The following is a 57,671-nucleotide window of genomic DNA, read 5'->3' as shown; positions in this document are numbered from 1 at the left end:
CGCCGCGCAGGCCGCCGCGCAGTTTGGTGGCGGTCGGGAAGCCCGCGCCGCCTAATCCGGCGATGCCGGCATTGTGAATGCGTTTTACCGCTTCTTCACGCGACAGGGCGCGAAAATCGGGCTGCGGATCGAGCGTGGTCCAGCGATCTTCGCCGTCGGCACGCAGGAAAATGCACAGCTCGGAGAGGCCAGAAGGGTGCGCCGTCATGTGTGGCGCAATCTCTTCGATGGTGCCGGACGTTGGCGCGTGCACCGGCAGCATGCGTCCGCCGCCAAAGGTCAGCGGCTGGCCGCGCAGCACTTTGTCGCCGGGGGCCACGCAAATCTCGCCTTCATGGCCGATATGCTGTTTTAACGGAATGATAAAGCGCTCAGGCAGGGGTAACTGGCTCAGCGGCGTACCGTTGGACTGTGTTTTCATCTCAGGCGGATGGATGCCGCCCTGAAAATCCCACAACTTCTCTTTGCGGAACAGGTTTAACAAATTAAGCATGGGTTTCTACCGGGATCACCCGTACAGGAATGGTGTCGAGATTCCACTTCCAGTTGGCCGTGGTGGTGGCAACCGGGCGCATCTCAATGCAGTCGGTCGGGCAAGGCGCAACGCAGAGATCGCAGCCGGTGCAGACATCGCTCAGCACGGTGTGCATGGCGCGCGTGGCACCCACGATGGCGTCCACCGGGCAAGCCTGAATACATTTAGTGCAGCCGATGCAGTTCTCTTCATCGATCCAGGCCACAGTACGTATCGGCTCCAGCACATCTGCGCCGCCGTCGAGCGGTTGCGGTTCAACGTTGAGCAGCGCGGCCAGCTTGAGCATGGTCTGCTCGCCGCCGGGCGCGCACTTATTGATCGCTTCACCGTTGTTACCCACCGCATCGGCATACGGGCGGCAGCCGGGATAGCCGCACTGACCACACTGGCTCTGCGGCAAAATCTCATCGATCTGCTCAACAATCGGATCTTCTTCCACCTCGAAGCGACGTGAGGCGTAACCCAGCAGGGCACCAAACACCAGGCCCAATGCAGCCAGCGCGATAATCGCAATCCAAATCGCGGTCATTAGAATTTCACCAGCCCGGTAAAGCCCATAAAGGCCAGCGCCATCAGACCAGCGGTGATCAGCGCAATCGAGTTACCTTTAAACGGCGCGGGAACATTCGCCAGTACCAGACGCTCGCGCATGCCGGCGAACAGCACCATCACCAGCGAGAAGCCGAGTGACGCACTGAAGCCATACAGCGCCGCCTGCAGGAAGGTGTGATTGAGGTTAACGCTCAATAATGGCACGCCCAGCACCGCACAGTTGGTGGTGATCAGCGGCAGGAAGATACCCAGCAGGCGATAGAGCGACGGACTGGTTTTACGCACCACCATTTCGGTGAACTGCACCACAACAGCAATCACCAGAATATAGGCGAGGGTGCGCAGATAGACCAGATCAAGCGGCACCAGAATCAGGTGATTCACCAGCCAGGCGCAGATCGCCGCCAGCGTGATCACGAAAGTGGTGGCAAGTCCCATGCCAATGGCCGTTTCCAGTTTTTTTGACACGCCCATAAATGGGCAAAGGCCGAGGAATTTGACCAACACAAAGTTGTTCACCAGCACTGTGCCAATAAAGAGAAGTAAGTAATCGGTCATTTTTTAACCTGGGAAGCCGAAAGGCGTCTATTATCCGGAATTGAGAGGTGCATCTCAACCTTCAACGGGTTTGTGTGAGCATTGAGAGCACTCAGAATTAAATTGCTGACGAAACTCACGTCATTATGGCTGGATAAACGTCTGTTTTACGCGCTGAGAGCGTTTGAAATAGGGCACAAACACCGCAGCCGCCAGCAGCGACAGCAGTAAAGTCTGAATCGCTTTGCCATCGGCCACCGGCGTGAAGGCAAAGGTTTTTAACGCCAGCAAGATGGTCATCAGCAGCCACAGAATGTAATGGCGCGGTAAGCGACGCGAACGTTTACAGAAAATCCAGCACACCCAAATGCTATACGCCCATACCACCGCAGCAGTCAGCAGCGAGATCGACCATTGCGTCAGCAAAGTGCCGCCGTGTGAGAACAGCGTCGTGCGTAATTCGGGTTTAAACAGCGGGCTCAGATACATTGCCACCACCAGCGCACTGGTCAGCATGGTCATGATCAGCCACGCCAGCGGCAGCAGTAGCCAGCCAGCAATACGTGGCGGGTTCACCAGTTGGGTCATCGACAAGATCCTGTTTGCAGAGAAGAGGGCGATGCAGAGCGTATCATGTCCAAACGGGGCACGCCCGACCTGGACAACGCAAGAGCGCAGATAGAGAGGGGATAAATCAATTAGATCACGTAACGCCAGACGGTTTTCGGCACGCGGCCCATATCGAACAGACGTCCGCCAGAGACCAGTTCAGCACGTCGATGGTCGGCGGCGCGATACATATTGATGATCTCTTTATCATCAGTCAGCGAATAATTCAGATGGTCGTAGAGTTTTTCCAGACTATCGAGATTATTCACTTTGCGGAATTTCAGCAGGTAATCTAATGCAGTCATGATTGCCATTTAAATATAAAGTACTTGGAAGTGCCCAAGTATAGGGAGCACGCGGCGAGAGTCCATACGCGACTCATAAAAAAATACAAAATTCAGACAACATGCGCTAATTCGCTCATGAAACGACACTTTTTTGCCTTTTACGCGTTTTAAACGCGCATATAAAGTACGATTTAAGGCAAATTCAGGCCGGTATTTAGCGGGCTTGTGAGAAAATCTCACGCTATTAACGCATGATTGGAAAGCCGTTATTTCTCCGTCTCTATAATAGGTATTTGCGATCGTGCTGCGAATGAATCCGCTGTTTATTCCGCTCTGGTCGGCAAATTAATGCACACGCCGTGAAACCGGCACTCACATTCTGTGCGAGCAGTCACAAAACCAATAATTGATTGTCGCTGCAGACAATAACCATTCTTTACGCGCCCGCTGTAATCGTTTCCAGAAGTGAGAAGCATAACCGATTCTGTTTATTACATTTATTTAACGCCCTCCGCAATAATTAGCAGGCATTTTGTCCATAATGCCACGATCTATAAAGCATTGCCTGTTCACGTAACTCCTTTAATTCACTCTGATTTGTGAAGTATGTCGCGCTTGTTTACGCGCTTTTCAGCCAGGCTTAATTCGCGTTTTGTACCCCTACAACACACTCCCTTCAGAGGAATGAAATTATGTGGAAACGTTTACTCTTGACCGCCATGGTGAGCTCGGCACTGAGTACGTCGGTGTTGGCTGCTGATATGACGGTGGGCTTCTCACAGGTTGGGTCGGAATCTGGCTGGCGTTCAGCAGAAACCAATGTGGCAAAAAGTGAAGCGCAAAAGCGCGGTATCACGCTGAAAATCGCCGATGGCCAGCAGAAACAAGAGAACCAAATCAAAGCGGTGCGCTCGTTCATCGCGCAGGGCGTTGATGCCATTTTCATTGCGCCGGTGGTGCAAACGGGATGGGAACCGGTGCTGGAAGAAGCCAAAGACGCCAAAATCCCGGTGTTCTTACTCGATCGCGCCATCGTGGTGAAAGACAAATCGCTGTACATGGCGGTGGTCACTGCGGACAACGTGCTGGAAGGCAAGTTGATTGGCGACTGGCTGGTGAAAACGGTCGCGGACAAAAAATGTAACGTCGTCGAGTTGCAAGGTACCGTCGGCGCCAGCGTGGCGATTGACCGTAAGAAAGGCTTCGCCGAAGCCATCGCCGGCCACGACAATATCAAAGTGATTCGCTCGCAGTCCGGTGACTTTACCCGCAGTAAAGGTAAAGAGGTAATGGAGAGCTTTATCAAGGCGGAAAACAACGGCAAGAACATCTGCATGGTTTACGCGCATAACGATGATATGGCGATCGGTGCGATTCAGGCGATTAAAGAAGCTGGCCTCAAGCCAGGCAAAGATATCCTGACCGGTTCGATTGATGGCGTGCCTGATATCTACAAAGCGATGCTGGCCGGTGAAGCCAATGCCAACGTGGAGCTGACGCCTAATATGGCCGGTCCGGCATTCGACGCGCTGGAGAAATTCAAGAAAGACGGCACGATGCCGCCGAAAATCATCAAAACAGAATCGAAACTGTATCTGCCGGACTCCGCACAGGCGCAGCTCGATACCAAAAAAGGCATGGGTTACTGATCCCCGCAACCGCCCTTCGGGGCGGTTTTTGATGACGTAAGGCGAGGTAGAACCTGATGAGCACCTCCGATGAAACCGCACTGCTGACCATTAGCGGCGTCAGCAAAGGCTTTCCCGGCGTGAAGGCGCTGGATAATGTCTCGTTCAGCATCCGTAAGGGCGAGATCATGGCGTTGCTGGGCGAAAACGGCGCGGGCAAATCCACGCTGATTAAAGTTCTGACCGGCGTGTATACCCGTGATGCCGGCACGGTAACCCTGAACGGCAAGGCGATTACGCCGCATAACACCGCTGATGCACAGGAGATGGGCATTGGCACGGTTTATCAGGAAGTGAATCTGCTGCCGAATATGTCGGTGGCGGATAATTTGTACATTGGCCGCGAGCCGCGTCGCTTCGGCATGATTGATCGCAAGCGCATGGTGCGCGACGCCGATGCGCTGATGCGCAACTACGGCTTTGTACTCGACGTAACGCGTCCGCTGGGGCATTACTCGGTGGCGATGCAGCAGATCATTGCGATTTGCCGCGCGGTCGATCTCTCCGCGCAGGTGCTGATCCTTGATGAACCGACCGCCAGCCTCGATGCCAATGAAGTCGAAATGCTGTTTACCCTGATGGCGCAGCTAAAAGCCAAAGGGATGAGCCTGATTTTTGTTACCCATTTTCTCGACCAGGTTTACCGCATTACCGATCGCATCACCGTGCTGCGTAACGGCCAGTTTATTGCCACGCGCGATACCGCCACACTGCCGCAGATTGATCTGATCAAGCTGATGCTGGGACGCGAGCTGCTGGAAACCGCTTTGCAGCGTCAGGGCAGCACGCTGCGCAGCAATCAGCCGGTGGTGTCGTTTGAAAATTACGGCAAGAAGGGCACCATTGAACCGTTCAACCTGCAGGTGCGTCCGGGTGAAGTGGTGGGATTAGCCGGACTGCTCGGTTCAGGCCGTACCGAAACCGCCGAAGTGCTGTTTGGCATTCGCCGAGCCGATCGCGGCACCGCGACCATCAAGGGCAAAGTGCAGAACATCCGCACGCCCGCAAAGGCTTCGCGCCTCGGTATGGGTTTCTGTCCGGAAGATCGTAAAACCGACGGCATCATAGGTGGCGCGTCGGTGCGCGAAAATATCATTCTGGCGCTGCAGGCGCAGCGCGGCTGGCTGCGACCGATCAAGCGTCGTGAGCAGCAGGAGATCGCCGAGCGCTTTATCAAGAGTCTCGGCATTCGCACGCCGCATGCCGAACAGCCGGTTGAGCTGTTGTCCGGCGGCAATCAGCAGAAGGTGCTGCTGTCGCGCTGGCTGGTGACCAAACCGCAATTTCTGATCCTCGACGAGCCAACGCGCGGCATCGATGTCGGTGCGCACGCCGAAATCATTCGCTTAATTGAAACCCTGTGCGCCGACGGATTGGCGCTACTGGTTATCTCCTCTGAACTCGAAGAACTGGTGGGCTATGCCGATCGCGTGTTGATCATGCGCGATTTGAAGCAGGTGGCCGAAATCCCGCTGGAGCAGCTGTCGGTGGCCGCGATCGTCAACGCCATCGCCGATGGAGGAGCACAACATGCTTGAATCCCCTATGACACATGACAAACCCGAACGGCGTAAGCCGAAGCTGCCGCCTGGCATGCCGCAGATTGTGGCGCTGATTCTGGTGCTGCTGGTGGATAGCCTGGTGGCGAATAACTTTTTTGCCATTCACATTCAGGATGGCCGTTTGTTCGGCAGCCCGATTGATATCCTCAATCGCGCCGCGCCGGTGGCGCTGCTGGCGATTGGCATGACGCTGGTGATTGCCACCGGCGGCATCGATCTGTCGGTGGGCGCGGTGATGGCGATTGCCGGCGCAACGGCGGCAACCTTGACGGTGGCGGGGCACAGTTTGCCGTTCATCATTCTGGCGACGCTCGGTACCGGCCTGGCCTGCGGTTTATGGAATGGCATTTTGGTGGCGCTACTAAAAATTCAGCCGTTTGTCGCCACTTTGATTTTGATGGTGGCGGGACGCGGCGTGGCGCAGCTGATTACACAGGGCCAAATCGTTACCTTCAACAGCGATAGCCTGGCGTGGTTTGGTAGCGGTTCGCTGTGGCTGCTGCCGGTGCCGGTATGGATTACGCTGCTGGTGGCGCTCGTGGTGTGGGTGCTGACGCGCAAAACCGCGCTCGGACTGTTTATCGAAGCGGTCGGTATTAACCTGCGTGCGGCGCGCAATGCCGGTGTGAATGGCTGGCTGGTGGTGATGTCGACCTATGTGATTAGCGGCATGTGCGCGGCGGTGGCGGGCATGATCGTCGCTGCGGATATTCGCGGTGCCGATGCCAATAATGCCGGTTTGTGGCTGGAGCTGGATGCCATTCTGGCGGTGGTGATTGGCGGTGCTTCGCTGATGGGCGGGCGCTTCAATCTGGTGCTGTCACTGATTGGCGCGTTGATTATTCAGTCGATGAATACCGGTATTTTGCTGTCCGGCTTCCAGCCTGAACTCAATCAGGTGGTGAAAGCGGTGGTGGTGATGTGCGTATTGCTGCTGCAGTCGCCACGCTTTATTGCCATGTTGAAACGGAGACGCCCGAAATGATGAAACGTCATCTGCCCTTGATGATCACGCTGCTGGTGTTTGTGGCGGGTTATCTGTTTTGCCTGAGCCAATTTCCCGGCTTCGCTTCAACGCGCGTGATCTGCAATATCCTCACCGATAACGCTTTCCTCGGCATTATCGCCGTGGGGATGACGTTCGTGATTTTGTCCGGCGGGATTGATCTGTCGGTGGGCGCGGTGATTGCCTTTAGCGGCGTGTTCCTGGCACGGGTGATTGGTGATTATCATCTCGATCCGCTTCTGGCGTTTGCGCTGGTGCTGGCGATGGGCGCGCTGTTTGGCGCGATGATGGGCTGGCTGATCGATGCGCTGAAAATCCCGGCGTTTATCATTACGCTGGCGGGGATGTTTTTCCTGCGCGGCTGCAGCTATCTGGTGTCGGAGAATTCGATTCCTATCGATCATCCGCTCTATACCACGCTGTCGAGTCTGGCGTGGAAGATCCCTGGCGGCGGACGCCTGAGTTTGCTGGCGCTGATTATGCTGGTGGTGGTACTCGGCGGGATTATTCTGGCGCACCGTACGCGCTTTGGTAATCAGGTGTATGCGATTGGCGGTAGCCTGACTTCGGCGCAGTTGATGGGCGTGTCTACGCGCGCGACCACCATCAGGATTTATATGCTGTCGACCACGCTGGCGACATTAGCGGGCATTGTGTTCTCCATTTATACCTCGGCAGGCTATGCGCTAGCGGGATTGGGTGTGGAACTGGACGCGATTGCCTCGGTGGTGATTGGCGGCACCTTGTTGTCCGGCGGCGTGGGCACGGTGTTGGGCACGCTGTTCGGCGTGTTGATTCAGGGATTGATTCAGACGTGGATTAACTTCGACGGCACCTTGAGTTCATGGTGGACCAAGATCGCCATCGGCATTCTGCTGTTTGCATTTATCGCGTTGCAACGCCTGCTCACCGTGATGTGGGATCGCCAGCAGAACGCACCTGTTAAGCGTTTGACCTCCTAACTTCTTCACCCGCCTTTCCCTCACCCCAACCCTCTCCCGCGCGCGGGAGAGGGAGCCGCCGGTGCAGCGATAAGCAGCACTCTTCCCTGAAGCAAAAACATACGTTGAGTTCGGAGTGACAGCGTTTATAAAACGGTTCCTTCTCCCGCGCGCGGGAGAGGGAGCCGCCGGTGCAGCGATAAGCAGCACTCTTCCCTGAAGCAAAAGCAGACGTTGAGTTCGGAGTGACAGCGTTTATAAAACGGTTCCTTCTCCCGCTTGCGGGAGAAGGTTAGGATGAGGGGAATATCGCAGAGGACGAAATCAACGTGCCAGGCGGTAATACGCCTCATTCCAGCGCAGCGCATCTTTAAATGCCGGTAAGCGCGTCTCCTCATCAATCACCAGCACTTCAATGCCATTCAGCTCGCCGTACAGATACATATCATCCAGATCCAGCGCCTGGCTGAACACCGTGTGGTGCGCGCCGCCGGCCAGAATCCAGGCTTCTGATGCGGTGGCCAGCGACGGCTGGGCACGCCACAGCGCACGGGCCACCGGCAATTTTGGCAGCGGTTTGGGCTGTTCGATCGCATCCACCACATTCACCAGCAAACGGAAACGATCGCCCAGATCGATGACGCTGGCATTCACCGCGCGTCCGGCCGGCGTGGAGAAGATCATGCGCGCCGGATCGGCTTTGTCGCCAATGCCGAGGAACTGCACATCAATCAGCGGCTTCTCCTCTTTGGCGATGGACGGGCACACTTCCAGCATGTGCGAGCCCAGCACCAAATCATTGCCCGGTGAGAAGTGATAGGTGTAATCCTCCATAAAGGAAGTACCGCCCGCGCGTGTGCCTGCCTGGATCTTGAGAATGTGCAGCAGCGCGGCGGTTTTCCAGTCGCCTTCACCGGCAAATCCATAGCCCTGGCCCATCAAGCGCTGCACCGCCAAACCGGGCAGTTGCGTCATGCCGTGCAAAGTCTGGAAGTTGGTGGTAAAGGCTTTGCAGCCCTCGGCTTCGAGGAAACGTTTCAGACCCAGCTCAATGCGTGCCGCATCCAGTACGTTTTGACGTTTATCGCCGTTGACGGCGGCGGCATCGGTGAAGCGATATTGGCTTTCGTATTCATCGATCAGCGCGTTGACGTCGCCATCGCTGACGCTATTCACCACCTCGACCAAATCGCCCACGCCCCAGCCATTCACGGAGTAACCAAACTGAATCTGCGCCGCGACTTTATCGCCTTCGGTCACCGCCACTTCGCGCATGTTGTCGCCGAAGCGCGCCACTTTCAGCTGCTGGCTGGCCTGTTTTGCCAGCGCGGCATTGATCCAGCGTCCGATGCGCTGCTGGCTGGCTTTATCCTGCCAGTGACCGGTCACCACGCTGTGCTGCAAACCCATGCGCGCGCCGATAAAGCCGAACTCGCGACCGCCGTGCGCGGTTTGGTTAAGGTTCATAAAGTCCATATCCATGCTGTCCCACGGAATCTCCGCGTTGAACTGGGTATGGAATTGCAGCAGCGGCTTATTCAGGATGCTCAGGCCGCCAATCCACATCTTGGCCGGCGAGAAGGTGTGCAGCCAGGTAATGATGCCGACACACTGATTATCGTGGTTAGCGTCGCGGCACAATGCCAGCGCTTCGTCTGGTGATTTCACCAGCGGCTTCAGCACCAGCGACACCGGCAAGGTGCCGGCCTGATTCAATCCGTCCATCACCTGGCGGGCGTGCTGTGCCACCTGACGCAAGGTTTCCGCGCCGTAAAGGTGCTGCGTACCAATAACAAACCACACCTGTTGTGCGTTGTGCTGTTCCATTAAATCTCTCCTTTACTGAGCGGATGCGGTGCGCGCGGCGTACTGCGGTTCAGCAGCCTGGCACCAGTTTTGATAACGTTGATAAAGTTGCTGATAAACCACCACGCGCGCGGCGTTGGGTTGCAGCGTCACATCAATCGGACTGGCCATCACCCGCTGGGCGGCAGGCACATTGGCATACACGCCCGCGGCCACGGCGGCAAAAATGGCCGCGCCGAGCGCACAGCATTCGTCAGAGGCGACGATATCCAGCGGACGGTTCATGACGTCGCAGCACGCCTGCATGATGGCAGGGGATTTACGGGCGATGCCGCCGAGCGTCAGGATGCTCTGCACCGGAATCTGCTGCTGTTCGAAACACTCCATGATGGCGCGTGCGCCAAACGCGGTGGCGGCGATCAGGCCACCGAACAGCGCGGGCGCATCGGTGCCGAGATTGAGATCGGTGATCACACCTTTCAAGCGCTGATTGGCGTCTGGCGTGCGGCGGCCGTTGAACCAGTCGAGCACCACTGGCAGATGATCGAGTTGCGGATTGGCCGCCCAGGCTTCGGTGAGGTTGCGGATCAGATCTTTTTGCAGCGCGGCTAACTGCGGTTGCAGCTCCGGATGGTGCTGCGCCGCCTGCTGCAGTGGCCAGCCAAGCAGGCGGCTGAACCAGGCATAAATATCGCCAAACGCTGACTGACCGGCTTCGCAGCCAATCGCGCCCGGCACCACGCTGCCATCCACCTGGCCGCAGATGCCTTTGATCGCGCGGTCGCCAACGGTGTCGCTGTCGGCAATCAGAATGTCGCAGGTTGAGGTGCCAATCACTTTCACCAGCGTATAAGGCTGCGCACCGGCACCAACCGCGCCCATGTGGCAGTCGAACGCGCCACCCGAAAGAATCACCTGTTGCGATAAGCCGAGGCGCTGCGCCCATTCGCTGCTGAGCGTGCCCACCGGCACATCGGCGGTCCAGGTGTCTGCGAACAAGGGGGAATCAAGCTGCTCGACCAGCAGAGGATCGAGCGCGCGGAAGAAGTCAGCCGGCGGCAAGCCTTGCCACTCGGGATGCCACAGTGATTTGTGCCCGGCGGCACAGCGTCCACGACGCAGCTGCGCGGGTGCGGTGGTGCCGCTGAGGAGCGCGGGCACCCAATCGCACAGTTCCACCCAAGACACTGCCGCGTCACGTACCGCAGCATCGGCGCGTGACACGTGCAGTATCTTGGCCCAGAACCACTCCGACGAATAGACGCCGCCAATATAGCGGGTGTAATCGTTGAAACGACCGCTACGACACAGCTGATTGATCTCTTCGGCTTCTTCAATCGCGGTGTGATCTTTCCACAGCACGAACATCGCGTTGGGGTTGGTGGCGAATTCCGGGCGCAGCGCCAGCACGTTGCCATCACGATCGATGGGCGCGGGCGTCGAGCCGGTGGAATCCACGCCAATCCCCATTACGGCGGCGCGCTGTTCAGGCGTTAAGGCGTTAACCACGGTGACAATCGCCTGCTCTAACGCATCGATATAGTCCTGCGGATGGTGACGAAAGCGGTTGGCGTGCGCATCGCAAAATTCGCCGTTGGCCCAGCGTGCATAGTTGACCACCGCTTTTTCCAGCTCTTTACCACTGTGACAGTCCACGGCCAGCGCACGCACCGAGTCACTGCCAAAATCCAGCCCAATTGTTATGGCGCCAGCACCCATTGGGATTCTCCTGTGTGAGTTATCTGGCTCTATCCTGGAATGGGGCGGCAGAAGCGGTTAGTCATCAGTCGCTGAGAATATGCACTTTTCTGCCATCGGCGGGGATGTGTGATCCACTGCAAAAGTTAACGACCGGTTAAATTTGCTGAATATATGGAGGATTTTGTCATCGTTTTGGGATGTGATACCGCTCTACATTTTTCCTGTCCATTCCCGCTACAACTAGCCCAGCGTTTGCGCAGCCTTTGTACAACCTTTGCGCTAACGCGCTGATTTTTAGCTGTACCCCACAGAATGGTTTGATTGGTAGCGTTTACACCGATTGGTTAATAACAGCCTAAAACAACATTATGCCGGAGAGCATCATGCATAAATTCACTAAAACGCTGGCGGCGCTAGGTCTCGCTGCGGTTATGTCACAATCCGCTATCGCCGAGACCATGAAACTCGGTTTCCTCGTTAAACAACCGGAGGAACCCTGGTTCCAGACCGAATGGAAATTCGCGGATAAAGCCGGCAAGGATCTCGGCTTTGAAGTGATCAAAATTGCCGTGCCCGATGGTGAGAAAACCCTCAACGCCATCGACAGCCTGGCCGCCAGCGGCGCGAAAGGCTTCGTCATCTGTACGCCAGATCCGAAACTCGGCTCCGCGATTGTCGCCAAAGCGCGCGGTTACGGTCTGAAAGTGATTGCCGTCGATGATCAGTTCGTGACCGCCAAAGGCAAGCCGATGGATACCGTGCCATTGGTGATGATGGCGGCAACCAAGATCGGTGAGCGTCAGGGGCAGGAACTGTATAAAGAGATGCAGAAACGCGGCTGGGATGTGAAAGAGACCGGCGTGATGGCCATCACCGCGAACGAACTCGACACCGCACGCCGTCGCACCAGCGGTTCGATGGATGCGCTGAAAGCCGCCGGTTTCCCGGAGAAGCAGATCTATCAGGTGCCAACCAAATCCAATGATATCCCAGGCGCCTTTGACGCCGGTAACTCGCTGCTGGTGCAGCATCCGGAAGTGAAACACTGGCTGATTCTCGGCATGAACGATAACACCGTGCTGGGCGGCGTTCGCGCCACCGAAGGCCAGGGCTTTAAAGCGCCCGATGTGATCGGTATCGGCATTAACGGTGTTGATGCGGTGAGTGAGCTGTCGAAAGGATCCGCCACCGGTTTCTACGGTTCGCTGCTGCCAAGCCCGGACGTGCACGGTTATAAGAGCAGCGAGATGCTCTACAACTGGGTGACCAAAGATCAGGAGCCGCCGAAGTTCACCGAGGTCACCGATGTGGTGCTGATTACCCGCGATAACTTCAAAGCCGAGCTGGATAAGAAAGGGCTGAAGTAATCACGTTGTTCGTTGTTTGAGCAGCACCATCTAAATGTTTAGCCAAAATGATTCGTGCTGTAACAAGGCGGCAAGTGCACTTATCCCCGGGAGCTTACTTTTATAAGTGACCGGGGTAAGTTCACGCAGCCAACGCAGTTACAGTGCGAAGCATGAAGGCTTAGAGGAGTCACCATGAACACTGATCAAGCCTTTCTGTCGTTTCATGGCATCAGCAAAACCTTTCCCGGCGTGAAAGCGCTGCAGGACATCTCATTCAGCTGCCGTGCCGGCGAAGTGCACGCGCTGATGGGGGAGAACGGTGCCGGTAAATCGACGCTGTTGAAGATCCTCAGCGGTAGCTACCAGCCCAGCGGCGGCGAGATCCGCATTAAAGGCCAGCCGAAGAGTTTCAACACCACCGTGGATGCGCTGGATGCCGGCGTGGCGATCATTTACCAGGAACTGCATCTGGTGCCGGAAATGAGCGTGGCGGAAAATATCTATCTCGGCCAGCTGCCGCACAAGCGCGGTCTGGTGAATCGCAAACTGCTGCGTTATGAAGCCGGTTTGCAGCTGCAAAATCTTGGCATGGATATCGATCCGGACATGCCGCTGAAATATCTGTCGCTCGGCCAATGGCAGATGGTGGAGATCGCCAAAGCGCTGGCGCGTAACGCACGCATCATCGCTTTTGACGAACCGACCAGCTCGCTGTCGGCGCGCGAAATTGATCACTTGTTCCGCGTCATCCGTCAGCTACGCGAGCAGGGCCGCACCGTGTTGTACGTGTCGCATCGCATGGAGGAGATTTTTGCCCTGAGCGATGCCATCACCGTGTTTAAAGATGGCCGCTACGTGCGCACCTTCACCGACATGAAAAACACCCATCACGATGATTTGGTGCAGGCGATGGTGGGGCGCAATCTGGGGGATATTTATGGTTACGCGCCGCGTGAACTGGGCCCGGTGCGTCTGCAGCTGGACGCGGTGGAGGCAAAGGGCGTGCGCACGCCGATTTCGTTGACGGTGCGTGCCGGTGAAATCGTTGGCCTGTTTGGTTTAGTGGGCGCGGGACGCAGTGAACTGATGAAAGGGCTGTTCGGTGCCACTAAATTGCGCGGCGGCAGCGTGACGCTGGATGGTAAAAAGCTCAACATTCGCCAGCCGATCGACGCCATCCGCGCCGGCATCATGCTGTGCCCGGAAGATCGCAAATCTGAAGGCATCATTCCGGTGCATTCGGTGCGCGATAACATCAACATCAGCGCGCGTCGCCACAATCTCACCGCTGGTTGCCTGATCAAACCGAGCTGGGAAGCGAAAAACGCCGATATCCACATTCGTTCACTCAACATCAAAACGCCAGGCCCGCAGCAGCTGATCATGAATCTTTCCGGAGGCAACCAGCAGAAGGCGATTCTGGGCCGCTGGCTGTCGGAAGAGATGAACGTGATCCTGCTCGATGAGCCGACGCGCGGCATTGACGTCGGTGCCAAACACGAAATCTACAACCTGATTTATCAACTGGCGAAAAAGGGGATTGCGGTGCTGTTTGCCTCCAGCGATCTGCCGGAAGTGATGGGATTAGCTGACCGCATTCTGGTGATGCGTGAAGGTTCCATTGCCGGTGAACTGTCCCACGATACGGCCACAGAGCAGCTGACGCTGAGCCTGGCGATGCCGAAAACCACTCAAGCGGCCGCCGTGGCCTGATGTAAAGGAGAGCAATAATGGCTTCATCTACCACTTCCAACACGCCACCGGTGCAGCGCAACGGGCTGCAGCTGGGGCGGATTTGGGACAACTTCGGCATGCTGGTGGTGTTCGCACTGCTGTTTATCGTTTGTGCCATTTTCGTGCCGAACTTTGGTTCTATCATCAACATGAAAGGGCTCGGGCTGGCGATGTCGATGTCCGGCATGGTGGCGTGCGGCATGCTGTTCTGCCTGGCTTCCGGCGACTTTGACCTGTCCGTGGCGTCGGTGATCGCCTGCGCCGGTGTGGTCACCGCGGTGGTGATCAACATGACCGAAAGCCTGTGGATTGGCGTGGCAGCCGGATTGCTGCTCGGCATGGCCACCGGTTTTATCAACGGCTTCGTCATTGCGCGGCTGAAAATCAACGCCCTGATCACCACGCTGGCCACCATGCAGATTGTGCGCGGCCTGGCTTACATCTTTTCTGACGGCAAAGCGGTGGGGATTGAAGACGAGCGCTTCTTTACCCTCGGCTACGCCAACTGGCTCGGCGTGCCGGCACCGATTTGGCTCACCATCGCTACCATGGTGCTGTTCGGTTTCCTGCTGAACAAAACCACCTTTGGTCGCAACACGCTGGCGATTGGCGGCAATGAAGAAGCAGCGCGTCTGGCCGGCGTGCCGGTGGTACGCACGCGTATCATCATCTTCATCTTGTCCGGTTTAGTGTCGGCGGCGGCGGGCATCATTCTGGCGTCGCGCATGACCAGCGGCCAGCCCATGACCTCGCTCGGATACGAGCTGATTGTGATTTCAGCTTGCGTGCTGGGCGGCGTCTCGCTGAAAGGCGGCATCGGCAAAATTTCATACGTAGTGGCGGGCGTGCTGATTCTGGGCACGGTTGAGAATGCGATGAATTTATTGAATATCTCGCCATTCTCACAGTATGTAGTGCGCGGTTTGATACTGTTAGCGGCGGTGATTTTTGACCGCTACAAACAGAAAAGTAAAGCCGCCTGATAACCCAGGCTGAGCGTGCCAGTAAGTGGGCACGCTCAGCGCCGCGAAACGGAAAAGTGAGGGCATTATGTACCATCGCGAACCCCCAAGTGAGCAGCAGAATCCCTTATTGCCGGGCTATGCGTTCAATGCCTGGCTGGTGGCAGGCTTAACGCCGATTAATGCCAATGACGCACTCGATTTCTTTATCGATCGTCCGCACGGCATGAAAGGTTACATCCTTAATCTGACCATTAAAGGTCAGGGGCGCGTGTTTGATGGCGAATCTGCCTTCGACTGCGAGCCGGGCGATCTGCTGCTGTTTCAACCGAAAACCCCGCACTATTACGGCCGCGCGCCAGACAGCCCGTGCTGGTTCCATCGCTGGGTCTATTTCCGCCCGCGCGCTTACTGGACCGATTGGTTGCAGTGGCAGGATGAGAGCCAGGGCGTGGGGCGCTTGCATTTGTCAGAAGCGCAGCGTGCCGAGTTTGATCGCCTGTTCGCCAGCATCGAGCAAACCCACAACTCCGGACGTCGCTTCGCCGAAGAGCTGGCGATGAATCTGCTGGAGCGCTTGCTACTGCGCGCGGTGGAAGAGGACCCGCGTAGCCATCAACAGATCCGCGATCCGCGCGTGATTGAAGCTTGCCAGTACGTCACCAATCATCTGGCGGGCGAAGTGAAGATTGAAGAAGTGGCGCGCCATGTTTGCCTGTCGCCGTCACGGCTGGCGCATCTGTTCCGCGAGCAAATGGGCATTAATCTGCTGCGCTGGCGCGAAGATCAGCGGGTGATCCGCGCCAAACTGCTGCTGCAAACCACTCAGGAACCGATCGCTTCCGTCGGGCGTGAAGTGGGCTACGATGACCAACTTTACTTCTCACGCGTGTTCCGCAAACGCGTTGGCGTCAGCCCCAGCGACTTCCGCCGCCGCAGCCAGGATGCGCAGGATGCTTTGGTAGCGCACGAGAGCTGGCAATCCGCACGGAGTGCTATTTCCTGAGTTTTCAGGTGATTCCGCCTTGTTCTTATAGACCGATTCGTCTTAAATCAGTCTGGTAACGAACAAGAGGAATGAGAATGAGCGATAAATTACGTGTCGGCCTAATCGGCTACGGTTTTGCCAGCAAAACCTTTCATGCACCCTTGATCGCCGGTACGCCGGATGTTGAGCTGGCGGCGATCTCAAGCAGCGATGCCAGCAAAGTGCATGCTGATTGGCCGTCCGTGCAGGTGGTTTCCGATCCACAAGCGCTGCTGGACGACCCGACACTGCAACTGATTGTTATTCCGACCCCGAATGACACCCATTTCCCATTAGCCAAAGCGGCACTCAACGCCGGTAAACACGTGGTGGTGGATAAGCCATTTACCGTGACGTTGTCACAAGCACGTGAGCTAGATGCGCTGGCCAAAGCCAAAGGTCTGCTGCTGTCGGTGTTCCATAACCGCCGTTGGGACAGCGATTTCCTGACGCTGAAATCCCTGCTGAACGACGGTACGCTGGGCGAAGTGCGTTACTTCGAATCCCACTTTGACCGTTTCCGTCCGGAAGTGCGTCAGCGCTGGCGTGAAATGAAAGGCGCGGGCAGCGGCATTTGGTTCGATCTCGGACCGCACGTGCTGGATCAGGCTTTGCAGCTGTTTGGCACGCCGGTTGCGATCAATGTCGATATGGCGGAATTGCGGCCGGGCGCGCAAACCACCGATTACTTCCATGCGGTGTTGACCTATCCTACGCGTCGCGTGGTGCTGCATGCCAGCATGCTGGTGGCGGCGGAATCCGCGCGCTTTGTGGTGCACGGTACGCGCGGCAGCTACGTGAAATACGGGCTGGATCCGCAGGAAGATCGTCTGAAAGCGGGTGAACGTCCGCCGCAGGAAGATTGGGGCTACGACATGCGCAACGGCACGCTGACCCTGGCGGAAGGCGATGTGATGGTGGAGAAAGAGCTGTTGACCTTGCCAGGTAACTATCCGGCGTACTACGCAGGTATCCGTGATGCGATTGCGGGCACAGGTGCGAATCCGGTGCAGGCAGAAGAGGCGATTCAGGTGATGGAGTTGATCGAGCTGGGCTTGCAGTCCGCCGAGAAGCGTCAGACCCTATCGTTGCGTTAATTCTGTTAAAAGATCGCCAGGAATGGCGACCCTACGATCTAAGGTGCGCGTTATGCGCACCTTTTTTTATCCCGCTACGCGCGCGCGCAGCGCGGCTTTCTCTGCATCACTCAGGAACGCGATGGTTACACCATTATCCTGTGCCTGACGCATCTCTTCTGCCGTCAATCCCGCTTGCGGTGCCGCCACTTCATACTCATGGGCCAGCTCAACGCCCTGAACCGCCGGGTCGTCGGTGTTAATGGTGGCGAGAATGCCGTGCTGCAGGAAGGTTTTCAGCGGATGGCTGCTCAGCGACGAAACGGTGCTGGTCTGAATATTCGAAGTGAGGCATGACTCAATCCCAATGCGCTGCTCAGCAAGGAAATCCATCAATGCACGGTCTTCAATCGCCTTCACGCCGTGACCAATACGCTCCGCGCCCAGCTCGCGAATCGCTTGCCAGATGCTTTCCGGGCCTGCGGCTTCACCGGCGTGAACGGTAATGCGGAAACCGGCGTCACGCGCACGATTAAAGTGGCTGAGGAATTCACTGCCTGGGAAGCCTAGCTCGTCACCGGCCAAATCGACGGCGGTGATGCCCTCGCGATGTGCCAGCAAAGCTTCCAGCTCGCGCAGGCAAGCTTCTTCACCAAAGGTGCGGCTCATAATGCCGGTCAGGCGTACATCAACGCCGTATTGCTGAATGCCGGCGCGCACACCATCAATCACCGCCTCAACCACGCCGGCAATCGGCAGTTGATGCGTCATCGCCATGTAGCCCGGTGAGAAGCGCAGTTCCGCATAGTGAATGCCAGCGCGCGCCGCATCTTCGACGTTTTCCAGCGCGATACGACGACAGGCATCAAGATCGCCCAGCACTTTTACGCCCCAGTCGAGTTTCTGCAGGAAACTTACCAGATCCGGTTCATTAGCCGTGACCTGCACATGCGGACGCAATGCATCAAGCGTTTCAGCGGGCAGCGCAAGATTATGCTGACGACCTAAGTCGAGAATGGTTTGTGCGCGGATATTGCCATCAAGGTGGCGGTGAATGTCGGTAAGGGGGAGTTTTGGATCAATCATGGCGCACTCGCTTAAGTTTCATAAAGTGCAGAGGATTATAAAAACATCTTGCGCAACAGCGCCAGCGATTTGCGCAAACAGCAAAACGGATGCTGAATTAATCAGCATCCGTGGCATTTTAGAACGATTTTAGCCCGGCAATCAGGCGATCCAGCCCATCATCCAGTTTGCTGCGCGGGCAACCGGCGTTGAGACGCAGATAACCGCGACTCGCCGCGCCGTAGGTCGAACCCGGCATGATCGCCACTTTGTGTTGATGAATCAGACGCTGTTGCAGCACCTGTTCGTCAATGCCAAGCGGATTGAGATCGATCCACGCCAGGTAAGTCGCGGCGGGCGGTTGCCAGTTAAGCTGCGGAAACGCCGTGTTCAGGCGCTGCGCGATGTGCTGCATGTTGCCACGCAAATGGGCGCGCAGCGCATCCAGCCACGGCGCGCCCGCGCGATAAGCGGCGATGGTAGCGGCAAGCGCCATTACCGCTGGCGAGGATAAGCCATCCTGCTGCTTCAACGCATGGAACCACGCCTGACGATCGTGCTCATCAGGGATGATGCCCCACGCGCCGGTCAGCGCCGGAATGTTGAAGCTCTTGGAGGCCGAGGTGAACAGCGCCCAGGCGGACTGCGCGACCTTGCTCCAGGGTGTATGCTGCGCATCACTCAGCACCATGTCCATATGAATTTCATCGCTAATCACCTTAACGCCATGCTTTTCGCACAGCGCCGCCATATGGCGCAGCTCATCTTCGCGCCACACTTTGCCGCTAGGATTGTGCGGACTGCACAGCAGCATCACTTTACAGCGCGGACGCGCCAGCAAACTTTCCAGCTGCGTCATGTCACACAGCCATTCGTTAGCGTGGCGCTGCAGCGGCAGCTCCAGCACGCGACGCTGATTGCCATTGATGGTGTTATAAAATGCATCGTAAGCGGGGGTGTGAATCAGCACTTCATCATCCGGCTGCGTCCAGTGGCGCAACAGCTGCGCCACCATGTAAATCACCGACGGGCCATAAACCAGCGATTCTGCCGCCACTTCGGTAGCGAAACGGCTGCGCATCCAATGTTGAATGGCAGAAAGAAAATCATCATGCTGCCAGCGGCTGTAGCCAAACACACCGTGTGCGAGGCGCTGTTGCAGCGCCTCGAGGATGCATGGCGCGGTGGCGAAATCCATATCGGAGATAGTGAAGGGCAGCAAGTCCGCCACGCCGAAACGATCGGCCACGAAATCCCACTGCGTACACCAGCTACCGTGGCGATCCACCACCTGATTGAAAGCGAAATCCTGCATCATTACACCGTCGCGCTCATCAAGTGTGCCATCTCATCTTTGACCGATTGCACCTGCGGGCCCATCACCACTTGCAGATTGGTCGCATTAACATGCACCACGCCAATCGCACCGTTGGCTTTCAGTGTTGCATCATCCACCTTGCTCATGTCGACCACGGTAATGCGCAGACGCGTCAGGCAGTTATCCAGTGAGGCGATGTTTTCCACGCCGCCCAGCGCCGACAGAATCGCTGGCGTATTAAAGCCGGATTTACCCACAGCCGCGCGATTAACCTGCTGCGCTACGCTGTTGGTTTCCACTTCGCGGCCTGGCGTTTTGATGTTGAAGTGACTGATAGCAAAGCGGAAGATGGCGTAATAACCCACGAACCACACCGCAGCAATCACCGGCACCCAATACCATTTGGTGGAGAGGCCGTGCAGCACGCCGAAGACGAAGAAGTCGATCACGTTGCCGTCGGTATTACCGATAGTCACGCCCAGCATCGCCATTACGGTGAAGCCCAAGCCGGTCAACAGCGCGTGGATCAAATACAGCACCGGCGCGACGAACAGGAACAGGAACTCCAGCGGTTCAGTGGTACCGCCCACCACGCAAGCCACCACGCCGGAAATCAGCAGACCTTTAATTTTATGACGGTTTTCCGGACGGGCGCAGTGATACATCGCCAAGGCCGCACCCGGCAAACCCCCGAGGAAGGCTGGCATTTTACCCTGCGACAGGAAGCGCGTGGCGCTCTCGGCGAAGCCGTGGGTATCCGCACAGGCCAATTGCGCCTGGAAGATAGTTAACGCACCGCTAACACTTTTACCGCACACATCCATGGTGCCGCCCGCATCGGTAAAGCGGATGATTGCCACCAGAATGTGTTGCAAGCCAAAAGGTAAAAGCAGACGTTCGCCAGTACCGAAGATCATCGGACCAAATTCACCGGCGCTGTTAATCACCCAGCCGAGGCCGGTAATCGCGCGTGCAAAGAATGGCCAAATCAGCGGAACCACCAGGCCCAGCACGCCCATCGCCATCGCCGTAACGATCGGCACAAAACGCGTACCACCGAAAAACGCCAGCGCATCTGGCAGGCGAATGTTGTGGAAGCGCTCATGTAACCAGAACACCACGATACCGACGATCACCGCGCCGAGAATACCGGTGTCGATGGACTGAATGCCGAGGATGTTTTGTACGTTATTGGCTTTCAGCACCGCCGCATCGGTGGTTGGCAGAATGCCGTTGATGTTGAGCCAGAAGTTGATACTCAGGTTCAGTACCGCGTAGCCAACAAAACCGGCAAAGGCGGCGACGCCTTTATTCTCGCGCGCCATACCGAGCGGAATGGCAATGGCAAACATCACCGGCAGATAGCTAAAGGCAAAAGAGCCGATCTTCGCCAGCCAGATAAACAGGTATTGCAGGAAAGGCTGATCGAGAAGAGGAATTAGCGTCAGGACATCATGACTGCTGAGGGAACTGCCAATTCCTAACAGAATGCCGCAGAACGAGAGCAGGGCGACGGGCAACATAAAGGTTTTACCCAGACTTTGGAAAAACTCCCAAAGTGACATTTTGGGGCGGCTGGCGGACATAGATTCTCCTGGCAATAAAAGTAAAAGGCTTCAATGTGGTCAAGGATGATAAAACGTTTTACCACTTATTTTTGTGGCTATAATCACAAAGAGTGACTAATTGCAGGCTTTATTTTTGGTGCAATCAGTGTAACGTTTTATCTCTTTGAATTTGGACGTCGGTAACGGAACACTATGTCCCAGCAGAAAACCACTATTCATGATGTGGCGTTGGTCGCCGGGGTGTCGGTCTCTACCGTGTCGTTGGTGCTCTCCGGCAAAGGGCGCATCTCGCCCGCTACGGCCATACGCGTTAATCAGGCGATTGAGCAGCTTGGCTACGTGCGTAATCGCTCAGCCTCGATTTTGCGCGGCGGCGAAAGCGGCGTGATCGGCCTGATCGTGCGCGATCTCAGCCAGCCCTTTTATGCCGCGATGACGGCCGGACTCAGTGAAGTGCTGGAGCAGCAGGGCAAAGTGCTGGTGCTGACACAAAGCGGTCAGCACGGACAACACCTTAAACGCTGTTTTGACACGCTGGTGGCGCAGGGCGCGGAAGGCATTGTGCTCGGCGGCGCGGCGGCGCAAGCAGAAACGCTGGTGCCGCAGGCGCAGGAGCAAAACATCGCGTTGGTTTGCGCTTCGCGCGCCAGCAGCCTCGACAATGTCGACTCACTGCGGCCCGATAACAGCCAGGCGGCGCGCATGGCGACGGAGTATCTGATTCGGCAGGGACATCAGCGCATCGCCTGGATGGGCGGTTTGGGATCGTCACTGACGCGCGCCGAGCGGATTGGCGGCTATTGCGCCACTTTGCTGCAATATGGCTTATCGTTCCGGTCCGACTGGATTATCGAGTGCGACGATCGCCAGCAAAGCGTGTCCGCGTTAACGCTGCAGTTGTTGCGTCAACATCCCGGCATCACCGCGATTCTGGCGCATAACGGCAGCACCGCGCTCGGCTGCTATTTTGGCGCGTTACGCTGTGGGCGAACCTTTGGTGAAGGCGCGGTGGATAGCTACTACACGCAGCAGCTGGCGCTGGTGGGCTTTAATGACGATCCGCAGCGGGAGTTGCACGATCCCACCATGACCTTTGTCAGTAGTGAAGCGCGTGATGTGGGGAGAAGAGCGGCGGAGCGGATGTTGCAGCGGCTGGCGCAGCCGGAAGCGGAGATTCAGAGTTTGATTGTGCCGCCGCAGCTAATGCGCGGCGAAGTGTAAGGGCGGCCAATTGGCCGCCCCATGAATTACTCTGGCATACCTTCGCTGGTTGGTGCGCCCAGCATATAGCGTGACAGGAACTGCTCCAGCGTCATCTTGTCGCCATTCATGGTGACCTGGCCGTTGCCGTACTGCAGGCTGGTGACGATGTTATCATCCTGCTGCTGCGTCAGGCGGAACATCTGGCCCATCGCTGCTAAACCCTTAACCTGCTGATCCGCCAGTTTCTGCGCATCGTCACCCTGATAACCTTCCGCCAAACCGACATGACGCATGGTTTCGGTTGCCATTGGCATATTGATCGCCAGCTTGCCGTCGAGGGTTTTCAGCACGCGATCCACTGCGGCACCCAAACTCTGCGCTTCGCCGCTCACGGTGGCCGGATCGTTAAAGCCCACGTTCAGGTTAAAGGTGCTTTCACCTTTATCATTTTTCCAGCTCAGCGGCGCGATGCTCAGCGTTGGCGAGCCTTTCAACAGCGTTGGCAGGTTATTACGCAGAATGGTTTGCACGCTGGCCTGATAGCGAATCGGATCTTCCGCCACGCCCGGCTGGTTAAGCAGATCCTGCATCTGCGCGTTGTAAGTATCGGAGAAGGCTTTCACCGCCTGCGCATCAAACTGCGCAAACTTCATCGCCAGCTTAGCTTCACCAAACGGCTGCTTCTGTAGGGTAATCTTGTCAACATCGACATCCAGCTGCCCACCAATCTTGCCTTCTTTATTGTCAAAGGACGAGGTGGTTTTCAGCTTCTCCAGCGACAAACCTTCCTGACCGTTGATGCTGGCATCCAGTTTATCCAGAGAGATCGACTGATCGCCGACGCGCACGCCTTCCGGGCTGAGATGGGTATCGCCGCTCAGCTTCAGGCCATTCAGCGTAAACAGCACCGGCAGTTCAACCTGATTTTTGCTGGTGACCGCGATGCTGGAGAAGTCGCCGTCGAGGCTGACTTTGTCACCTTTGCTGTCGGCGCTGATGTTCAGCGTGCCGCCATTGGTGGCCAGACGATCGCCGGTCTGCGGATTGTTGTAATCCACCGCCAGCAGGTTGAGATCGGTATTGGTCGCACCGCTGTAGCCGACGCGGGTATCGGCGTTGACCAGCGATTTGCCGTTGGTCAGTTCAAACAGTTTCTTCACCGCATCGGTGTTTTCCAGTTCGGTATGCACAGACGCCATACTTGGGATCAGGCTGCCGCGCTTCAACTGGGCGAACGGGAAAGGACCGTGATCGATCGTCTCGTTCAGCACGATACTTTGACCAGGCTTCAACAGCGGATTGTCATTGGTTTGCGAGCTGGCCTGTACCACCAATTTGGTTTTGCTGCTGAACACGCCGCGCTGATAATCCTGATAGCTCAGCGTCAAACGGCTGTTCGGCGCGTAAGCATTCAGCTGCGCGTTGGCGTTCTGCAACATCTCATCCATATGGCTTTCCAGTTGTTTACCGGTAAACCATGCAGCACCAGTCCAAATCACGCCGAGCGCCACAATCACACCTACGGCAACCTGGGTCTTTTTCATCGCTGTGTCGTCCTTATCCTTGCGTCCGCACGCCGCTGGTCGGTGCGCGACGGGTGAAGAAAAACGCCCGCAGGCGTTTTAAATTAATAGTTTAAAAGAATAGCAGTTAATGCTGGCAGCGTCAGCCGGATCTCAGTTGAGCGTATTAAACACGCGCGCCAGACGTCCGGTGCCTGCCGCGTTGACCGGCGACTCATTGGCAGCGACAAAGCAGGATTCACCCGGCTTCAGCACCAGCTGTTGCCCGGACTTCTCAATTATCGCCTGACCTTCAATGCAGAACAGCAGGGCCGCGCTATTTTGTGCCAGCGCTTGCGGCGCAGCGGAAAGCCCATGAATGGCAAAGGCAAAGTCCTCTACCGGGATCGGGAAGTTCAGGGTTTCGCCGTCGCGCTGCGGCTGCGTCAGCAGCGTCGCGGCCGGTTTTGCCTGAAACTTCAGGTTAGCCAGCAGTTCCGGGATATCGATGAACTTCGGCGTCAGACCGGCGCGCAGCACGTTATCGGAGTTCGCCATCACTTCCAGCGCCACGCCTTTCAGATAGGCGTGCGGCGTTTCGGCAAACAGGAACATCGCTTCGCCTGGCTGCAGGGTAATGACATTGAGCAGCAGCGGCGAAAACAGACCGCTGTCATCCGGATAATCGATGGCGATAGATTTGATGGTCTGCCACGGCTCGCCTTCACGCGCGTTAATCGCCGATTTCAGTACGCCGATGGCGCGCGATTTGGCCTCGTCTTGCAGCGACAGCAGCGTGGCGAACAGTTTGGCCAGATTGGCTTCGTTAGCGTTTTCGAGGAAATGGGCGATTTGCGGATGGGCACCGGCCACCGGTTCGAGCAGCGAGACAATCTCATGCAGCTCACGAAAACCGTTCATCGCCTGGAAGGGTGTCAGCGCATACACCAGCTCGGGCTTGTGATTAGCATCTTTATAGTTACGTTCGGCAGCGCTCAGCGGAATGCCCGCGGCATTTTCACGCGCAAAACCCTGTTCGGCAGCGGCTTTGCTGGGATGTACCTGAATCGACAGCGGCTGATCGGCGCACAGCACTTTAAACAGGAACGGCAGCTCGCCGAAACGTTCAGCCACCGCTTTGCCGAGCATGGCGACTTTGTCGGCATCAATTATCTCACGCAGCGAACGCACTTCGCCGTTGACCTCAACGGTAGACGGGCTTTTCGGGTGCGCGCCCATCCACAGTTCTGCCATCGGCAAACCTTGTGGATTTTCGATGCCATAGAGTTCGGTCAGCGCAGTTTTGCTGCCCCAGGCGTAATTTTGCAGCGAATTGTTCAATTTTTGCATCGTTTACCCTTAATAACCGTAAGTAAATAGGCTTATTAAAGCAGAAAGTGCCATAGAAAATACACGAACAAGTGCAATAAAGGCGATAGGCTCGCATAATGTTAAATTCTTGTATGTGACAATCTTGCTCGCTCAACGGCGTCGCGGGAAGGCGTTTAGAGCGGAAACCTCAAAATCTGAGCTAAGGAGACGTAGTCATGGCAGCCAATCGCATTGAAAAAGACTCAATGGGACCGATTGAAGTACCGGCAGATAAGTTGTGGGGCGCACAAACCCAGCGTTCGCTGGAACATTTCAAAATCTCAACCGAGAAAATGCCCGTGGCATTGGTGCATGCGCTGGCGCTGACCAAGCGCGCGGCGGCGCAGGTGAACCAGGATCTCGGCTTGCTTCCGGCCGATCGTGCCCAGGCGATTCTCAAAGCCGCCGACGAAGTGCTGGCCGATAAGCACAGCGAGGAGTTTCCGCTGGCAATTTGGCAGACCGGCTCCGGCACCCAGACCAACATGAACATGAATGAAGTGCTGGCCAACCGCGCCAGTGAAATTCTTGGCGGCGAGCGTGGCATGTCGCGTCTGGTGCACCCAAATGACGACGTGAATAAAAGCCAAAGCTCCAACGATGTGTTCCCCACCGCCATGCACGTGGCCGCGGTCATCGCCGTGCGGGAGCAGCTGATTCCGCAGATTCACGTGCTGAAAAAGACGCTGAGTGAAAAATCCGACGCCTTCAAAGATATCGTCAAGATTGGTCGTACCCACTTGCAGGATGCGACACCGCTGACGCTCGGTCAGGAGATCTCCGGCTGGGTAGCGATGCTTGAGCACAATCTCAAACATATTGAGAACAGTATTCCGCACGTAGCGGAGCTGGCGCTGGGCGGCACCGCGGTCGGGACCGGCCTGAATACCCATCCGGAATACGCGGTTCGCGTGGCTGAAGCCCTGGCCGATTTGACCAAACAGCCGTTTGTCACCGCGCCGAACAAGTTCGAAGCGCTGGCGACCTGCGATGCGCTGGTGCACGCGCACGGTGCGCTGAAAGGCCTGGCGGCTTCGCTGATGAAAATTGCCAACGACGTGCGCTGGCTGGCCTCTGGCCCGCGTTGCGGCATTGGCGAACTGGCCATCCCGGAAAATGAGCCAGGCAGCTCGATCATGCCAGGCAAAGTGAACCCCACGCAGTGCGAAGCGCTAACCATGCTGTGTTGTCAGGTGATGGGCAACGACGTGGCGGTGAACATTGGCGGCGCGTCCGGCAACTTTGAGCTCAACGTGTTCCGTCCGATGGTGATCCACAACTTCCTGCAATCGGTGCGTCTGCTAGCCGACGGCATGGACAGCTTCAATCACCACTGCGCGATTGGCATTGAACCGGTACGCGAGCGCATCGATCAGCTGCTGAACGAATCGCTGATGCTGGTGACCGCGCTGAATACCCATATCGGCTACGACAAAGCGGCGGAAATTGCCAAGAAAGCCCATAAAGAAGGCCTGACGCTGAAAGGCTCGGCGCTGAAGCTGGGCTATCTGACCGAAGAGCAGTTCGATGAGTGGGTGCGTCCGGAGGAGATGGTGGGCAGCATGAAGCAGTAAACCGTTATTAAAAGTTGGCAGACGTAGCACCCTCGTAGCGGCGCAATTGATTGCGCGATAAATCGCGCCGCTACGGATTGTGCGGTGATTTATAGCTGCCCGCTATACAACACCGGACCGGTTGGCTGCCCGGTTGGCGAGCCGCCGCGCGGTTCAAGGCTGATGGCAATGATGCCTGAGCGGGAAATCGTGCTATTCAACGCCACATCCGTTGCCTTCTGGTTATCCAACAAACCCAATGAAATCGGCGCTTTGCCTGGCGGAATCAGCCACAGCTGCAAACTGTTGTTATCGGCGATGGTCACAGGATGTAACGGCGTCAGGCTCAGCTGTGCCAGTTTGCTGTCCGCGCTGACCACCCATTGCTGTTGATGCTGGGCGTCGTTCAGTACCGTCAACGGCGTCAATGTCGGCTGCTGCAGGAACAGTGAGGCGAGCAGGGCGAACGCCGCGACACTGGCAGCCGCCAGCCAGCCCGCATAATGGCGTTTGGGTTGAATGACGCGTTGCTCGGGCAAACTCAATGTAATCTTCTTCCACACCTTTTCCGGTGGCGTGACGGGTGCAAGCTGATTATCCAGGCCCGCCAGCAGGGCTTGCCAGCGCGCAACGTTGGCCGCAAGGGCAGGCTCGTTACGCAACCTGCGTGCAAAGCGCAAACGCGCCAGCCCACTCAAGGTGCCCAGCGCATACTCGGCTGATAAGGCCTCATCGCGTTGTAGTTTATCGTTCATAGGCCCACACACTCCCGCAGATGCTCCAGCGCGCGGCGAATCCAGCTTTTTACCGAGCCAACCGGCTGTTGCAGCCAGGCGGCAATATCACTGTGGGACATCCCCTGATAATAGGCGAGCGTGATGCTTTGCTGCTGTTCGCTGCTCAGATGGCCAATGCAGTGTCGCAGGCGATCGGCTTGTGCCGGATCGTGCCAGTTATTCTGTTCGTCTTCGCTGGTGATTGGTAGCAGGTCGCTAAACTCTTCTGCCTCCAGCGTCAGGCGCGCCTGTCCGCTGCGTAACCCGTCAATGCAGCGATTGCGCACAATGTGCGTCATCCACGTCATCGGCGCGCTCAGGGCGGCATCGTATGAAGCGGCGCGGTTCCAGATGGTGAGGTAGCAATCGTGCAGCACCTCTTCCGCCCAACCTTGCTGACGCAGCATGCGCAGGGCAAGGGCGAAAAGATGCGGCGACGTAAGTCGATACAGTTGCTCAAACGCGCGGCGATCGCCTTTCGCGATCGCCGGCAATAAGTTATCTAACCGTTCTGCAAGCCTGTTATCCATCATCTTCCCGGTTGGCTAAAATGCCCAATCCGAGTATAGGCAATTACTTAGGCATCAAGACGGTATCAATCACATCAATCACACCATTTTTCTGATTGACGTCATAAGTGCTGATATTCGCCACATTGCCTTGACCATCTTTCAGCTGAATATTGTGCGGGCCATTATTCATAATCCACAACGGTTGGCCGTTGACGGTTTTCAGCTCGGCATGTCCGCCACCTTGCTTAATTTTTTTCTCCAGCGCTTTCATGTCGTATTTACCGGCCACCACATGATAAGTCAGGATGCTGGTCAACTTCGCTTTGTTCTCCGGTTTTACCAGGCTATCAACGGTGCCCGCAGGCAACTTGGCGAAGGCCGCATTGGTTGGCGCGAAGACAGTAAACGGACCTTTACCTTCGAGGGTTTCAACCAAACCCGCCGCTTTAACAGCAGCAACCAGCGTGGTGTGATCTTTGGAGTTCAGCGCGTTTTCAACGATGTTCTTTTGCGGATACATCGCTGCGCCGCCGACCATCACGGAGTCATCATTCATGGCGGCAAATGCACCTGCGGTGAACAGTAAAGTGCTGGATACGACTGCAATGCTCATTAGCTTTTTCATCATAAATCCTCGTAGTAGGGAGCGAAGAAGTTGCTCACACTCTGATATACGAGAGCAGACTGCGAATTGGATGCAGCGATTTAAAAATAAATTTTACGCCAGCCGATCGCTCCACAAATGCAGGCGCGGAATGATCAGATGCAGCGGCTCGGCCAGCGGTTTATGACGCCAGGCAACGTTATCGGCATCGTAGTTCAGCAGTTCTCCCAGAATCGGCACCTGCGTGCGATCGCGGCACAGCACCAGCAGCGGAGAAGGGCAGGCAAGCTGCACCTGTTTCTTCTCGCTGGCGCGCCATACGCGGGCAATCGGCTGCACCTTCACCGGGCGCTTGATTTTTAGCTTCGCACCGGCTGGCAACGCGAGGATTGCTTCCAGCTCTTGCTGCACTTTATCCGCCCACTGTTCCCGCGTCCACGGTGCCTGCGCGCGATTGGCTTTCAGGCTGCGTTCCAGCTGTTCTACCACCGCATCACGCGTGACGTTTTTGATGATGTTTTTATTCGCCCAGCCAAAGCGCAAACTGTCCGGCGCGTTGAGCAGCGTTACGCTGCGGTAGGCGTTAAGCGTAATTAACCCGCGCAGATGCTGGTGGACGAACTCAAAGCGCGCCTCGCTCGGCAAGCCCGACTCCACGGTGATCAGCTGTTCCAGCCGCTGCTTCAAAGTATTAATCTCGGCAACCTGCTGCGTAATCTGCGCATGCACATCGCCGTCGGCTTCAATGCAAATCGCGCCCGGCAAGCGCACGGCGGCTTTGGTGCTGAGCTTTTCCGATTGATGCTGCATAAACAGGCGGCAGTAATGCGTCAGCGCCATGTCGCGTGCCGTTTTACCAAGATGCTGCGTCACCGCGATGCGTTCAATTTCATCATGTTCGCGGCCTTTCTCGATTTCCGGCAGACTAAACACGCGCGCAATCAACAGCGGTTGCTGCTCAATGTGTTGACGTAACGCGCCCAATCCCGCCTCCAGCGCATTAACGCATTCGTGCAGATCGGCAACCAAATCATAACGAGCCATAAAACGCCTCCATAGTTACAACATGCTTTCAGTGTACTGGCTTAGGCGCCGGTCTGCCAGCATAGCGCAGGGATTTTGTTAAGCAGGGAAACGTGGGATTTTTCAAGCTGGATGAACGTGTTATAACAATGCTTTGCCTGCTAACGGAATAATGTTGTGAAGCCTCAGCCAAAGCCACCTGCCGCCGCCATAGTTACGCTTGGCGTAGTACAAATCCTGTCGTGGGGCGGATCCTTCTATTTGATGGCGGTGATGGCCAATCCGATCGTGGCGGAAACCGGCTGGTCGCAGCAATGGGTGTATGGCGCGCTATCGCTCGGCATGCTGATTTCCGGTTTGCTGGCGCCGCTGAGCGGGCGACTGATTTCCCGCTCCTATGGCCGTGCATTGCTGGCGGCGAGCGGGGCGGTGATGGCAATCGGTCTGGTGATCATGGGATTGAGCCACAATCTACCGCTGTTTCTGTTTGCCTGGCTGATTATCGGCGTAGGTATGGCGATGGGCCTGTACGATGCGCTGTTTGCCACGCTCGGCACGCTCTATGGCGGCCAGGCACGCGGCGCGATAACCGGCATTACGCTGATTTCTGGCTTCTGTACCACTATCGTGTGGCCGGGCACCGCGCTGCTGATTCACTGGCTGGATTGGCGTAACGCCTGTTTTGCCATCGCCGGATTGTTATGTGTTTCAGTGTTGCCCGCCTATCTCTACGCGCTACCCGCGCCTGAAGCGAAAATCGCCGCCGCCAAAGCAAAACCGACCGCGCAAGGCAACGAACTGGCACCCACACTGTTTTGGCTGCTGTGCAGCATTTTCACGCTCGCATCGGTGATCATGACGGCGATTTCGGTGCAGCTGATCACCTTGCTGCAGGCCAGCGGCCACACGCTGGCGTCGGCGCTGGCCATCAGTGCGATTCTCGGTCCGTGTCAGGTGGCATCGCGCATCGTAGACATCGCCTTTAAGCGCGGTCACCCGATCTGGACCACCTTTTTCTCGGTGGGATTGGTGGCGCTCGGCTTGTTGCTGCTGGCGTGTTACCCGCAGTTTGCGGTGCTCAGCATGGTGCTGTACGGTGCCGGAAATGGTTTGCGTGCCATTGTGCGGGGAACTTTACCGCTGGTGATGGTCAAACCAGAGGCCTACGCGATTGTGGTAGGGCGCATGGCGCGTCCCGCCTTAATTGGTCAGGCCTTGACGCCGCTGGTTGGTGGCTATGTGTTTCAGCACCTCGGTGCCAGCGCCACGCTATGGTTGTTATGCGTTCTGGCGTTGATTAACGTGCTGTTGGTCGCGCTTTTGCAGCAGAAATTGCCGCAGGCTAGCCCACAGTCGGAAAGGGGAGTGATAAACTAAGCAGCCTGTGCGCTTCTGCCCGATTAAATGGGGAATACGTGCCTGGATCACGGGCGTTGACTTCTAAAAAGCAACAGTGTTTGTTATATTTATTGCTCATTGATTACTCACTGTCGCGGCATAAAAACAACAAGATAACCGCAACTCAGGATATTGAAATGCTTGATTACCGCTTCCCGACAGCTTTGCAGATGGTTTTGAGCGTAGCGATGGCGGAGCAACTGGGTAAACGCTCGACCAGTGCCATATTGGCGTATGGTCTTGAAGCGAACCCCAGTTTCATTCGGAAACTTATGGTTCCGCTCACGCGTGACGGCATCATCGTCTCAACGCTTGGCCGCACCGGTTCCATTCATCTGGGTCGCCCGGCCGCCGAAATCACACTGCGCGACATTTATACTTCTGTGATTGAAGATAAAAAACTCTGGGCGTCACGTCCGGACGTGGCACCGCGTTGTCTGGTCAGTGCCAACCTGTGTTGGTATTTCAAATCGATTGCTGAAGAGGCTGAAGAAGCGTCGCTGAAAGTGCTGGAAACCCGCACCGTAGCTGACGCGCTGGCCGAACTGAAGCATAACGACACCAGCAACTGCGAAGAGTTGCCCGATCTCGAACTCGCCGACCTGTGTAAAAAAGGCCGCTAAAACCACTCTCATCCGTAAGGGCGTCATTCATGACGCCCTTTTTTATTGCCTCAATCTGGACGCAAAAAAATCCGGGCACATCGGCCCGGATTGTTCATTTCACCTAAAACCCTTACACCGTTTGCACTTCAGCCTGTGGTTGCTTGCGCGTCACCAGCTTACGCAGCGTCACATAGAACACCGGCGTCAGGAACAGCCCAAACAGCGTCACGCCCAACATGCCGGAGAACACGGTAATCCCGGTTACGCCGCGCACTTCTGCGCCCGCACCTTCGCCAAGAATCAGCGGGATGGTACCGGCGATAAAGGCAATCGAGGTCATAACGATCGGACGCAGACGCAGACGACAGGCTTCCAGCGCTGCATCGACAATGCTCTTGCCTTGCATCTCCAGCTCGCGCGCAAACTCGACGATAAGAATCGCGTTCTTACACGCCAGTCCCATCAGCACTACCAGCCCAACCTGCACAAACACGTTGTTATCGCCACCGGTCAGCCACACGCCGACCAGCGCCGAGAGCATAGTCACCGGCACAATCAGGATCACCGCCAGCGGTAGCGTCCAGCTTTCATACAGCGCCGCCAGCACCAGGAATGCGAGTAGGACCGCGACCGGGAAGACGATCAGCGCGGTATTGCCCTGCGTTGATTGCTGATAGCTCAGGTCGGTCCATTCAATGTTCATGCCGTTCGGCAGCACCTGCGTCGACATCTCCTCCAGCTTCTGCATCGCCTGTGCCGAAGAGAGCACGCGCGGATCGGCATCACCAATCAGGTCAGCCGCCGGATAGCCGTTATAGCGAATCACCGGATCCGGGCCATATGTAGTGGTGATATTCACCATGCTGCCAATCGGCACCATTTCGCCGCGATCGTTGCGGGTACGCAGGTTACCGATATCCTGCACGCTATCGCGGAAATCGCCATCCGCCTGCGCCATCACGCGCCAGGTGCGACCAAACTTATTGAAATCGTTGACGTACGACGATCCCAGATAGGTTTGCAGCGTGCTGAACAGTTCGGTCAGCGACACGCCTTGCGCTTTGGCTTTATCCCGATCCACCTGCACATCCAGCTGCGGCACGTTGGCCTGGTAGGATGAAATCGGGAACATCATGCCCGGCGTCTGCAACACCGCACCGGTCATGGTGTTGATGGCGGTTTGCAGCGCACCGTAACCGAGCCCCGCGCGATCCTGCACATACAGCGAATAACCCGAACCTTGTCCCAGACCTAAAATCGGCGGTGGCATAATCGAGAAGCCAAAACCTTGCTGGATTTTCGAGATCTTAGCGTTGATCTCAGCATTAATTTCCGCGGCGGTGCGCGTACGTTCACTGAACGGCTTCAAACCGAAGAACACCGTGCCGGTATTCGGCGTGTTGGTGAACTGCAACGCGTTCAAACCGGGGAAGGCGACCGAATAAGCCACGCCTTCAGTGTTCATGCCGATCTCGCTCATCTTGCGAATCACTTCATCGGTACGCGCCAGCGACGAACCTTCCGGCATCTTCACGCCGCCAATCAGGTAGAGCTTGTCCTGCGTCGGAATAAAGCCGCCCGGCACGGTATGGAACATAAAGCCCGCACCGGCCAGCAGCAGCACGTAGACGCCGAACACCGCGCCACGACGACGCAAGGTTTTACCCACCAGCGATTCATAGCCATCCGAACTGCGCTGGAAGAAGCGGTTGAACGGACGGAACAGCCAGCCGAGCAGGCGATCGATAATGCGCGTCGGCATATCCTTTGCGGCATCATGTGGCTTCAGCAGCAGTGCTGCCAGCGCCGGTGACAGCGTCAGCGAGTTGATGGCGGAAATCACCGTTGAGATGGCAATCGTCACCGCAAACTGCTTATAGAACTGACCGGTCACGCCGGACAGGAACGCCATCGGCACGAACACCGCACACAGCACCAGCGCGATGGCGATAATCGGCCCGGACACTTCCCGCATCGCCTGATGCGCAGCCGCCGTCGGCGACAAGCCTTGCTCGATATTACGTTCGACGTTCTCCACCACGACAATGGCGTCATCCACCACAATACCGATTGCCAACACCAGCCCAAACAAACTTAAGGTATTGAGCGAGAAGCCGAGCAGATAAAGGATGCTGAAGGTACCGACCACCGAAACCGGCACCGCCAGCAGCGGGATAATCGAGGCGCGCCAGGTTTGCAGGAACAGAATCACCACCAGCACCACCAGCACAATCGCTTCGAACAGCGTTTGCACCACGGCACGGATCGAGTCACGCACGAACACCGTTGGGTCGTACGGCGCGGCCCACTGCACATCGTCCGGGAAACGGGTGGCCAGTTCGGCCATTTTGTCGCGCACCGCATTTGACAGATCGATGGCGTTGGCGCCCGGCGCCTGGAAGATACCGATGCCGACCGCATCTTTGTTGTTGAGCTGCGAACGCAGCGCGTAGCTGCCAGAACCCATCTCGATGCGCGCCACGTCACGCAGTCGCACCAGCGTGCCGTCGTCGGCGGTTTTCAGGATGATATTGCCGAACTGCTCTTCGCTCTCAAGACGACCCTGGGTGTTGATCGACAGCAGAAAATCGCTCTGTTTCTTCAGCGGCTCCGCGCCAAGCTGGCCGGCAGAAACCTGCACGTTCTGCTCCTGCATCGCGCTGACCACATCGGAGGCGGTCAAGCCACGTGCCGCCACCTTATTGGGATCGAGCCAGACGCGCATCGCATATTCACCGGCACCGAAGATCTGAATCTGACCGACGCCTGGCAGGCGCGCCAGTTCATCCTTCACCTTCAGGGTGGCGTAGTTACGCAGATAGAGGGAATCGTACTTGCCGTGCGGCGAGAACATGTGCACCACCAGCGTCAGCGTCGGCGACATCTTCTGCGTGGTGAGGCCGAGTTGGCGCACCTCTTCCGGCAGACGCGCTTCAGCCTGCGCCACGCGGTTCTGCACCTGAACCTGCGCCTGATCCGGATCGGTGCCCGGACGGAAGGTCACGGTGGTGACCAGCACGCCATCGGAACCCGCCACGGATTTCATGTACATCATGTTTTCTACCCCGTTGATGGCTTCTTCCAGCGGCGTCGCCACAGAATCTGCAATCACTTTGGGGTTGGCACCGGGATATTCCGCGCGCACCTGCACGCTCGGTGGCACCACGTTGGGATATTCACTGATCGGCAGCAGCGGAATGGCGATCAGTCCGGTGGTAAAGATCAAAATCGACAGCACCGCGGCGAAAATCGGTCGGTCGATAAAAAAGCGGGAGAAATCCATAAAAGGCAGTCTCGAAGGTTATTGAGCGGAGCGCATCGCCACCGGTTGGGCGTTCACCGGCATGCCAGGCATAAAGACTTTCTGCAAGCCGTTAACGATCACCTTGTCGCCGGGCTTCAGGCCTTGCTGCACAATACGCAGACCATCGGCTAACTCGCCGGCCTGAATATCGCGGCGCTGGGCTTTACCTTGCGCATCGACCACGTAAACGTACTTACGATCCTGATCGGTGAGCACGGCTTTATCATCAATCAACAGGGCGGTGAAGTCGGCGCGGCCCGGCAAGCGCACGCGCGCAAACAGGCCCGGTGTGAACTGACGGTGCTGATTATCCAGCGAGGCGCGCATGCGGATGGTGCCGGTGCTGGCGGTCAGCTGGTTATCGAGGAAATCCACGGTGCCGCGATGCGGAAAACCCTCTTCGCCGGTCAGCGCTACTTCTACCGGCAGCGACCCGCGATTTTCGCCTTTACGCGCCATCGCCTGATAATGCAGATAGGTGGCTTCATCGACGTCGAAGTAGACGTACATACGATCCTGCGATACCAACGTGGTCAGCACGCTGGCGCTGTCACCGGCGGTCACTAAGTTGCCGGTGGTGATCATCGCGCGGCTGGCGCGACCTTCAATCGGCGCGGTAACGCGGGTGAAATCAAGATTCAGCTGCGCCATATCCACCGCCGCCTGTGCTGACAGCACGCTGGCCTGCGCCTGATTAGCCGCCGAGCGACGCTGTTCCCACTCTTCGCGTGACACGACATTGGTGCCGATCAGTTTATCGGTACGCGCCGATTCACTGCGGGCCAGCGTAGCCTGGCTGCGCGCGTTGGCGAGTTCGGCCTGCGCCTGCTCGAGCGTGGCGCGGTAGGTGCGATCGTCAATGGTGAACAGCACCTGACCTTTTTTCACCTCATCGCCTTCGCGATAATTAACCTGATCGATATAGCCCGAAACGCGCGGCCGCAGCTGCACGCTCTGCACCGCTTCGAAACGGCCATTGAAGCTATCCCATTGGCTGACTTTCTGCTCTACCACCTGCGCGACACTTACTTCGGGCGGTGGCGGCGGGGCGTTTTGCGCCACACCGCGATCGCAACCGGCCAGCAGGCTTCCCAGCAACATCACTCCTGACAGGCTTACCGCCCATTGAACCCTGTACGTTTGCAGATGCATTGTTGTTATTCCGCTTTGGTGAAAATGAAAGGAGACGTACGAAAAATCTGCAACTTTTATGATTGCATTAAAACGCCACGAGTGTAGGCTTGCTCAAACTGCATCTGCAAGAATATCTGATACACTTTATGTGCGGTTTTGATCATTACGTTGCAGAAGGATCAAAGCCCCTACGCGCAGTGCGGCATTTAATGCAATAATAAAACTTGCATTAACTGGCATAGTCGTTCAACCTTAAAGTGTAATTGCAACTGATACTGATACTGTTCGCAACGGCGACCGGAGAAAACGAGATGATGACCACCGCATTTATTCACGATTTGATCGACTGGATTGACAACAATATTGAAACGCGTCTGGATCTGGATACCGTAGCGGGGCGCGCCGGTTATTCGAAATGGCACCTGCAGCGTATGTTCAAAGAGCACACGGGTTTGCCTCTGGGCGAATACATTCGTGAGAAGAAGCTGAAGAAGTCAGCGGATCGCTTGACCACCAGCAATGAACCTATTCTTAACGTGGCGATTTCACTCGGTTTCGACTCGCAGCAGTCGTTTAACCGCAGCTTTAAACGCCAGTATGGCGTAGCGCCGGGGGCATGGCGTCGTCACGCCGCGCCATCCGCCAGCGCGATGCAGTAAACCCCGCCAGGGCCAGCTTTGCTGGCCCGCGTTTTTCCCTGCCCAAATCTGTTATTATCGTCGTCCTGTTTTTCAGGATGCCACCATGTCAAAAAAACTCTGGATTGCCTTAATTCTGCTCCTGGCCGCGTTGTGGCTCGGGCTAAAACCGCGTTTGTCCGATAAATGGGCCACCAGCCACCCCGATATTTCGCAGCTCACCGATGCCAACACCGTGGCGCGTTGGCTGCAGCAGCATCACACATTACCCGATCTCTATCTCACCAAAAATGAAGCGCGTCGTCAGGGCTGGAATCCCAGCAAGGGCAACTTGTGTGAAGTGTTGCCGGGCCGCGCGATTGGTGGCGATCGCTTCAGCAACCGCGAAAGAAGGCTGCCGATGCAGGCGGGCAGGCAATGGTATGAAGCTGACGTGAATTACGATTGCGGCCACCGCGATGCCGATCGTCTGCTTTACTCTTCCGATGGGCTGATTTTCCTCACCACCGATCACTATCGCAGCTTCAAACAGGTGCCTTAACCATGTTGACGCTCCATTTTGACTTTGAAAACTTGTCAGATCGCCAGGCGTTTTACCGCGCGCTGGTGCAGCAGAGTGCCTGCCCAGTGGATTTCGGTAACAATCTTGATGCGCTATGGGATTGGCTGACCGGCGGCATGGCGCTGCCGGCCACCTTCTATTTAGCGCATGCCGATGACGCCAGCGTGAGTGCAGAATTCGCGCCGGTGCTGGCGTTACTGGAAGAGGCGCAGCAGCAGTTAGAAGGCGAGCTGCGCCTGGTGCGTGGAGAATAAATTACGCGTGCAGTGGTAACAGCAAAATCGCCAGCATCTGGCGGGCATTAGCGGGCAAATCACCGCCGCCGGTGTAGCCGTTGTTCTCAACGATCACCGAATTCAACCCCACCAGCCAGTCATAGATGTAGTAAGCGGTATGATTGGCGGGCGCGGCAGACAAGCGCGTCAAACGCTGTCCCGGCGAGAAGCTGACGCTCGGTGCAGGCGGACGGGCGAAAATCGTCTGACCGCGATTGACGCGACTTTCAGGGCGCTCGCTCTCCGGACGCTGTAAAAAGCCCAGCCACGCCACAAAATCCCCCAGCACCGTCATGGCGCGTGAAACCTGACGATCGGTACGCGCTTCATGGGCGCTGGCCTGCGCATCCGGCTCGTTAAGCGCGCTTTGCAGTTTGCTCAGCACCTTGAGACGGAAGCTAGCGGTTATTAACTCTTCCACCAGCATCTCCAGCGTCGGCTTATCGACGTTGAGCAGCGCCAGCAGGCTGCGGCTCTCCGGCAACTGACGCAAGTGCTCCAGCCACAGCGCAAACACCTGCTGCGGGAACTGCTGATCGCGTTGCCCGCCCGAACTGTGCGGCTCAGCGGCAGCTACCGGCTCATCTTTAAACAGATCGAACTCGAAGCCGATGCCGAAATAGCTCTGCTCAGCGGCCGCCGTTTTGGCGCTGTGTTGAATGTGATGGCTGCTGCTCTGGCTCAGCCACAGCTGACGCACCGCTTCACGCGACGGCTGCAAACGCTCCAATAGTTCGCCGTGCAAACCGGTGCGATGTTGCAAGCATTTCAGCAGCGTATCGGAAATCGCCTGCTTGCGAGCTGCCTGTTCTGGCGTGGCGCTGGATTCGGTCCACGGCTGCAAACGTTCCACCAGCTTGTGCTGTAGCGCGCTGAGCTGCAACGCTAAACGCTCACGGCGCGCTTCCGGCTGCATCTCATCCTGCAACCAGCTGCCCATGCGATCGACGCCCGCGCGATCCAGCGCCAGCATCGACCCCCAACTCTGTCCCGGCTGACCAATCTGGCGTTGCACCGCTTCATCAACGTTAATCTGCTGCTGCTGATAGCGCGCATCATGTGGCGTGATCGCCCAAATCAGACGCGGCTTCTCACCGCTGGCGGCGATGGTTTGATGTATGTGCCACTCGCGCAGCGCGCTGGCGGCGACATCGGTGTCGTGACGCTGGCTGGCAGCGGTACAGATCAGCATCAGATCAATGCCCTGACGCGCGGCGTACAGGCCCGGCAGCAGTGCGCGTTTCTGTTCCAGCAGCGTGGCGCGCATCGGATCGCGTTTGCGCAGCTGGGCCAGTTCATCCTGTTGCGCGCGATCGGCTGGCGTGCCCGGTGCAGGTAGCTCCAGCATATCTGCATCATCGTACAGCGCCTGACGCGGCGTGGAGCTGAGCGGCAAGGTGATCTCCAGCGTCAGCAGCGACAGCAATCCCAGCGGTACATGCTGCGCTTTCCCCACGCGATTGGCGACGATCGGACACACTTCGATCATCTCCTGCCAGTCGGCATCATTGCCAATCAGTTTTTCTGCTGGCAGCGCGGCATCATCCACCAGCATGCTGAGCGGCGCTAACACGCGCGGCGCATGGCGCAGCTGGTGGCGCAAATGCATCAGGCTGCGCAGGCTTTCGTTTAGTGCGTTTTGTCCCGGCCACAGCAGGGCAAACAGCTGCACACGGTCGTCCACGTTGAGCCACGGCGCCAGCGCTACCGCCTGCGGCCAGAAGTGACGATCGAGAATCTCGGCATGACGATGGTGACGACGGCTCCACGCCCATAGCGTGATCAGCGCATCGCTATCGAGGCCAGGCTGCGCCTCATCCTGACGGTGGCGCTGCAAACGCTGCAACGCGGCATCGATCTGGGCCGTGTCCGGCTGAAACTCGGTGTTGGCGCAGGCTAGCATTAAACGAATCAGTTCCACTTCGCTTAGCAGCGTCATCTCCAGCGGCCAGGCGTTGGATTGCGTTTCACGCTGGTGGCTGAAGCGGGTGGCGATGGCGAAATCGAGATTGCCGGGATTGATGTTCTGGAAATAATTCAGAGTTTTATCGCCGAGACGCGCGATCAATTGTCCTTGCGCATCGCCGACCATCTCACTCAGCAGCCAGGCTTTGCCCGCCTGCGACTGGCCAAACAGCGCCAGCGTCACCGGACGCGCCAGCTGGCGCGCCAGTGCATGGCTCTCCACGCGCGCGCGGCGCAGCTGCAGCGTCAGAGTTTCAGCTTCCATCGCCAGACGCGGCGCGTGCGCCTGATGGGTTTCCACCCAGTTCAGCGCGCCATCCAGCGTTTCCTGCATCAGGTTAAGACGTTTCGCGGGTGTAACCGGCGAGGCTTTTTTGGCAGTTCTCATCGTTTGCAGACGCTCCCGCTGTCGATCCAATATTGCGCATTCGCGTTGCCGGTGGCAGAAAGCGTGTTCAGTTTCAGACTCAGCTGCTCCAGCGGCACGCGCGTGCCGTCATCCATGCGCGCATCGCTCAGCACCAAACGCTCCGGGCCGAGATTATCCGGGCCGGGCTGCACCGCCAGCTTAATGCGCAGTACGCTTTCGCCGGCAACCTGACGCGCCAGCGTCGGGTCCACAATGCTCAGGCTATACAGCGGCGAGGCCGGCCAGCGATCGTTCTCCAGCTGGCGGAAGCCGAGGCAAACGTTGCCGCGAATGCGGAAGCTGCTTTTGCGATCCAGCGCGAAGCTGCTGCTGTCGAGATCGATCTCGCTGTAACACAGATTATCGTCGCTGAGCGCCGAGGTCTCATCCAGCACGCCGAGATAGCGAATGGTGGAGTACGGTTCGAAATCACCGGCGCGGAACCAGAAGCTGCTGAGGCGCAGATCGAGCGCCAGCAGGCACAGCATCGCGCCGACTGCGGCGGTGGATTTCGGGTTATCAATGCGGCCCTGCTTGTTGAACGGATACCAGTCGCTGGTGTGATAGCCTTCCAGCGACAAAATACGGCTGCCCGGCAGCGGTTGCAGATGGCGCACCAGCGCCTGAATGCCGGGGAAGCGTGATGGACGACCGGTGAGCAGCAGCACATCACACTGATACAGCGACACCACTTCACACATCGCGCGCAGCGCCGGAATTATCGCCATACGGTGTTGCAGGAACTCGCCGTGCAACTGCGCCATGCTGACCACCAGCGGCACTTCGAGCAGATCGAATCGGCTGTCGCCGCCGAGCGTGCGCTGAATTTCGCCATTCACAAACGCCAGCACGCTGCTGGCCGGTTTTTGCGGCACCAGCTCGCCGAACAGCGCGTTGATCTCGCTATGGCTGTCGAGCGGATCCCAATTTTCATACTGCTCCAGCACCGCCTGCGCCAGCGGAATAAACAGCTGTAGCGTCACTTGCTGACGCAGCGTGGCTTGTCCGTCCATGCGGCTGTCGTGACCAAACAGCTTGTTCATCAACGGTTCGGCCAGCTGCAAACCGGCTTTCTGCAAGCTCTGCTGCAACGCGGGCAGAATCCACAGCTGAATCACGTCCAGCAGAATATCGTCACCGGCGACTTTGAAGCCTTCGCGGAACAGTAAGCGCGGGGTGATTTTGACATTGTTGCCCTGGCCGTCATCGAGGCGATATTGGGTAATGGCTAAATCGGTGGTGCCGCCGCCGATATCAATCGAAGCGATGCGCAGGCTTTTACCCGGCAGCTCGTCAACTTCACGCGGACGATCCGGGCGCGCCATGCTGCTGAAGAAATCTTCTGCGCGGCCGGCAAAGTTGACCTGGGTTTCGTTGAATAGCCACACCATTTGACCACAGGTGGCTTCGTCCCACTCCATCTGCACATCCGGTACCGGACGCAGGCTGTTTGCCTGGCTGGCGGCGGTAAATTCCTCTTCGGCCGGATGCCAGCCCTCGGCTTTCCATACCAGCGCGATGGCTTCCTGCATGCGGCGACGGAAAATCTCACGCTCCGGCTTCGGCATCGCTGACGGTAGCGTCAGGATCACATGACGCAGCTGGCGCGGCGCCTGGCTTTGCGGCATGCGCTGGCGCTGCGCCACGCTGTTCATCTGCATCATCGCCTGCGCCAGCAGTTCGCACAGCATAAAGGTCATCAGCGAACTGCGGCTGTAGCTGGCGGAGAACACCGGCAGACGCTCGTCTTCCGCCAGTGCGTGCAGCGGCTGGCCTTCGTCGTTAATCAGTAAGGTGAACGGCAGCGCGGTGGCTTGCGGCTCATCGCTGCTGCCGTTGGCGTTGAAGCGCCAGCCTGGCTGATAGCGCGCTTCATCCCACAAATAGCGGCGCGGACTGGACAAACCGGTGCTGCCTTCGGTGCCGGCACGCAGCAACGCCAGACGGCTGGCTTCCCGGCCTACGCGCGTCAGCGACGGCCACATAAAAGCGTTTTCCCGGCCGCTCTCCAGCGAGAAGTTGGCCTTGCCGAAACGGGTTTCAGCAAACTCCAGACGGCTGTCGAACAGCTCGTTGTAAACCTGATGCGGCTCGGAGAGATCGCGCAGCTGCAGCTCGTAGGTTTGACGCAGGCCGCTGCTCTCTTCGGCGTGATCTTCCACCAGAATGCCGCAGGTGTGCGAGTTGCCGACGTCGAGAATGATATCGACGTTGACCGCCGGGGTTTGCAGCGAGGTTGCCTGAATATAGATTTCCGCCAGATCGAGCTGTTCGCCCAGCAGTTCCAGCAGGTTGAGATAGTGCGCCTGATATTCGAATTCACGCAGCGCCTGGTTCAGCTCCTGCTCGCGACGTGATTCCAGCGCATGCACCTGCTGGCTAAAGGTTTCACGCAGCCAGCCATCAACCCATGTATGGTCGAGGAATTCACCCAGCTCGTAGTTGTGCCAGGCGAGGGCGAAACTGACGCCGTTCTGCGCATCGGCTTTGCTTAAACCGTGCTGCTCGCCGCCATCCTGCTCAGACACAATGCGCGTATCAAAGGCGAGGGTGATGCGATGGGTGTTGCCTGCCGCGTCGGGTTGCGCCAGCGGCGCCAGATGCAGACGTGCCCAGTTGTCCGGGCCGCCGATAAAACGACGTCCGCTGGTGCAGCGCAGCACCGGCAGCGGCAGCCATTGATGAGCCAGCAGCTTCAGAGAGTCGGCTAGCGCGATGTCCGTTTCCGGACGCACCACTTCCGCCGCGCCGCCATCTTCCGGATAGAGCAGGAACTTGCCGCTGTTGCCGTCGACGTTGAGACGCAGCAGCGGGCCGTTGGCGGTTTGCCGCACGAACTGACGACGTGCCTGCAACGCAGGTAAACGCAAACCGAAATCAAGAAACTGCACACCGCTATCTTCAATCAGCGTGATTTTCTGTTTGTCATCGATGAGGGGAGCCAACATGTTTACTTACTCTCACGCTTAATCGTCAACGGGAAGACCTGATCTGCGCCGTATTGCGCAGTACAGCTGGCGATGCCATCACCGGCTTTACACACCAGTTCCGGCATGCGGTAACGCGATTTATCGCTGCAGGTCGCAGTATAGCGGCTGCGCACTTCCATGCTGCCGGCGCTGGTCATCGCGGCGGTGACATCGGCTTTACAGCGGATGTTGTCGCCCTGGGTAATGGTGGCGGTGCCTTTGCCGTTGCGGATTTGATAGCGCAGGCTTGGCGGTTTGCCGGTCGGCAGATTGGTTTGACGCAACGTGACGCGCCAGGTGCCGTTAATAAATTTCACCGATCCAACGCGCGCATCTTCGGTGGTCATCACCAAATCATCCGCTTTGGCCGGTTCGGTGTGTTCAGCGACCACCTCAGGCGGCGCGACAGGTGTGGCAACCGGCGCGGCGGCAACGACGGTGGCGGCGGTTTGTGGCAGTGTGGCGGCGAGTTTTTCCGCTTTAACCATCACGGCAGGCGGCTTACTCACCGGCACCGGCACATCCGCAACGCTAATCGCAGCAGATTGCGGCGCGCTGTGCAGCCAGTAGGCGACGCCCGCAGCCACCAGCGCCGCAACCAGCAACAGCAGCATCAGCGGACGCACGGTAAAGGCGCGACGTGGCGGCGCGACAGGTTCGGGGAGCGATTCAGGCGCGGGCTCAGCAATGTCCTCAACCGCCGGTTCTTCGGCTTCAGGTTCCGGCTCGATCAGCGGTTGAGCAGCAGCAGGCGGCACCTCGATCAGCGGCGCAACCACCAGCGGAGCAGGTGCTGGCGGTTCTGGCAGCAGCGGCGGCAGCGCATCTTCCAGCGAATCGCGCAGGCAGGCCAGCGCGTCATCACGCGAACGCGCCTGCGGATCAACAAAGCCCCAGAAGGTGATCACCGGTTTGCCATCCACCAGATAAACGTACTGCTGATCCGGGAACTGCAACGTTTTGCTCAGCAACGCACCAAACAAGCGCATCGCCGGATTCTCCGCGTCGCGCGCGCGCAGGCTCAGCGCCTGCAGATCCTGCTGGTTTAGCGTCAGCAGTTCCAGCGCCTGACGGCGCTCGTGATCGCTGGCACCCAGCCAGGATTTTACTTTGCCAGTAAACGGGGCGTACCAATCGAGGCGGTCACCGCGCTCGTTGACCTGCGGGATCGCGAGGCAATTGGCCAGCGTGGTTTGGCGGCGCAGGCGCAGGGTTTCACGGATTTGCAGCGCGGACGTCCAGACCGGCTGGCCGTTTTCACCCAGTGCCAGTACCGTGTCCAGATTGCCGCTGCGCAGAAAAGTTTTTGCCACTCGTTGGGCCCTTATCGGTGGTTGTCTGAGGCAGAACAGTGTGTGTTTTTGGCGATGATAGTGATCTTAAGCCAAATGCAGCGAAATCAAACGGCTGATAAAGGGGGAAAAACAGGGCGTTTTTCCCCCGTGCGGAGAAGATTGCTGAAATTTTAAGCGCGGCTGCGCGGGGAAAGGATCACATAGGTCAACATGCCGCCGAGCAAACCCCAAAAGGCGGAGCCGATGCCGAGCAGCGAAACACCGCTGGCGGTGATCAGAAACGCCACGATGGCGCTGTCGCGCTGATCCGGTTCGGCTAAGGCGCGCTGCAAACTGCCGGACAGCGTAGCCAGCAGCGCGAGACCCGCCAGCGTGGCAATCAACACCGGCGGCAAGGCGCTCAGCATGATGGCGATCAATCCGCCGGTAAATCCGGTCAGCAGATAGAACACGCCCGCCAATGCCGATGCCATCCAGCGGCGCGCCGGATTCGGATCGACATCGTCGCCCATACAGATAGCAGCGGTAATCGCAGCGATACACACCGAAAACCCGCCAAACGGCGACAGCGCTAAAGCGATAAAGCCGGTCCAGCCGGTGAGCGCAGATACCGGCGGCTGATAGCCGTGCGCCTGCAAGGTGGCGATGCCGGGCGCATTTTGCGACGCCATGGTGACGAGAAAATAGGGCAAACCCACGCCAATCAGCGCCGCCAGATTAAACTGCGGCATGATGAATTCCGGCCGACTGATCGCCAGCGCATGCGGCGGAAAGTGGATCGATTGCTGGCCGAGCGCCACCAGCACGCCCGCGATCAACGCCAGAATGATGGCGTAGCGCGGCAGCCAGCGGCGGCTCAACAACCACACCAGATACATGCTGCCGCACAGCGCGAAATTGCTCTGCAAACCGCTAAAGGTGCCGATGCCAAATTTCAGCAGAATCCCGGCCAACATCGCGGCCGCCAGCGACTGCGGAATGTGATTCATCAGGCGGGCGAACAGGCCGGTAACGCCGCATAACACAATTAACAGGTTGGTGGCGACAAACACGCCCACCACTTCATTCAGCGTCAAACCCTGCACGCTGGTGGCGAGCAGCGCCGCGCCAGGCGTCGACCAGGCCGCGAGGATCGGCATGCGTGTCCATAGCGATAAGCCGAGCGAGGCCAACCCCATACCTACGCCGAGCATCGACAGCCAGCCGCCAATCTGCGCCGGCGAAGCGCCCGCCGCCTGCGCCGCCTGGAAGATCAGCGCTGCCGTGCTGCTGTAGCCCACCAGCACGGCGATAAAACCCGAAATCAGCATCGGGAAAGAGAAGGCACTGCGTGTGGTGGCGGTGGTCATCAGGTCACATCCGATTGTGCGTTATAACGCACATTGTGGCATGGAGCGTTATAGCGCACAAGTGCTACACTGCGCGCGAGCTTTTCGGGAGAACACATGGAAAATTTGCATCAACATTTGAGTCTGGCGCTGAAACAGCTGCGTCAGGCCAACGGCTGGAGCCTGACGCTGGCAGCGGATCGCACCGGCGTGAGCAAAGCGATGCTCGGCCAAATCGAGCGCGGTGAATCGAGCCCCACGGTGGCGACGCTGTGGAAAATTGCCACTGGCTTTAACGTGCCGTTTTCCTTCTTTGTGCAGGGCAGCGATCAACCGCCGGGCAGCGTGGCGACCTTCAGCCAGCCCAACGCGCAGATGCAGGTCAAGCCGCTGCTGCCGTACGATGCCAGACTGCATTTTGATCTGCTGGAAGTGACACTGGCGGGTGGCGCGCAGAGTGATTCATCAGCGCATGAAAGCGGGGTGATTGAGCAGGTTGTGGTGCTGGAAGGCGAATTGTTGCTGGGCGTGGAAGGCACATGGCGTCGCTTGCTTTCGGGCCAGGCCAGCCAGTTCGCCGCCGATACGCCGCACAGCTACCGCAATCCCCTCAGCACGCCGCTGCGTTTCCACAGTTTGATTCATTATCTGCTGCGCGCCTAGGATCGCCATGCATGGCGACCACCTAACAATCTTGCACAATTACAAATTGATACGAAGGTAAACTACCCAGTTTGCCTTCGTATTTATATACTCGCGGCTCATCAGTAAGGAGAAGGTGCCATGAGCGACCTCAACAGCGCGGCGGCGTTACTGCGCAGCATCAATGGCAAACTGGCGCGTCGCCTGCGTGAATCGGCGCCGCCGGGGGATCTCACCTGGCCGCAGGTGTCGGTACTCGGCTATCTGGTGCGCGATGGCGCGATGACGGTAACAGAATTGGCTACGCTGGAAGGGGTGCGCACGCAGTCGATGGGTGCCACCGTGGCGAGCCTGCAGACGCTGGGTATGGTGCAGGGCGCAGCCGATCCGCTGGATGGCCGCAAAACCCGCTATCAACCCACCGATGCCTGCCTGAAACTGATTGCTGCCAACCGCGCACAGCGTGATGACTGGCTGCTCAACAGCATCGCAACGCAACTGAACCCGCAGGAACAGCACACGCTGCTGGCCGCGCTTCCCTTACTGCAACGACTTGCCGACCAATAATCCTGAGAGGACTCAACATGGCTTTAACTACCCTTGACGACAACACCGCGCTGATTGTGATTGACCTGCAAAACGGCATTGTTGCGTTGCCGGTCGCACCGTTAGAGGCGCATGACGTGATTGAGCGCTCAGCGCGTCTGGCCGATGCATTCCGCGGGCAAAAGCGCCCGGTGGTGCTGGTCAACGTTGCGGGCGGCGCGCCTGGCCGTAACGAACAGCCGAAACACGCTGGCGATCTGCCCGCCGATTGGGCGACGTTGGTGCCGGACCTGGCGCAGCAGCGCGGTGACATCATCATTACCAAAAAAACCTGGGGCGCTTTCCATAACACGGATCTGCACGAGCAGCTGCAGCAGCGCGGCATCACACAAGTGGTGATTTGCGGCATCGCCACCAGCATCGGCGTGGAATCCACGGCGCGTCAGGCGTATGAGCTGGGTTACAACGTCACGTTGGCAACCGACGCCATGACCTGCCTGAATGCCGAAACGCATAAAAACAGCGTCGAGCGTATCTTCCCGCGCCTGGGCGAAACCGGCACCACCGATGATGTGCTGGCGTTGTTGAAGTAAGGTTCATCGTAAGGTGCGCATTCATGCGCACCTGCTTGCAGGACGCCATGAATGGCGAGCCTACCGTTCCTGCCATGGATTCAGCAACATCACGCCAGTGGTATCAAAATCCCGTACGTTACGCGTAACCAGAATCAGCTCGTGATGAATCGCTGTCGCCGCGATCAGCGCGTCGGTATGTGGGCGTTCATCAGGAATATGCAGCTGAGCGCAAAGACGGGCCACGCTGCTATCAATTGAAAGTGTGCGCCAGGCAAATTCTGTCAGAACCTGCTCTTGATACCAGCGCTGTAAATGATGAGCTTGCTGAGGGTCTTTACGGGCGAACTTAAGGATACCTTTTTCAATTTCCATCAGCGTTAATGCTGAAATAAACATCTCTTCAGCATCAATGCTTTTAGCCCAGGCAATCACCTGAGGATTGGCTTTAGGCGTCCCTGCCTTACGTAATTCTGAAATAACATTGGTATCCAGCAAATAGCGCATTAGAACTCCACATCCCTGTTGATTATGGTCGCACGTTCTGGCTCAAAATCGATATCTACGCCGTCCGGCATGGCGAGTGAATCTACGATGCTTCGGTTTGAACCCGTGAGTTTTTTATACGCTTCAAATGTCAGTAAAACATGTGCAGGATTGCCACGGTCAGTAATATAAACCGGGCCTTCCTCGGCGGCTTTCTTGGCCCGGGATACCTCCTGATTAAAAGCTCGACTGCTGATTCTCGTCACTGTCATCACGACCTCCATGATATGTAGAGATGTTGCTACATAACTATAAAGCAATATGCCGTGCTGGACAATATTCAACCAATAAAAAGCCCCGCAAGCGGCTTGCAGGGCTTTAATATCATCTATCCAACGCGTTTATTTACTGAAACGCATAACTCACCGTCAGGCCCACACTGTAATTGCGACCCGGCGCCGGTTCGTAATAGCGACCGTTGCTTTCATTCACGATAACTGAACCGATGTAGTTGCGATCAAACAGGTTATCGACGCGGCCAAATAGATCCAACGTCCAGTTCTGCACCAGCCACTTATAACCGCTGTTCACGCCGACCACGGTATAAGACGGCGCTTTCACGTCATTCTCATCATCCGCCGCGATATCGCTCAGGTAGCGCACATCGGTTCCGGCATACCAGCCTTGATCGGGCGCGTAAGCCAGTCCGGCGTAAGCCATGTTACGGGCAATGCCGGGAATGCGGTTGCCGTCGCAGCTTTCGGTGCCGCAGGCGTTAGAGCGGTAGCGGGCATCCAGCAAGGTCCACGCGGCTTTGAAGCGCCAGCTCTCGCCGAATTGCTGGTCGAGGCCCAGCTCCAATCCACGACGGCGGGTTTCACCGGCGTTTTTGTAGCTGGTGCGGCCTTCAAAGCTGCTGTCGGAAACGATCTCGTTTTTGGTGTCAGTCTGGAAAATCGCCGCCGTTAACAGTCCGTTGCCGATGCGTTTTTTACTGCCCAGTTCAACCGTTTCGCTGGTGGCAGGTTGCAGGTTGAGATTCAGTCCGGCCTGATCGGCGGCGCGATAGGACAACTCATTCAGCGTCGGCGTTTCGAAGCCGCGACCAGCAGAAACGTAGGCGTTCCAGCTGTTATCAATGGCGTAATTCAGCGCAGCGGCAGGCAACCAGCGGTGATAGCGACGATTGCCGCTGTCATCGGGATCGCTGTCGGTGACGTAATAGTCATTGGAGTCGAAATTCACCGTGCTGAAACGCACGCCAGCATCCAGTGACAGTTTATCGGTTAGCTGCCACGCGGTTTGCAGATAGGGATCGAGGTTCCACATCAGGTTGCGTTCATTACGACGCATCTCGCCCTGTACGCCCAACTCGTCGCCGTTAAAGTTTTGATAACCTTTACGCTTCTCAGTCATGGTTTCATAGTCGAGCCCGCCAGTGAAGGTTACCGGAATGGTGAACAGCGCGTCGCGGTGCGTCCAGCGGGTATCAATGCCCTGATAATGACGCGACAAAGCGATCACGCCGCCGGGATAACCTGCGCGCAGCTGGGTGGCTTTAGGAATGGATTGATACTGCGTGGTTTCACGTTCACCCGCGTACATCATCACGCTCAGGTCATCGTTTTCACTCATCTGGCGCTGATAGTGCAGGCCCGCTTGCGTCTGATCGACGGTTTTACGCGCGTCGTACAAGCTCACGTTGCTGGCGACCTGGCGTGGATTATTTTTCCACTGCTCAGCGGTCAAACCGCCCGGGTCCTGCGCTTCAACGTGCACGCTGTTGAACAGCAGCGTCAGGGTGCTGACATCATCGATGCGCACGCCGAGTTTGGCGTTGCCGAGGTTTTTCTGCGCCGAGCTGTGATCGCGGAAGCCGTGCGTGGTAAAACGCGAGGCGGAAACCGTGTAGTTGACGTCGCCGGCTTGCGTACCGTCGCCGGTTGCGCCGCTGGCTTTAACGCTGTTGCGCCAGCTGCCGTAACTGCCGTACCAGCTGCTGGCTTCCAGCGTGGTGGGTTGCTGTCCGGTTTCGGTTTCAACGTTAATCACGCCGCCCGACGAGTTGCCGTACAGCGCCGAGAAGGGGCCGCGCAGCACGTCGATGTGATCGATGGAGCCGATATCGATGTTGGAAGTTTGTCCCTGGCCATCGGGCATGGTGGCGGGGATCCCGTCGACGTACATACGAATGCCGCGCAGGCCAAAGGTGGAACGCGAACCAAAACCGCGCACCGAAATCTGCAGGTCCTGCGCATAGTTCTGGCGGTTTTGAATTTGCAAACCGGGCACGCTGCTGAGGTTTTCTGACAAATTGACGCGCGGTGCCGCGTGGCGCATATCGTCGCCGGACACCACACTAACTGCCGCTGGCGTATCCAGTTCAGAGAGTCCGGATGCGGACGGCGCCGCGCTCACCACCATGGTGTTGCTGGCCGCGTTTGCCGCCAGCGCCGAGACCGGTAACATCGCAGGCAGCATCAGCAGCGAAGCCTGTCGCAGTAAAGCTATTTTCATTATGAAAGACCGTAAAAAGGGCGTGGAATGTACCGAATGGAACATTAATGGCGCGTATGTTAATCGTTTTATCATTTGTTTGAAAAGCGTAAATAGTATGACGGATTATTCATCATTGCGGTGTTGAAAATGTTTTTTCATGGCATCTCTGGCTGGCTGCGTCAGGGAAATTCTGTCAGTCTGGCGGTTTTGTCTTAAGGCACAAAAGAGAGGGAATGATGAGTCAACAACCTGTGGTCGCGGTACTGGGATTGGGCGCGATGGGGCATGCGTTTGCCGCTAACCTGTTGAAAAAAGGCTTCACGGTGCGCGGCTGGAACCGCACGCGTGCCAAAGGCGAAGATCTGCTGGATGCAGGTATCACGCTGGCCGACAGCGCTGCGCAAGCGGTGAGTGGCGCGGATGTGGTGATCGCCATGCTGGCCGACGGCGATACCACGCGTCAGGCGCTGAACGACGCCAGCTCCGCGCTCAAGCAGGGCGCGACAATTTGCCAGATGGGCACCATCGGCGTGGCCGCCACCGATCAACTGATCGCGGAATTCAAAAGCACGCGTACGGACGTAGTGTTTATCGATGCACCGGTTTCCGGCACTAAAGCGCCAGCAGAGAATGCGCAAATCCTGGTGATGGCCAGCGGCGATCAGAGCAATGCGCAGGCCGCCGAGCAGGTGTTCGCCGCGATCGGTAAAGGCACGCAATGGCTGGGCGAGGCGGGCGCCAGTTCGCGCATGAAGCTGGTGGTGAATAGCTGGCTGATTGGTCTGATGCAGAGCCTGGCGGAAAGCACGCGTCTGGCGGAAGAGTTTGGTTTCAGCACCGACGATCTGTGGAAAGTGCTGGATGGCGGTCCGCTGGCGGCACCGTACGCCAAAATGAAACTCGGCATGATTGCCAGCGGCGATTTCACCCCGCAGATGCATCTGGTGTGGGCGCTGAAAGACGCCAAACTGGCGCTGGATGCGGCGGGCGATAGCAAACTGCCGGCGCTGGAAAACATTGTGGATGTCTGGCAGCAAGCGGTAGATGCCGGTTACGGCGAGCAGGATCTGGCGGCGGTTTATCAATATCTGAAACGCTAACATGAGTGCGCGGCTCAACTTCGACTTCGCCTATCGTCCGCTGGTGCCCTATGCGCACGATTATGCGCATGGCGACGCGGAGCCGTGGCATCACCACGCTTGCGCCCAGCTGATCCACACGCTGAGCGGCGTGGTGAAAGTGGAAACGCAGCACGGCAGCTGGATTGTGCCGCCGAGTCGCGGCGTCTGGCTGCCGGCGGGGACGCGTCACGCACTGCACATAGTTGGCGCGGTGGCCGCGCGCACGCTGTTTGTGGATCCGCTGGCGCGCGCCGATCTGCCCGCCAGTTGTCAGGTGGTGCAGATTTCGCCGCTGCTGCGTGAGTTGATTGTTAGCGCGCTGGCGCTGCCGGAGCAGTACGTTACCGGCAGCCGCGCTGAGCGGATTTACGAGCTGATCCTCGATGAGATCCGCGTGATGGATGTGCTGCCGTTTGGTCTGCCGCTGCCGGAGAGCGAGCGGCTGCTGAGTTTGTGCCAGCAGATCCAGCAAGCGCCCGGGGAAAACTGGACGCTGGCCCGCGCGGCTACGCAACTCTGCGTGGCCGAACGCACGCTGGCGCGCCATTTTAGTCGCGAAACCGGGTTACAATTCAGCGACTGGGTGCGCCGCGCGCGACTGAGCGTGGCGTTAACCCGCTTAGCGCAGGGCGATAGCGTGCTGACGGTGGCGCTCGATCTCGGTTATGACAGCCCGAGCGCCTTCAGCGCGATGTTTCGCCGCGTGCTCGGCGTCACGCCAGCGAACTACTTTCCTGCGGCAGAAAAGCGTGCGCTGCGTTGAGCAGCGCCTGCAGTGAAGCGCGCGCCACATCATTATCAATGCCCACGCCCCACGCGCGTTCCCCGCGTGCATTAATGCAGCTGATGTAGGTCACCGAACGACTGTCGCTGCGTTTGCCCAGCGTGTGTTCGTGATAATCCTCAATGGTGATGATTACGTCATAGCGCTGACGCAGCGCGGCAACGGCGGCTGAGAGCAAGCCGTTGCCTTTACCTTCCAGCATCAACCGCTTCGCGCCCTGTTGCAGCCGCGCCTTGAGGCGCGTTTCGCCTTTATCGTCGCTGTGACTTTCCGCTTCCAGCAAACAACGCACGGGCTGCGTTAAGCCGTAATGCTGACAAAACAACTGCCACAGCGCGTGATGGGTCATCTCCTGACCGTGCTGGTCGGTTTGCTGTTGCACCAGACGGCTGAAATCCTGCTGCAAGCCGCGCGGCAGCTGCAGACCGTGATTCTGCTCCAGCAGCCAGGCGGCGCCGCCTTGACCCGATTGACTGTTAACGCGGATCACCGCTTCGTAGCTGCAGCCGATATCCAGCGGATCGAGCGGCAGATACGGCATCTGCCAGATTGCTTCTTCACGCTCAGCACGGGCGGCAAAGCCTTTGCGTATCGCATCCTGATGCGAACCGGAGAAGGCGGTAAACACCAGTTCACCTGCATACGGATGACGCGGATGCACTGGCAGCTGGTTGCAGCGCGTCACCACTTCCAGCACCTGCTGGATATCGCTGAAATCGAGCTGCGGCGCGATGCCCTGAGTGTAGAGATTGAGTGCCAGCGTGACGATATCGACGTTGCCGGTGCGCTCGCCGTTGCCAAACAAACAGCCTTCCACGCGATCGGCACCCGCCAGCAGCGCCAGCTCGGCGCAGGCGATGCCGGTACCGCGATCGTTATGCGGATGCACGCTGATCGCGACCTGCGATCGCTGGCTGAAGTGGCGACAGAAAACCTCAATCTGATCGGCATAGACGTTCGGCGTGTTCACTTCGACGGTCGCGGGCAGGTTGATGATCATCGGACGCGCCGGGCCCGGCTGCCAAATCGCCGCCACCGCTTCGCAAATCTCCAGCGCAAACTCCGGTTCGGTAAAGCAGAAGGTTTCTGGCGAATACTCGAAGGTCCACGCGGTATCCTTTTGCGCTTCGCAACGGGCGCGAATTTGACGCGCACCGGCGCAGGCCAGTTCGATAATCTCGGCTTTGCTCTGGCGGAACACGCGCTCGCGGAACAGCGGCGCGGTGGCGTTGTAGAGATGAATAATGGCGTTCGGCGCGCCACGCAGCGCGTCGAAAGTGCGATCAATCAGATCGCTGCGCGCCTGGGTCAACACCTGAATCGCCACATCGTCTGGAATGTGCTTCTGCTCAATCAGCAAACGGACAAAATCAAAATCGGTCTGCGATGCCGCCGGAAAGGCCACCTCAATCTCCTTAAAGCCACAGCGCAGCAGCAGTTGCCAGAACTCCAGCTTGCGCGCGCTGTCCATCGGTGTCGCCAGCGCCTGATTGCCGTCGCGTAAGTCGGTAGAGAGCCAGCGCGGTGCCTGCGTCAGCTGGCGCGAGGGCCACTGACGATCGGGTAAGTCGATAACCGGAAACGGGCGGTATTTTGTAGCGGGTTGCGTGAGCATAACGATCTCCTTGTAATGTGGCGTTCAGTCTCGCCCAGCATCGCGCGGCGCGACTCGCGCATTGCTGACAACCACTCGCGCAAAAGTGACAACCGGGTTCAGACTCTTGCGCGCACACTCTGTAGCGGCGCGATTAATCGCGCATTTTTCAGGCGACACCGCGCTCCTCCCGACATTGCGCAATAAATTGCGCGGCTACGATAATTGCGGTGATTGCATGCACAGTCTTTATGCGCCACGCGGCATATCTCATGCGAAATCGGCATCGGTCATTTGGCGCGCGCGGGTTAGGCTGGGGTTTTGCGCGATGGGATAAAACACAATGAAAAGAGCAGCTTTGGCACTATTAATCGTGACAGCCAGCGGTGCGGCGACGGCAGAAACCGTGACGCTGCGCATTGCCGATCAAAAGGGAAATATGCACGCCGAAATGGAAGCGGCGCAGCAGTTGAACAACCTCAATTATAAAATCGAATGGGCCGAGTTCCCGGCGGCGGCACCGCTGGCGGAAGCGCTGAATGCCGGTGCGGTGGATGCCGGTATTATCGGCGATGCGCCGCTGCTGTTCTCACTGGCGGCCGGTTCGCAGGTGAAAGCGGTGGCGGTGAGCAAATCGGTACCCGAAGGATTGGCGGTGCTGGTCAGCCCGGATTCACCCATCAAAACCGTTGCGGAGCTAAAGGGTAAAAACATCGCCACCGGACGCGGATCGATTGGTCACTTTGAGGCGCTCAAAGCGCTGGAGCAAGCGGGCGTCAGCGATAAAGAGGTTAACTGGCGCTTCTTAACGCCGGCGGATGCGCGCATCGCGCTGGCAAACGGTTCGGTGGATGCCTGGTCAACGTGGGATCCTTATACTGCGCTGGCGGAAGTGACCCACACCGGACGCGTGCTGGTGAACGGCGTTGGCCTGTCCAGCGGCAACAGCTTCCTCGCGGCCACCGACGCCGCGCTAAACGATGAAGCCAAACGCGCGGCGCTGCAGGATTACGTCAACCGCTTAGCCGCCGCCGATCGCTGGGCCAACAGCCATGTCGATGAGTACTCCACCACGCTGGCAAAAATCATCGGTTTCCCGAAAGAGGCGGCGGCGAAATCCTTCTCACGTCGCAAATCGCACTGGCAGAGCATTGATGATGCCACCATCGGCCAGCAGCAGGAGACCGCCGATTTCTACCAGAAATACGGGTTGATCCAGCAGCATCTTGATGTGAAACCGACTTTTTATCACGGCTTAAAGGTTGCGCAGAACTAACCCTTTGTGCGCCCGCATTTGGCGAAACAGCAGCGCGCGCGTAGCATGGCGCCATGTTGTTTCGTCAAAGAACCCTCATGTTGCTAAAAACCTTCGACGGTCATAACGACCTGCTTCTCAATCTGTGGCTGCATCATCGCGAGGATCCGGCGCAGGCCTTTTTTCACGGCATCGAAAAGGGCCATCTGGATTTTCCGCGCATGCAGCAGGGCGGTTTTGCCGGTGGGCTGTTCGCGATGTTTGTGCCGCCAGCGCGCTATGTCAAAGAGGTCGCGCCGCAGCGTGCCGGGGAGAATCTCGATCCACTGACGATTCTCTGGCAGCAGCTCGACATCCTGAAAACGCTGGCGGCGCAATCTGATGGGCGGGCGCGGTTATGCCTAAACACCGCTGATATTGCCGCCTGTCGCGCTGACGGCGTGCTGGCGCTGGTGGCGCATATTGAGGGCGCAGACGGGTTTGATGGCGAGGGTGAAGCGCTTGATGCGTTTTACCAGGCGGGCGTGCGCAGCATCGGGCCGTTCTGGAATCTGCCCAATCGCTTTGGCGCAGGCGTCAGCGGATCATTCCCCAACTCACCGGACAGCGGGCCAAGTTTGACCGAACAAGGTGAGCAGCTGATCGCCGCTGCCAATCGGCATCGCATGCTGATCGATATGTCGCACATGAACGAGAAAGCCTTCTGGGACACCGCGCGCCTGTCAACCGCGCCGCTGGTGGCGACGCACTCCAATGCGCACGCGCTCTGCGCGCAGCCGCGCAATCTGACCGACGATCAGCTGCGCGCCATCCGCGACAGCGGCGGCGTGGTGGGCGTGAATTTTGGCAACGCTTTTCTGCGCAGCGACGGAAAACGCGACAGCGATACCGCATTGATCGAAATTGTTAAACATGTTGAGCACCTGATCGCGATAATGGGCCGCGATCATGTGGCGCTGGGCTCCGATTTTGATGGCATCAGCGTGCCTGAGGCGCTGAAAGACGTGAGCGGATTACCGCATCTTTATGCGTTGTTGCGTTCGTTCGACTACGATCAAACAGCTCTTGAGCAGCTCGCATGGGGCAACTGGCAGCGCGTGTTGCAACAAATTTGGCAGGATTAGCACCATTCCCTTACCGAATCAGGGTTGATCTGCTCGCTACATTGGCGCAACATCTGCGCGCGTACGGATTGCGATGTGATCTAAGTCACAGCCGCAATCCTCTTCAGCAGAGATCTCTCTGCGTTTTTGTTTTATGAGGAAGACCATTATGTGGAAAAAACCTGCGTTTATTGACCTGCGTCTGGGCCTGGAAGTGACTCTGTACATCTCCAACCGCTAAGACTTCTGCCCGCCGTTCGTGCGGGCATTTTGTTTTCTCTCTCTGGTCAACGTTCATGTTTATTAAAGTCCTCGGTTCAGCGGCGGGCGGCGGCTTCCCGCAGTGGAACTGTAACTGCGCCAATTGCAGCGGCCTGCGTAACGGCAGCATTCAGGCGCAGGCGCGCACCCAATCTTCGATCATTGTCAGCGACAACGGTGAAGATTGGGTGCTGTGCAACGCCTCGCCGGACATCAGCCAGCAAATTGCCCACACGCCAGAACTGATTAAAAAGGGTGTGCTGCGCGGCACGGCGATTGGCAGCATCATTCTCACCGACAGCCAAATCGATCACACCACTGGCTTGTTGAGCCTGCGCGAAGGCTGTCCGCATCAGGTGTGGTGCACGCCGGAAGTGCATGGCGATCTCACCAGCGGTTTCCCGATTTTCACCATGTTGCAGCACTGGAATGGCGGCTTGCAGCATCATGCGTTAACGCCGCTGGAGCCGTTCCGCGTCGATGTCTGCCACAGTTTGCAGTTCACCGCGATTCCGATTCTCAGCAACGCGCCGCCGTATTCGCCGTATCGCGATCGCCCGCTGCCGGGCCACAACGTGGCGCTGTTCATTGAAAACACCGCCAACGGCCAAACGCTGCTCTACGCGCCGGGGCTCGGCGAGCCGGATGCGGTGATCATGCCGTGGCTGCAAAAAGCCGATTGCCTGCTGATTGATGGCACGGTGTGGCAGGACGACGAGCTGCTCGCCACCGGCGTTGGCAAAAATACCGGCAAAGCCATGGGCCACTTAGCGCTGGCCGAAGAACAAGGTTTAATGGCGTTGCTGGCTGCGCTGCCGGCCAAACGCAAGATTTTGATTCACATTAACAACACCAATCCGATCCTTAATGAGCAATCGCCGCAGCGCGCCTATTTGACGCAGCAGGGCATTGAAGTGAGTTGGGATGGCATGGCGATTCATCTGCAGGAGTTTGCATCGTGATCATCACTGAAGCATTATCGCCCGCCGCGTTTGAGCAGGCGCTGCGCGATAAAGGCGCGTTCTACCACATTCATCACCCGTATCACATTGCCATGCA

At 57.6% G+C, this 57,671-nt stretch carries 52 protein-coding genes (2 of these 52 cut by a window edge); 26 read left to right on the top strand and 26 right to left on the bottom strand.

Going from position 1 to position 57,671, the window contains the following annotated elements:
- The 5 genes from rsxC to ydgT form a co-directional block, all read right to left on the bottom strand.
- Window positions 1-493, bottom strand: the 5' portion of a protein-coding gene (gene rsxC, locus MWH02_RS02650; RefSeq protein ID WP_271459855.1) for an electron transport complex subunit RsxC. It extends 1,706 nt beyond the left edge of the window; the window shows 493 of its 2,199 coding nt (coding positions 1-493); its start codon is at window positions 491-493; its stop codon lies off the left edge, out of view.
- Window positions 486-1,064, bottom strand: coding sequence for an electron transport complex subunit RsxB (rsxB, locus tag MWH02_RS02645; RefSeq protein ID WP_110866053.1), 579 nt, complete (start codon window positions 1,062-1,064; stop codon window positions 486-488). The genes rsxC and rsxB overlap by 8 nt, the downstream gene beginning before the upstream one ends.
- Window positions 1,064-1,645 (bottom strand): electron transport complex subunit RsxA, encoded by a 582-nt coding sequence (gene rsxA, locus MWH02_RS02640; RefSeq protein WP_008110256.1) that lies wholly within the window; start codon window positions 1,643-1,645, stop codon window positions 1,064-1,066. The genes rsxB and rsxA overlap by 1 nt, the downstream gene beginning before the upstream one ends.
- A gap of 123 nt (window positions 1,646-1,768) precedes the next feature.
- The gene (locus tag MWH02_RS02635; protein ID WP_101764523.1) at window positions 1,769-2,212 is read right to left on the bottom strand and encodes a DUF2569 domain-containing protein; all 444 of its coding nucleotides are present in this window, start codon (window positions 2,210-2,212) and stop codon (window positions 1,769-1,771) included.
- Between the two features lie 110 nt (window positions 2,213-2,322).
- On the bottom strand, window positions 2,323-2,538 hold the full coding sequence (ydgT, locus tag MWH02_RS02630) for a transcription modulator YdgT (RefSeq protein ID WP_167391211.1): 216 nt from the start codon (window positions 2,536-2,538) through the stop codon (window positions 2,323-2,325).
- Window positions 2,539-3,212: 674 nt separating this feature from the next.
- Between ydgT and ytfQ the strand changes: the two genes are divergently transcribed.
- The 4 genes from ytfQ to yjfF are packed head-to-tail and all read left to right on the top strand — an operon-like array spanning window position 3,213 to window position 7,738.
- Window positions 3,213-4,169 carry a galactofuranose ABC transporter, galactofuranose-binding protein YtfQ gene (ytfQ, locus tag MWH02_RS02625; protein WP_008110249.1) on the top strand — a complete coding sequence of 319 codons (957 nt, stop codon included), beginning with the start codon at window positions 3,213-3,215 and terminating at the stop codon, window positions 4,167-4,169.
- 56 nt (window positions 4,170-4,225) lie between these two features.
- Window positions 4,226-5,746 (top strand): sugar ABC transporter ATP-binding protein, encoded by a 1,521-nt coding sequence (locus MWH02_RS02620; protein ID WP_222233526.1) that lies wholly within the window; start codon window positions 4,226-4,228, stop codon window positions 5,744-5,746.
- Entirely contained in the window at window positions 5,739-6,755 is a 1,017-nt protein-coding gene (gene ytfT, locus MWH02_RS02615; RefSeq protein ID WP_271459854.1) for a galactofuranose ABC transporter, ATP-binding protein YtfT, read from the top strand. Before MWH02_RS02620 ends, ytfT begins: the two co-directional genes overlap by 8 nt.
- On the top strand, window positions 6,752-7,738 hold the full coding sequence (gene yjfF / locus MWH02_RS02610) for a galactofuranose ABC transporter, permease protein YjfF (RefSeq protein ID WP_101764518.1): 987 nt from the start codon (window positions 6,752-6,754) through the stop codon (window positions 7,736-7,738). Before ytfT ends, yjfF begins: the two co-directional genes overlap by 4 nt.
- Before the next feature lie 303 nt (window positions 7,739-8,041).
- On the opposite strand, the gene araA is transcribed toward yjfF, so the two are convergent.
- A complete protein-coding gene (gene araA / locus MWH02_RS02605) occupies window positions 8,042-9,544 on the bottom strand; it encodes an L-arabinose isomerase (RefSeq protein WP_271459853.1) in 1,503 nt (500 codons plus the stop codon).
- Window positions 9,545-9,556: 12 nt separating this feature from the next.
- A complete protein-coding gene (locus MWH02_RS02600) occupies window positions 9,557-11,242 on the bottom strand; it encodes a ribulokinase (RefSeq protein ID WP_271459852.1) in 1,686 nt (561 codons plus the stop codon).
- 365 nt (window positions 11,243-11,607) lie between these two features.
- Between MWH02_RS02600 and MWH02_RS02595 the strand changes: the two genes are divergently transcribed.
- The 5 genes from MWH02_RS02595 (at window position 11,608) to MWH02_RS02575 (ending at window position 17,393) form a co-directional block, all read left to right on the top strand.
- Window positions 11,608-12,591 (top strand): arabinose ABC transporter substrate-binding protein, encoded by a 984-nt coding sequence (locus tag MWH02_RS02595; RefSeq protein ID WP_101764515.1) that lies wholly within the window; start codon window positions 11,608-11,610, stop codon window positions 12,589-12,591.
- Window positions 12,592-12,765: 174 nt separating this feature from the next.
- The gene (araG, locus tag MWH02_RS02590; RefSeq protein WP_110866058.1) at window positions 12,766-14,286 is read left to right on the top strand and encodes an L-arabinose ABC transporter ATP-binding protein AraG; all 1,521 of its coding nucleotides are present in this window, start codon (window positions 12,766-12,768) and stop codon (window positions 14,284-14,286) included.
- Window positions 14,287-14,303: 17 nt separating this feature from the next.
- On the top strand, window positions 14,304-15,290 hold the full coding sequence (gene araH, locus MWH02_RS02585) for an L-arabinose ABC transporter permease AraH (protein ID WP_008110235.1): 987 nt from the start codon (window positions 14,304-14,306) through the stop codon (window positions 15,288-15,290).
- 67 nt (window positions 15,291-15,357) lie between these two features.
- Window positions 15,358-16,275: an arabinose operon transcriptional regulator AraC gene (araC, locus tag MWH02_RS02580; RefSeq protein WP_101764513.1), complete on the top strand. Its 918-nt coding sequence runs from the start codon at window positions 15,358-15,360 to the stop codon at window positions 16,273-16,275.
- A 77-nt stretch (window positions 16,276-16,352) separates the two neighbouring features.
- Complete coding sequence (locus tag MWH02_RS02575; RefSeq protein ID WP_061720150.1) at window positions 16,353-17,393, top strand: oxidoreductase; 1,041 nt, start codon at window positions 16,353-16,355, stop codon at window positions 17,391-17,393.
- A gap of 66 nt (window positions 17,394-17,459) precedes the next feature.
- Here MWH02_RS02575 and add read toward each other — a convergent pair whose 3' ends face one another.
- The 3 genes from add to malX form a co-directional block, all read right to left on the bottom strand.
- Window positions 17,460-18,458, bottom strand: coding sequence for an adenosine deaminase (gene add / locus MWH02_RS02570; protein WP_101764511.1), 999 nt, complete (start codon window positions 18,456-18,458; stop codon window positions 17,460-17,462).
- Window positions 18,459-18,576: 118 nt separating this feature from the next.
- Entirely contained in the window at window positions 18,577-19,755 is a 1,179-nt protein-coding gene (locus tag MWH02_RS02565; RefSeq protein ID WP_271459851.1) for a MalY/PatB family protein, read from the bottom strand.
- A complete protein-coding gene (malX, locus tag MWH02_RS02560) occupies window positions 19,755-21,341 on the bottom strand; it encodes a maltose/glucose-specific PTS transporter subunit IIBC (RefSeq protein ID WP_110866061.1) in 1,587 nt (528 codons plus the stop codon). Before malX ends, MWH02_RS02565 begins: the two co-directional genes overlap by 1 nt.
- 174 nt (window positions 21,342-21,515) lie before the next feature.
- Between malX and malI the strand changes: the two genes are divergently transcribed.
- On the top strand, window positions 21,516-22,544 hold the full coding sequence (gene malI / locus MWH02_RS02555; RefSeq protein ID WP_110866062.1) for a Mal regulon transcriptional regulator MalI: 1,029 nt from the start codon (window positions 21,516-21,518) through the stop codon (window positions 22,542-22,544).
- A gap of 26 nt (window positions 22,545-22,570) precedes the next feature.
- Here the strand turns inward: malI and MWH02_RS02550 are convergent, their stop codons facing one another.
- Window positions 22,571-24,070 (bottom strand): YdgA family protein, encoded by a 1,500-nt coding sequence (locus tag MWH02_RS02550; protein ID WP_110866063.1) that lies wholly within the window; start codon window positions 24,068-24,070, stop codon window positions 22,571-22,573.
- Between the two features lie 132 nt (window positions 24,071-24,202).
- Window positions 24,203-25,378 (bottom strand): mannose-6-phosphate isomerase, encoded by a 1,176-nt coding sequence (gene manA, locus MWH02_RS02545; protein ID WP_271459850.1) that lies wholly within the window; start codon window positions 25,376-25,378, stop codon window positions 24,203-24,205.
- A 197-nt stretch (window positions 25,379-25,575) separates the two neighbouring features.
- Between manA and fumC the strand changes: the two genes are divergently transcribed.
- Window positions 25,576-26,973 carry a class II fumarate hydratase gene (fumC, locus tag MWH02_RS02540; RefSeq protein WP_271459849.1) on the top strand — a complete coding sequence of 466 codons (1,398 nt, stop codon included), beginning with the start codon at window positions 25,576-25,578 and terminating at the stop codon, window positions 26,971-26,973.
- Window positions 26,974-27,062: 89 nt separating this feature from the next.
- Here the strand turns inward: fumC and MWH02_RS02535 are convergent, their stop codons facing one another.
- The 4 genes from MWH02_RS02535 to tus all read right to left on the bottom strand — a co-directional run bounded on the left by MWH02_RS02535 (window position 27,063) and on the right by tus (window position 29,888).
- Window positions 27,063-27,707, bottom strand: a complete 645-nt coding sequence (locus MWH02_RS02535) for an anti-sigma factor (protein ID WP_101764504.1) — start codon at window positions 27,705-27,707, stop codon at window positions 27,063-27,065.
- A complete protein-coding gene (locus MWH02_RS02530; protein ID WP_110866066.1) occupies window positions 27,704-28,258 on the bottom strand; it encodes a sigma-70 family RNA polymerase sigma factor in 555 nt (184 codons plus the stop codon). The genes MWH02_RS02535 and MWH02_RS02530 overlap by 4 nt, the downstream gene beginning before the upstream one ends.
- Before the next feature lie 43 nt (window positions 28,259-28,301).
- The gene (locus tag MWH02_RS02525; protein ID WP_101764502.1) at window positions 28,302-28,865 is read right to left on the bottom strand and encodes a fasciclin domain-containing protein; all 564 of its coding nucleotides are present in this window, start codon (window positions 28,863-28,865) and stop codon (window positions 28,302-28,304) included.
- A 93-nt stretch (window positions 28,866-28,958) separates the two neighbouring features.
- Window positions 28,959-29,888: a DNA replication terminus site-binding protein gene (gene tus / locus MWH02_RS02520; protein WP_271459848.1), complete on the bottom strand. Its 930-nt coding sequence runs from the start codon at window positions 29,886-29,888 to the stop codon at window positions 28,959-28,961.
- Window positions 29,889-30,044: 156 nt separating this feature from the next.
- Here tus and MWH02_RS02515 point away from each other — a divergent pair, with 156 nt between their 5' ends.
- A complete protein-coding gene (locus MWH02_RS02515; RefSeq protein WP_101764500.1) occupies window positions 30,045-31,244 on the top strand; it encodes an MFS transporter in 1,200 nt (399 codons plus the stop codon).
- A 158-nt stretch (window positions 31,245-31,402) separates the two neighbouring features.
- On the top strand, window positions 31,403-31,888 hold the full coding sequence (locus MWH02_RS02510) for an RrF2 family transcriptional regulator (protein ID WP_008110154.1): 486 nt from the start codon (window positions 31,403-31,405) through the stop codon (window positions 31,886-31,888).
- Between the two features lie 112 nt (window positions 31,889-32,000).
- Here the strand turns inward: MWH02_RS02510 and oqxB are convergent, their stop codons facing one another.
- On the bottom strand, window positions 32,001-35,153 hold the full coding sequence (oqxB, locus tag MWH02_RS02505) for a multidrug efflux RND transporter permease subunit OqxB (protein ID WP_110866070.1): 3,153 nt from the start codon (window positions 35,151-35,153) through the stop codon (window positions 32,001-32,003).
- Window positions 35,154-35,171: 18 nt separating this feature from the next.
- Window positions 35,172-36,326 (bottom strand): efflux RND transporter periplasmic adaptor subunit, encoded by a 1,155-nt coding sequence (locus MWH02_RS02500; protein ID WP_271459847.1) that lies wholly within the window; start codon window positions 36,324-36,326, stop codon window positions 35,172-35,174.
- 293 nt (window positions 36,327-36,619) lie between these two features.
- Here MWH02_RS02500 and MWH02_RS02495 point away from each other — a divergent pair, with 293 nt between their 5' ends.
- From MWH02_RS02495 to MWH02_RS02485, 3 genes are all read left to right on the top strand, one after another.
- A complete protein-coding gene (locus MWH02_RS02495; RefSeq protein WP_008110158.1) occupies window positions 36,620-36,967 on the top strand; it encodes a helix-turn-helix domain-containing protein in 348 nt (115 codons plus the stop codon).
- Between the two features lie 85 nt (window positions 36,968-37,052).
- Window positions 37,053-37,487 (top strand): ribonuclease domain-containing protein, encoded by a 435-nt coding sequence (locus tag MWH02_RS02490; RefSeq protein WP_271459846.1) that lies wholly within the window; start codon window positions 37,053-37,055, stop codon window positions 37,485-37,487.
- A gap of 2 nt (window positions 37,488-37,489) precedes the next feature.
- A complete protein-coding gene (locus tag MWH02_RS02485; protein WP_137385714.1) occupies window positions 37,490-37,762 on the top strand; it encodes a barstar family protein in 273 nt (90 codons plus the stop codon).
- A gap of 1 nt (window position 37,763) precedes the next feature.
- On the opposite strand, the gene MWH02_RS02480 is transcribed toward MWH02_RS02485, so the two are convergent.
- From MWH02_RS02480 to MWH02_RS02465, 4 genes are all read right to left on the bottom strand, one after another.
- On the bottom strand, window positions 37,764-40,136 hold the full coding sequence (locus tag MWH02_RS02480) for a virulence factor SrfC family protein (RefSeq protein WP_271459845.1): 2,373 nt from the start codon (window positions 40,134-40,136) through the stop codon (window positions 37,764-37,766).
- On the bottom strand, window positions 40,133-43,105 hold the full coding sequence (locus tag MWH02_RS02475; protein ID WP_271459844.1) for a virulence factor SrfB: 2,973 nt from the start codon (window positions 43,103-43,105) through the stop codon (window positions 40,133-40,135). Before MWH02_RS02475 ends, MWH02_RS02480 begins: the two co-directional genes overlap by 4 nt.
- Window positions 43,106-43,107: 2 nt before the next feature.
- Complete coding sequence (locus MWH02_RS02470; protein WP_271459843.1) at window positions 43,108-44,439, bottom strand: SrfA family protein; 1,332 nt, start codon at window positions 44,437-44,439, stop codon at window positions 43,108-43,110.
- 152 nt (window positions 44,440-44,591) lie between these two features.
- A complete protein-coding gene (locus MWH02_RS02465) occupies window positions 44,592-45,770 on the bottom strand; it encodes a benzoate/H(+) symporter BenE family transporter (RefSeq protein WP_271459842.1) in 1,179 nt (392 codons plus the stop codon).
- Between the two features lie 96 nt (window positions 45,771-45,866).
- Here MWH02_RS02465 and MWH02_RS02460 point away from each other — a divergent pair, with 96 nt between their 5' ends.
- The 3 genes from MWH02_RS02460 (at window position 45,867) to MWH02_RS02450 (ending at window position 47,530) form a co-directional block, all read left to right on the top strand.
- On the top strand, window positions 45,867-46,412 hold the full coding sequence (locus MWH02_RS02460; protein ID WP_271459841.1) for a helix-turn-helix domain-containing protein: 546 nt from the start codon (window positions 45,867-45,869) through the stop codon (window positions 46,410-46,412).
- A 120-nt stretch (window positions 46,413-46,532) separates the two neighbouring features.
- Window positions 46,533-46,958, top strand: coding sequence for a MarR family winged helix-turn-helix transcriptional regulator (locus MWH02_RS02455; protein ID WP_192411906.1), 426 nt, complete (start codon window positions 46,533-46,535; stop codon window positions 46,956-46,958).
- Between the two features lie 17 nt (window positions 46,959-46,975).
- Window positions 46,976-47,530 (top strand): isochorismatase family protein, encoded by a 555-nt coding sequence (locus tag MWH02_RS02450; protein WP_101764489.1) that lies wholly within the window; start codon window positions 46,976-46,978, stop codon window positions 47,528-47,530.
- Window positions 47,531-47,590: 60 nt separating this feature from the next.
- On the opposite strand, the gene MWH02_RS02445 is transcribed toward MWH02_RS02450, so the two are convergent.
- From MWH02_RS02445 to pqqU, 3 genes are all read right to left on the bottom strand, one after another.
- A complete protein-coding gene (locus MWH02_RS02445) occupies window positions 47,591-48,016 on the bottom strand; it encodes a type II toxin-antitoxin system VapC family toxin (protein WP_101764488.1) in 426 nt (141 codons plus the stop codon).
- A complete protein-coding gene (locus MWH02_RS02440; protein WP_101764487.1) occupies window positions 48,016-48,267 on the bottom strand; it encodes a type II toxin-antitoxin system prevent-host-death family antitoxin in 252 nt (83 codons plus the stop codon). The genes MWH02_RS02445 and MWH02_RS02440 overlap by 1 nt, the downstream gene beginning before the upstream one ends.
- A gap of 133 nt (window positions 48,268-48,400) precedes the next feature.
- Window positions 48,401-50,512: a TonB-dependent receptor PqqU gene (gene pqqU, locus MWH02_RS02435; protein ID WP_271459840.1), complete on the bottom strand. Its 2,112-nt coding sequence runs from the start codon at window positions 50,510-50,512 to the stop codon at window positions 48,401-48,403.
- Between the two features lie 104 nt (window positions 50,513-50,616).
- Between pqqU and MWH02_RS02430 the strand changes: the two genes are divergently transcribed.
- Window positions 50,617-51,594, top strand: a complete 978-nt coding sequence (locus tag MWH02_RS02430) for an NAD(P)-dependent oxidoreductase (RefSeq protein ID WP_369415261.1) — start codon at window positions 50,617-50,619, stop codon at window positions 51,592-51,594.
- Window position 51,595: 1 nt separating this feature from the next.
- The gene (locus MWH02_RS02425) at window positions 51,596-52,378 is read left to right on the top strand and encodes an AraC family transcriptional regulator (RefSeq protein WP_271459839.1); all 783 of its coding nucleotides are present in this window, start codon (window positions 51,596-51,598) and stop codon (window positions 52,376-52,378) included.
- On the opposite strand, the gene leuA is transcribed toward MWH02_RS02425, so the two are convergent.
- Window positions 52,329-54,014, bottom strand: a complete 1,686-nt coding sequence (gene leuA, locus MWH02_RS02420; RefSeq protein ID WP_271459838.1) for a 2-isopropylmalate synthase — start codon at window positions 54,012-54,014, stop codon at window positions 52,329-52,331. The two genes, MWH02_RS02425 and leuA, sit on opposite strands and share 50 nt — an antisense overlap.
- A gap of 322 nt (window positions 54,015-54,336) precedes the next feature.
- On the opposite strand from leuA, the gene MWH02_RS02415 reads away from it, so the two are divergent.
- The 5 genes from MWH02_RS02415 to pqqC all read left to right on the top strand — a co-directional run.
- The gene (locus MWH02_RS02415) at window positions 54,337-55,269 is read left to right on the top strand and encodes an ABC transporter substrate-binding protein (RefSeq protein ID WP_271459837.1); all 933 of its coding nucleotides are present in this window, start codon (window positions 54,337-54,339) and stop codon (window positions 55,267-55,269) included.
- 77 nt (window positions 55,270-55,346) lie between these two features.
- Complete coding sequence (locus tag MWH02_RS02410) at window positions 55,347-56,372, top strand: dipeptidase (RefSeq protein ID WP_271459836.1); 1,026 nt, start codon at window positions 55,347-55,349, stop codon at window positions 56,370-56,372.
- Between the two features lie 148 nt (window positions 56,373-56,520).
- Window positions 56,521-56,592, top strand: coding sequence for a pyrroloquinoline quinone precursor peptide PqqA (gene pqqA, locus MWH02_RS02405; RefSeq protein ID WP_002905689.1), 72 nt, complete (start codon window positions 56,521-56,523; stop codon window positions 56,590-56,592).
- Window positions 56,593-56,647: 55 nt separating this feature from the next.
- Window positions 56,648-57,574: a pyrroloquinoline quinone biosynthesis protein PqqB gene (gene pqqB, locus MWH02_RS02400; RefSeq protein WP_061720123.1), complete on the top strand. Its 927-nt coding sequence runs from the start codon at window positions 56,648-56,650 to the stop codon at window positions 57,572-57,574.
- Window positions 57,571-57,671 carry the beginning of a pyrroloquinoline-quinone synthase PqqC gene (pqqC, locus tag MWH02_RS02395; protein WP_137385725.1) on the top strand. It continues 655 nt past the right edge of the window, so 101 of the gene's 756 nt are visible here — the first part of the coding sequence; it begins with the start codon at window positions 57,571-57,573; its stop codon lies off the right edge, out of view. The genes pqqB and pqqC overlap by 4 nt, the downstream gene beginning before the upstream one ends.

It is taken from the genome of Pantoea leporis, assembly GCF_028048155.1.
GTDB lineage: Bacteria > Pseudomonadota > Gammaproteobacteria > Enterobacterales > Enterobacteriaceae > Pantoea > Pantoea leporis.
This window is presented reverse-complemented; position numbering and strand designations above follow the sequence as displayed.

Bases quoted from the DNA above. Each gene is read 5' to 3' on its own strand.
- rsxB (WP_110866053.1), bottom strand. From the start codon at position 1,064: ATGACCGCGATTTGGATTGCGATTATCGCGCTGGCTGCATTGGGCCTG.
- rsxA (WP_008110256.1), bottom strand. From the start codon at position 1,645: ATGACCGATTACTTACTTCTCTTTATTGGCACAGTGCTGGTGAACAAC.
- MWH02_RS02635 (WP_101764523.1), bottom strand. From the start codon at position 2,212: ATGACCCAACTGGTGAACCCGCCACGTATTGCTGGCTGGCTACTGCTG.
- ydgT (WP_167391211.1), bottom strand. From the start codon at position 2,538: ATGACTGCATTAGATTACCTGCTGAAATTCCGCAAAGTGAATAATCTC.
- ytfQ (WP_008110249.1), top strand. From the start codon at position 3,213: ATGTGGAAACGTTTACTCTTGACCGCCATGGTGAGCTCGGCACTGAGT.
- MWH02_RS02620 (WP_222233526.1), top strand. From the start codon at position 4,226: ATGAGCACCTCCGATGAAACCGCACTGCTGACCATTAGCGGCGTCAGC.
- ytfT (WP_271459854.1), top strand. From the start codon at position 5,739: ATGCTTGAATCCCCTATGACACATGACAAACCCGAACGGCGTAAGCCG.
- yjfF (WP_101764518.1), top strand. From the start codon at position 6,752: ATGATGAAACGTCATCTGCCCTTGATGATCACGCTGCTGGTGTTTGTG.
- araA (WP_271459853.1), bottom strand. From the start codon at position 9,544: ATGGAACAGCACAACGCACAACAGGTGTGGTTTGTTATTGGTACGCAG.
- MWH02_RS02600 (WP_271459852.1), bottom strand. From the start codon at position 11,242: ATGGGTGCTGGCGCCATAACAATTGGGCTGGATTTTGGCAGTGACTCG.
- MWH02_RS02595 (WP_101764515.1), top strand. From the start codon at position 11,608: ATGCATAAATTCACTAAAACGCTGGCGGCGCTAGGTCTCGCTGCGGTT.
- araG (WP_110866058.1), top strand. From the start codon at position 12,766: ATGAACACTGATCAAGCCTTTCTGTCGTTTCATGGCATCAGCAAAACC.
- araH (WP_008110235.1), top strand. From the start codon at position 14,304: ATGGCTTCATCTACCACTTCCAACACGCCACCGGTGCAGCGCAACGGG.
- araC (WP_101764513.1), top strand. From the start codon at position 15,358: ATGTACCATCGCGAACCCCCAAGTGAGCAGCAGAATCCCTTATTGCCG.
- MWH02_RS02575 (WP_061720150.1), top strand. From the start codon at position 16,353: ATGAGCGATAAATTACGTGTCGGCCTAATCGGCTACGGTTTTGCCAGC.
- add (WP_101764511.1), bottom strand. From the start codon at position 18,458: ATGATTGATCCAAAACTCCCCCTTACCGACATTCACCGCCACCTTGAT.
- MWH02_RS02565 (WP_271459851.1), bottom strand. From the start codon at position 19,755: ATGATGCAGGATTTCGCTTTCAATCAGGTGGTGGATCGCCACGGTAGC.
- malX (WP_110866061.1), bottom strand. From the start codon at position 21,341: ATGTCCGCCAGCCGCCCCAAAATGTCACTTTGGGAGTTTTTCCAAAGT.
- malI (WP_110866062.1), top strand. From the start codon at position 21,516: ATGTCCCAGCAGAAAACCACTATTCATGATGTGGCGTTGGTCGCCGGG.
- MWH02_RS02550 (WP_110866063.1), bottom strand. From the start codon at position 24,070: ATGAAAAAGACCCAGGTTGCCGTAGGTGTGATTGTGGCGCTCGGCGTG.
- manA (WP_271459850.1), bottom strand. From the start codon at position 25,378: ATGCAAAAATTGAACAATTCGCTGCAAAATTACGCCTGGGGCAGCAAA.
- fumC (WP_271459849.1), top strand. From the start codon at position 25,576: ATGGCAGCCAATCGCATTGAAAAAGACTCAATGGGACCGATTGAAGTA.
- MWH02_RS02535 (WP_101764504.1), bottom strand. From the start codon at position 27,707: ATGAACGATAAACTACAACGCGATGAGGCCTTATCAGCCGAGTATGCG.
- MWH02_RS02530 (WP_110866066.1), bottom strand. From the start codon at position 28,258: ATGGATAACAGGCTTGCAGAACGGTTAGATAACTTATTGCCGGCGATC.
- MWH02_RS02525 (WP_101764502.1), bottom strand. From the start codon at position 28,865: ATGAAAAAGCTAATGAGCATTGCAGTCGTATCCAGCACTTTACTGTTC.
- tus (WP_271459848.1), bottom strand. From the start codon at position 29,888: ATGGCTCGTTATGATTTGGTTGCCGATCTGCACGAATGCGTTAATGCG.
- MWH02_RS02510 (WP_008110154.1), top strand. From the start codon at position 31,403: ATGCTTGATTACCGCTTCCCGACAGCTTTGCAGATGGTTTTGAGCGTA.
- oqxB (WP_110866070.1), bottom strand. From the start codon at position 35,153: ATGGATTTCTCCCGCTTTTTTATCGACCGACCGATTTTCGCCGCGGTG.
- MWH02_RS02500 (WP_271459847.1), bottom strand. From the start codon at position 36,326: ATGCATCTGCAAACGTACAGGGTTCAATGGGCGGTAAGCCTGTCAGGA.
- MWH02_RS02495 (WP_008110158.1), top strand. From the start codon at position 36,620: ATGATGACCACCGCATTTATTCACGATTTGATCGACTGGATTGACAAC.
- MWH02_RS02490 (WP_271459846.1), top strand. From the start codon at position 37,053: ATGTCAAAAAAACTCTGGATTGCCTTAATTCTGCTCCTGGCCGCGTTG.
- MWH02_RS02485 (WP_137385714.1), top strand. From the start codon at position 37,490: ATGTTGACGCTCCATTTTGACTTTGAAAACTTGTCAGATCGCCAGGCG.
- MWH02_RS02480 (WP_271459845.1), bottom strand. From the start codon at position 40,136: ATGAGAACTGCCAAAAAAGCCTCGCCGGTTACACCCGCGAAACGTCTT.
- MWH02_RS02475 (WP_271459844.1), bottom strand. From the start codon at position 43,105: ATGTTGGCTCCCCTCATCGATGACAAACAGAAAATCACGCTGATTGAA.
- MWH02_RS02465 (WP_271459842.1), bottom strand. From the start codon at position 45,770: ATGACCACCGCCACCACACGCAGTGCCTTCTCTTTCCCGATGCTGATT.
- MWH02_RS02460 (WP_271459841.1), top strand. From the start codon at position 45,867: ATGGAAAATTTGCATCAACATTTGAGTCTGGCGCTGAAACAGCTGCGT.
- MWH02_RS02455 (WP_192411906.1), top strand. From the start codon at position 46,533: ATGAGCGACCTCAACAGCGCGGCGGCGTTACTGCGCAGCATCAATGGC.
- MWH02_RS02450 (WP_101764489.1), top strand. From the start codon at position 46,976: ATGGCTTTAACTACCCTTGACGACAACACCGCGCTGATTGTGATTGAC.
- MWH02_RS02445 (WP_101764488.1), bottom strand. From the start codon at position 48,016: ATGCGCTATTTGCTGGATACCAATGTTATTTCAGAATTACGTAAGGCA.
- MWH02_RS02440 (WP_101764487.1), bottom strand. From the start codon at position 48,267: ATGACAGTGACGAGAATCAGCAGTCGAGCTTTTAATCAGGAGGTATCC.
- pqqU (WP_271459840.1), bottom strand. From the start codon at position 50,512: ATGAAAATAGCTTTACTGCGACAGGCTTCGCTGCTGATGCTGCCTGCG.
- MWH02_RS02425 (WP_271459839.1), top strand. From the start codon at position 51,596: ATGAGTGCGCGGCTCAACTTCGACTTCGCCTATCGTCCGCTGGTGCCC.
- leuA (WP_271459838.1), bottom strand. From the start codon at position 54,014: ATGCTCACGCAACCCGCTACAAAATACCGCCCGTTTCCGGTTATCGAC.
- MWH02_RS02415 (WP_271459837.1), top strand. From the start codon at position 54,337: ATGAAAAGAGCAGCTTTGGCACTATTAATCGTGACAGCCAGCGGTGCG.
- MWH02_RS02410 (WP_271459836.1), top strand. From the start codon at position 55,347: ATGTTGCTAAAAACCTTCGACGGTCATAACGACCTGCTTCTCAATCTG.
- pqqB (WP_061720123.1), top strand. From the start codon at position 56,648: ATGTTTATTAAAGTCCTCGGTTCAGCGGCGGGCGGCGGCTTCCCGCAG.